Annotated in this window: 42 protein-coding genes and 1 pseudogene (2 of these 43 running past the window's edge); 25 read left to right on the top strand and 18 right to left on the bottom strand. The window is 71.4% G+C overall.

Going from position 1 to position 57,671, the window contains the following annotated elements; all coding sequences use genetic code 11:
• The 5 genes and pseudogenes from HJD23_RS05470 to dnaK form a co-directional block, all read left to right on the top strand.
• A protein-coding gene (locus tag HJD23_RS05470) for a phage holin family protein (RefSeq protein WP_171109462.1) crosses the window boundary here: on the top strand, positions 1-696 show its 3' end. It extends 1,401 nt beyond the left edge of the window; only the last 696 of its 2,097 coding nucleotides appear in the window; its start codon lies off the left edge, out of view; it ends in the stop codon at positions 694-696.
• A 79-nt stretch (positions 697-775) separates the two neighbouring features.
• Positions 776-1,867, top strand: a pseudogene (locus HJD23_RS05465) (MoxR family ATPase).
• Complete coding sequence (locus tag HJD23_RS05460; protein ID WP_240980635.1) at positions 1,864-3,696, top strand: hypothetical protein; 1,833 nt, start codon at positions 1,864-1,866, stop codon at positions 3,694-3,696. The pseudogene HJD23_RS05465 and the gene HJD23_RS05460 overlap by 4 nt, the downstream one beginning before the upstream one ends.
• Positions 3,697-3,770: 74 nt before the next feature.
• Positions 3,771-4,196 (top strand): OsmC family protein, encoded by a 426-nt coding sequence (locus HJD23_RS05455; RefSeq protein WP_141307526.1) that lies wholly within the window; start codon positions 3,771-3,773, stop codon positions 4,194-4,196.
• A 204-nt stretch (positions 4,197-4,400) separates the two neighbouring features.
• Positions 4,401-6,266, top strand: coding sequence for a molecular chaperone DnaK (gene dnaK, locus HJD23_RS05450; protein WP_171109463.1), 1,866 nt, complete (start codon positions 4,401-4,403; stop codon positions 6,264-6,266).
• A 203-nt stretch (positions 6,267-6,469) separates the two neighbouring features.
• On the opposite strand, the gene HJD23_RS05445 is transcribed toward dnaK, so the two are convergent.
• The 3 genes from HJD23_RS05445 to HJD23_RS05435 are packed head-to-tail and all read right to left on the bottom strand — an operon-like array spanning position 6,470 to position 9,075.
• Complete coding sequence (locus tag HJD23_RS05445) at positions 6,470-7,270, bottom strand: SAM-dependent methyltransferase (protein ID WP_171109464.1); 801 nt, start codon at positions 7,268-7,270, stop codon at positions 6,470-6,472.
• Between the two features lie 49 nt (positions 7,271-7,319).
• A complete protein-coding gene (locus HJD23_RS05440) occupies positions 7,320-8,186 on the bottom strand; it encodes a helix-turn-helix transcriptional regulator (protein ID WP_171109465.1) in 867 nt (288 codons plus the stop codon).
• A 52-nt stretch (positions 8,187-8,238) separates the two neighbouring features.
• Positions 8,239-9,075: a helix-turn-helix transcriptional regulator gene (locus HJD23_RS05435; protein ID WP_171109466.1), complete on the bottom strand. Its 837-nt coding sequence runs from the start codon at positions 9,073-9,075 to the stop codon at positions 8,239-8,241.
• A gap of 156 nt (positions 9,076-9,231) precedes the next feature.
• On the opposite strand from HJD23_RS05435, the gene HJD23_RS05430 reads away from it, so the two are divergent.
• The 4 genes from HJD23_RS05430 to HJD23_RS05415 all read left to right on the top strand — a co-directional run bounded on the left by HJD23_RS05430 (position 9,232) and on the right by HJD23_RS05415 (position 12,498).
• Entirely contained in the window at positions 9,232-9,537 is a 306-nt protein-coding gene (locus HJD23_RS05430) for a 4a-hydroxytetrahydrobiopterin dehydratase (RefSeq protein ID WP_171109467.1), read from the top strand.
• A gap of 7 nt (positions 9,538-9,544) precedes the next feature.
• Complete coding sequence (locus tag HJD23_RS05425) at positions 9,545-10,288, top strand: class I SAM-dependent methyltransferase (RefSeq protein WP_171111545.1); 744 nt, start codon at positions 9,545-9,547, stop codon at positions 10,286-10,288.
• Positions 10,289-10,433: 145 nt separating this feature from the next.
• Positions 10,434-10,580, top strand: coding sequence for a hypothetical protein (locus HJD23_RS05420; RefSeq protein ID WP_171109468.1), 147 nt, complete (start codon positions 10,434-10,436; stop codon positions 10,578-10,580).
• A gap of 40 nt (positions 10,581-10,620) precedes the next feature.
• A complete protein-coding gene (locus tag HJD23_RS05415; protein WP_171109469.1) occupies positions 10,621-12,498 on the top strand; it encodes a rhamnogalacturonan lyase in 1,878 nt (625 codons plus the stop codon).
• 69 nt (positions 12,499-12,567) lie between these two features.
• Here the strand turns inward: HJD23_RS05415 and HJD23_RS05410 are convergent, their stop codons facing one another.
• Both HJD23_RS05410 and HJD23_RS05405 read right to left on the bottom strand, forming a co-directional pair.
• A complete protein-coding gene (locus HJD23_RS05410; protein ID WP_171109470.1) occupies positions 12,568-15,213 on the bottom strand; it encodes a cellulose binding domain-containing protein in 2,646 nt (881 codons plus the stop codon).
• A gap of 154 nt (positions 15,214-15,367) precedes the next feature.
• Positions 15,368-18,292: a glycoside hydrolase family 48 protein gene (locus HJD23_RS05405; RefSeq protein ID WP_171109471.1), complete on the bottom strand. Its 2,925-nt coding sequence runs from the start codon at positions 18,290-18,292 to the stop codon at positions 15,368-15,370.
• A 254-nt stretch (positions 18,293-18,546) separates the two neighbouring features.
• Between HJD23_RS05405 and HJD23_RS05400 the strand changes: the two genes are divergently transcribed.
• Both HJD23_RS05400 and HJD23_RS05395 read left to right on the top strand, forming a co-directional pair.
• Positions 18,547-20,040 (top strand): cellulase family glycosylhydrolase, encoded by a 1,494-nt coding sequence (locus HJD23_RS05400; protein ID WP_171109472.1) that lies wholly within the window; start codon positions 18,547-18,549, stop codon positions 20,038-20,040.
• A gap of 29 nt (positions 20,041-20,069) precedes the next feature.
• Positions 20,070-21,791 carry a glycoside hydrolase family 6 protein gene (locus tag HJD23_RS05395; RefSeq protein WP_171109473.1) on the top strand — a complete coding sequence of 574 codons (1,722 nt, stop codon included), beginning with the start codon at positions 20,070-20,072 and terminating at the stop codon, positions 21,789-21,791.
• Positions 21,792-21,811: 20 nt separating this feature from the next.
• Here the strand turns inward: HJD23_RS05395 and HJD23_RS05390 are convergent, their stop codons facing one another.
• On the bottom strand, positions 21,812-22,585 hold the full coding sequence (locus HJD23_RS05390) for a phytanoyl-CoA dioxygenase family protein (RefSeq protein ID WP_171109474.1): 774 nt from the start codon (positions 22,583-22,585) through the stop codon (positions 21,812-21,814).
• Between the two features lie 137 nt (positions 22,586-22,722).
• Between HJD23_RS05390 and HJD23_RS05385 the strand changes: the two genes are divergently transcribed.
• A complete protein-coding gene (locus HJD23_RS05385) occupies positions 22,723-23,628 on the top strand; it encodes a class I SAM-dependent methyltransferase (protein ID WP_171109475.1) in 906 nt (301 codons plus the stop codon).
• A gap of 11 nt (positions 23,629-23,639) precedes the next feature.
• Here HJD23_RS05385 and HJD23_RS05380 read toward each other — a convergent pair whose 3' ends face one another.
• Positions 23,640-24,989, bottom strand: a complete 1,350-nt coding sequence (locus HJD23_RS05380) for a glycosyltransferase family 39 protein (protein ID WP_240980634.1) — start codon at positions 24,987-24,989, stop codon at positions 23,640-23,642.
• A 255-nt stretch (positions 24,990-25,244) separates the two neighbouring features.
• Here HJD23_RS05380 and HJD23_RS05375 point away from each other — a divergent pair, with 255 nt between their 5' ends.
• Positions 25,245-28,646 (top strand): hypothetical protein, encoded by a 3,402-nt coding sequence (locus tag HJD23_RS05375; RefSeq protein ID WP_171133989.1) that lies wholly within the window; start codon positions 25,245-25,247, stop codon positions 28,644-28,646.
• 102 nt (positions 28,647-28,748) lie between these two features.
• On the opposite strand, the gene HJD23_RS05370 is transcribed toward HJD23_RS05375, so the two are convergent.
• The 3 genes from HJD23_RS05370 to HJD23_RS05360 form a co-directional block, all read right to left on the bottom strand.
• The gene (locus HJD23_RS05370; RefSeq protein WP_171109477.1) at positions 28,749-29,585 is read right to left on the bottom strand and encodes an aldo/keto reductase; all 837 of its coding nucleotides are present in this window, start codon (positions 29,583-29,585) and stop codon (positions 28,749-28,751) included.
• Between the two features lie 98 nt (positions 29,586-29,683).
• Complete coding sequence (locus HJD23_RS05365; RefSeq protein ID WP_171109478.1) at positions 29,684-31,510, bottom strand: AMP-dependent synthetase/ligase; 1,827 nt, start codon at positions 31,508-31,510, stop codon at positions 29,684-29,686.
• A 224-nt stretch (positions 31,511-31,734) separates the two neighbouring features.
• Positions 31,735-32,598, bottom strand: coding sequence for a LysR substrate-binding domain-containing protein (locus tag HJD23_RS05360; protein ID WP_171109479.1), 864 nt, complete (start codon positions 32,596-32,598; stop codon positions 31,735-31,737).
• Between the two features lie 186 nt (positions 32,599-32,784).
• Between HJD23_RS05360 and HJD23_RS05355 the strand changes: the two genes are divergently transcribed.
• Positions 32,785-33,798 carry a bile acid:sodium symporter family protein gene (locus HJD23_RS05355; RefSeq protein WP_171111549.1) on the top strand — a complete coding sequence of 338 codons (1,014 nt, stop codon included), beginning with the start codon at positions 32,785-32,787 and terminating at the stop codon, positions 33,796-33,798.
• On the opposite strand, the gene HJD23_RS05350 is transcribed toward HJD23_RS05355, so the two are convergent.
• The 7 genes from HJD23_RS05350 to HJD23_RS05320 form a co-directional block, all read right to left on the bottom strand.
• Positions 33,734-34,960 (bottom strand): DUF4185 domain-containing protein, encoded by a 1,227-nt coding sequence (locus HJD23_RS05350; RefSeq protein ID WP_171109480.1) that lies wholly within the window; start codon positions 34,958-34,960, stop codon positions 33,734-33,736. The two genes, HJD23_RS05355 and HJD23_RS05350, sit on opposite strands and share 65 nt — an antisense overlap.
• Positions 34,961-34,971: 11 nt before the next feature.
• The gene (locus tag HJD23_RS05345; protein ID WP_171109481.1) at positions 34,972-36,849 is read right to left on the bottom strand and encodes a sialidase family protein; all 1,878 of its coding nucleotides are present in this window, start codon (positions 36,847-36,849) and stop codon (positions 34,972-34,974) included.
• 315 nt (positions 36,850-37,164) lie between these two features.
• Entirely contained in the window at positions 37,165-38,013 is an 849-nt protein-coding gene (gene fdhD, locus HJD23_RS05340; protein WP_171109482.1) for a formate dehydrogenase accessory sulfurtransferase FdhD, read from the bottom strand.
• A 7-nt stretch (positions 38,014-38,020) separates the two neighbouring features.
• Positions 38,021-38,881: a 2Fe-2S iron-sulfur cluster-binding protein gene (locus tag HJD23_RS05335; protein ID WP_171109483.1), complete on the bottom strand. Its 861-nt coding sequence runs from the start codon at positions 38,879-38,881 to the stop codon at positions 38,021-38,023.
• Positions 38,878-40,692, bottom strand: coding sequence for an NADH-ubiquinone oxidoreductase-F iron-sulfur binding region domain-containing protein (locus HJD23_RS05330; protein WP_171109484.1), 1,815 nt, complete (start codon positions 40,690-40,692; stop codon positions 38,878-38,880). The genes HJD23_RS05335 and HJD23_RS05330 overlap by 4 nt, the downstream gene beginning before the upstream one ends.
• A gap of 6 nt (positions 40,693-40,698) precedes the next feature.
• Complete coding sequence (locus HJD23_RS05325; RefSeq protein ID WP_171109485.1) at positions 40,699-42,618, bottom strand: molybdopterin-dependent oxidoreductase; 1,920 nt, start codon at positions 42,616-42,618, stop codon at positions 40,699-40,701.
• Complete coding sequence (locus tag HJD23_RS05320; protein ID WP_171109486.1) at positions 42,615-43,586, bottom strand: 2-dehydropantoate 2-reductase; 972 nt, start codon at positions 43,584-43,586, stop codon at positions 42,615-42,617. The genes HJD23_RS05325 and HJD23_RS05320 overlap by 4 nt, the downstream gene beginning before the upstream one ends.
• A gap of 202 nt (positions 43,587-43,788) precedes the next feature.
• Between HJD23_RS05320 and HJD23_RS05315 the strand changes: the two genes are divergently transcribed.
• The 4 genes from HJD23_RS05315 to HJD23_RS05305 all read left to right on the top strand — a co-directional run bounded on the left by HJD23_RS05315 (position 43,789) and on the right by HJD23_RS05305 (position 47,196).
• Positions 43,789-45,123 carry an OFA family MFS transporter gene (locus HJD23_RS05315; protein ID WP_171133988.1) on the top strand — a complete coding sequence of 445 codons (1,335 nt, stop codon included), beginning with the start codon at positions 43,789-43,791 and terminating at the stop codon, positions 45,121-45,123.
• Positions 45,092-45,226 (top strand): hypothetical protein, encoded by a 135-nt coding sequence (locus HJD23_RS44670; protein ID WP_256361597.1) that lies wholly within the window; start codon positions 45,092-45,094, stop codon positions 45,224-45,226. The genes HJD23_RS05315 and HJD23_RS44670 overlap by 32 nt, the downstream gene beginning before the upstream one ends.
• A gap of 155 nt (positions 45,227-45,381) precedes the next feature.
• The gene (locus HJD23_RS05310; protein WP_171109488.1) at positions 45,382-46,320 is read left to right on the top strand and encodes a beta-ketoacyl-ACP synthase III; all 939 of its coding nucleotides are present in this window, start codon (positions 45,382-45,384) and stop codon (positions 46,318-46,320) included.
• A 198-nt stretch (positions 46,321-46,518) separates the two neighbouring features.
• The gene (locus HJD23_RS05305) at positions 46,519-47,196 is read left to right on the top strand and encodes a GntR family transcriptional regulator (RefSeq protein WP_171109489.1); all 678 of its coding nucleotides are present in this window, start codon (positions 46,519-46,521) and stop codon (positions 47,194-47,196) included.
• A 121-nt stretch (positions 47,197-47,317) separates the two neighbouring features.
• On the opposite strand, the gene HJD23_RS05300 is transcribed toward HJD23_RS05305, so the two are convergent.
• The gene (locus tag HJD23_RS05300; protein ID WP_171109490.1) at positions 47,318-47,734 is read right to left on the bottom strand and encodes a PaaI family thioesterase; all 417 of its coding nucleotides are present in this window, start codon (positions 47,732-47,734) and stop codon (positions 47,318-47,320) included.
• Between the two features lie 250 nt (positions 47,735-47,984).
• Here HJD23_RS05300 and HJD23_RS05295 point away from each other — a divergent pair, with 250 nt between their 5' ends.
• The 7 genes from HJD23_RS05295 to HJD23_RS05265 all read left to right on the top strand — a co-directional run.
• Positions 47,985-49,166, top strand: coding sequence for an ROK family transcriptional regulator (locus HJD23_RS05295; RefSeq protein WP_171111551.1), 1,182 nt, complete (start codon positions 47,985-47,987; stop codon positions 49,164-49,166).
• A gap of 88 nt (positions 49,167-49,254) precedes the next feature.
• A complete protein-coding gene (locus HJD23_RS05290; protein WP_171109491.1) occupies positions 49,255-50,772 on the top strand; it encodes a sugar ABC transporter ATP-binding protein in 1,518 nt (505 codons plus the stop codon).
• Positions 50,769-51,788: an ABC transporter permease gene (locus HJD23_RS05285; RefSeq protein WP_171109492.1), complete on the top strand. Its 1,020-nt coding sequence runs from the start codon at positions 50,769-50,771 to the stop codon at positions 51,786-51,788. The genes HJD23_RS05290 and HJD23_RS05285 overlap by 4 nt, the downstream gene beginning before the upstream one ends.
• Before the next feature lie 17 nt (positions 51,789-51,805).
• On the top strand, positions 51,806-52,846 hold the full coding sequence (locus HJD23_RS05280; protein ID WP_171109493.1) for a substrate-binding domain-containing protein: 1,041 nt from the start codon (positions 51,806-51,808) through the stop codon (positions 52,844-52,846).
• Positions 52,847-52,931: 85 nt separating this feature from the next.
• Positions 52,932-54,137: a Gfo/Idh/MocA family oxidoreductase gene (locus HJD23_RS05275; protein ID WP_171109494.1), complete on the top strand. Its 1,206-nt coding sequence runs from the start codon at positions 52,932-52,934 to the stop codon at positions 54,135-54,137.
• 13 nt (positions 54,138-54,150) lie between these two features.
• Positions 54,151-55,149 carry a sugar phosphate isomerase/epimerase family protein gene (locus tag HJD23_RS05270; protein WP_171109495.1) on the top strand — a complete coding sequence of 333 codons (999 nt, stop codon included), beginning with the start codon at positions 54,151-54,153 and terminating at the stop codon, positions 55,147-55,149.
• A gap of 169 nt (positions 55,150-55,318) precedes the next feature.
• On the top strand, positions 55,319-57,671 hold the 5' portion of the coding sequence (locus HJD23_RS05265; RefSeq protein ID WP_171109496.1) for a ThuA domain-containing protein. The gene runs 1,370 nt beyond the window's last position; only the first 2,353 of its 3,723 coding nucleotides appear in the window; the start codon lies at positions 55,319-55,321; its stop codon lies off the right edge, out of view.

Raw genomic sequence — 57,671 nt, 5'->3', positions numbered from 1 at the left:
GCCGGCTGCGGGCTGCCCGTGCCGCGCCGGGCGCGCCGCACCCGCAGCGGCGCCGAGGCCCGCGCGGCCGTCCGGGCCGCCCTGCACAGGCCGGTGGAGGAGGAACACGAGCAGGCCCGCCCCGCGCGCCGCTCCGAGCCGATCGTGCTGGCCTCCGGCAATCTCGGCCTGATCTCCTTCCCGGACGTGCACCACCGGATGAGCAAGGAGGAGATCGACGCCCGCCACCCGGCACTGCTGCCGACCCTCGCCAACCACCCCGGCATCGGCTTCCTCCTCGTGCGCAGCGAGGAGCACGGCGGGGTGGTGCTCGGCGCGAACGGCGCCGAGGTCCCGCTGGACCGGCTCGACGACGAACACCCCGGGCCGCTCGCCGGGTTCGGGCCCGGTGCCGCTCAGGCCGTGCGCCGCACGCACTCCTTCCCGCACACCGCCGACATCATGGTCAACTCCTTCCACGACCCGGCCGACGGCGAAGTCCTCGCCTTCGAGGAGCAGATCGGCTCGCACGGCGGGCTCGGCGGCGCCCAGGCCAAGCCGTTCCTGCTGTCGCCGCTGGCCTGCTCCGCGCCCGTGGACGAGGGGGAGGACCTCGTGGGCGCCGAGCAGGTGCACCGCGTGCTGCGCCGCTGGCTGCGTGAGACGGCGGGGCCGCAGGTGCCGGTCGAGGCGGAGCCGGAGGAGCGGGCGGCGTGAAAATCGGCTGCGCCACCGCAGCCGTACGCACACACTTGTCGCGCACACTTTTCCCGAAACCTCCCGAGGAGCCCCTGCTTTGCAGGCCGCCGTCACCGTCACGCCCGCCCGCATACCCGAACTGCTGCTCGGTCTCGCGACCGTGCGGCCGGTCTTCCTCTGGGGCGCACCCGGCATCGGAAAGTCGTCCCTGGTGCGGGAGTTCGCCGAGTCGCTGGGGCTGATGGGGGTCCCCCCGCGCCCTTAAGGCGTGGGGGAGCGTGAGCCGCTCGGTACGCAGCTCGCGCCCGAGGACCTGATCGGCGTGCCGCAGATCCGCGACGGACGGTCGGTGTTCTGCCCGCCGGAGGCGATCGCCCGCGACGAGCCGTACTGCCTGTTCCTGGACGAGCTGAACGCGGCCACGCCGGATGTGCAGAAGGCGTTCTACTCGCTGATCCTGGACCGCCGGATCGGAAACTACGCACTCCCCGAGGGCTCGATCGTCATCGGCGCCGGCAACCGCGCCACCGACAACGCCCTCGCCCGCCCCATCGCCTCCGCGCTGGTCAACCGTCTCGCGCACGTGCACCTGGAGGCGTCCCCGAAGGACTGGCTGATGTGGGCGGCCGACAACGGCATCCACCCGTGGATCCTGGACCACCTCACCGACCGCCCCGACCACCTGTGGTCCAAGCCGCCCAGGACCGAGGAGCCGTTCTCCACGCCCCGCTCCTGGCACATGCTCTCCGACGCGCTGCACTCCTTCGGCCAGGGCCTCGACGAGGAGACGCTGAAGGTGCTCGCGCACGGCACGCTGACACCCGCGCACGCGACCGCGTTCTGCGGCTACGTCAAGATCGTGCGCAGCCGGTTCGGCATCGAGGCCATCCTCAAGGGCGAGGCCCGCTGGCCGCACCGCCTTGAGGACCGCGACCTGCTCTACTACCTCGCCGAGTCGTTCCGCGGCCGGCTGGTCAAGGAACTGCCCGCGAGCAAGGAGCACATGTCGGCGCACGGGCGGGAGACGGCGTACCGCGCCAAATCGCTGCTGGTGCAGCTCGCCGAGATCTCCGTCGAGGTCGCGCAGAGCGTGATCGCCTCCGACACCGACGGCAACCCGGTCCTGCCCGCCTGGTTCCTGATCGAGGCGGCCCGCGACATGCCGCGGCTGGTGGAGGCCCGGCGGTGAGCCGGACCCGCGGGAAGGGGAACAAGAAGCGCGACCTGGCGGCGGAGGCGTTCGCGGAGGGCATGCGGCTCGTGCTGGGCAACCCGGCGCTGAAGGCCGTCGACTTCGACACCTGCCGGGACGACGAGTGCGACCTCGCGCCCCGGGACGGCCTGATCCGCGTGGACTCCGAGGGCGTGCTGCACTCCCACCCGGACCGGATCGCCGACGGCCGCGACTGGGCCTGGGCCATCGCACACGCCGTGATCCATCTCGGCTTCGGCCACGTCGCGGCCGCCAAGGGCGACCGCGTCCAGCCGGACCGCCACGAAGCCGCCGCCCGCTGCGCCGTCGTCAACCGCTTCCTGCTCACGTTTCCCGTCGGCCGCACGCCCGAGCACCTGCCGGACTCCTACCCCGACGGCGACGAGGAACAGCTCGCCGCACGCTGGCGCCGCGACGGCATTCCGGCCGCCTACGAGCGGTGCGGCACCGCGGGCGGGGAGCCCGACCAGCTGCTCGTCGGCTGGCGGGGCTGGACCGGGCGGCCCCCGGACTGGCAGCTCGCCTTCGCGAACGCGCTCACCCGCACCATGTCCGCGGCCCTGGACATGGCGGGCGGCCGCCGCGACTCCCTCGACGGTACCCTCGCCCCGGCCCGCCCCTGGGAGCGGGCGCTGCGCTGGTTCATCTCCTCCTACCCGCTGCTCGGCGGCATCGCGGCCGGCATCAAGCTGGTCGCCGACGCCGAACTGACCCGCGCCCACGGCATCGCCGTCGCGGCCGTGAACGCCGAGGCCGGCGAGATCTACATCAACCCGCTGCGCCAGTTCGATGACGAGGAGTGGCGGTTCATCCTGGCCCACGAGATGCTGCACGCCGCCCTGCGGCACGGCGACCGCTGCGGCACCCGCGACCCGTACCTGTTCAACGTCGCCTGCGACTACGTCATCAACGGCTGGCTGTGCGAGATGCAGGTCGGCACCCTGCCCGAGGGGCTGCTGTACGACAGGGACCTGGCGGGTCTGTCCGCCGAGGAGGTGTACGACCGTATCGCCGGCGACCTGCGCCGGATGCGCCGCCTGTCCACGCCGTGCGGCAGGGGACGCCCGGACGTCCTCGGTGCCCCGCTCGGCCCGCCGGGCGCGTACGTCGACCTCGACGAGTTCTACCGGCGCGGCCTCGCGAACGGCCTCGACCTGCACCGGAGCCAGGAGCGCGGCCACCTGCCCGGCGGCCTGGTCGAGGAGATCCGCGCGCTCAGCCATCCGCCGCTGCCGTGGGACGCCCAGCTGGCCCGCTGGTTCGACGAGTACGTGCCCCGTCCGGTGCCGGTGCGGTCGTACGCCCGGCCCGCGCGCCGTCAGGCGTCCACCCCCGACATCCCGCGCGCGGGCCGCCACTTCCCGCCCGAGGAGGTCGCCCGCTGCACCTTCGGCGTCGTCCTCGACACCTCCGGCTCCATGGAGCGGACGCTGCTCGGCAAGGCGCTGGGCGCCATCGCCTCGTACGCCGAGGCCCGTGACGTACCGGCCGCGCGGGTCGTCTTCTGCGACGCGGTCGCGCACGACGCGGGCTATCTGCCGGTCACCGAGATCGCCATGGGGGCACCTCCCAGGCCCTTTGGGCACTGGGGGAGGGTGCGGGTGCACGGGCGCGGCGGTACGGTCCTGCAGCCCGGGATCGATCTGCTGCACCGGGCGGAGGACTTCCCGCCGGGCGCGCCGGTGCTGGTGATCACCGACGGCTGGTGCGATGTGCTGCGGGTGCGCCGCGAGCACGCGTATCTGATTCCCCAAGGCGCCCGACTGCCGTTCACCGCGCGTGGACCGGTGTTTCGCGTGCGGTGAGCCGGAATGTGATCGGATAGGGGACGAGAGCCCCGGAAACGGGGCCGTATCGAGAGCATGCGAAAGGAACAACCGTGGCAACCACGCGCTCCGCACACACCGTCTGGGAAGGCAACCTGCTCGAGGGCAACGGCGTCGTCACCTTCGACTCCTCCGGCATCGGCCAGCAGCCGGTGTCGTGGCCGTCGCGCGCCGAGCAGGCGAACGGCAAGACCAGCCCCGAGGAGCTGATCGCCGCCGCCCACTCCAGCTGCTTCTCCATGGCGCTGTCGCACGGTCTGACCGGCGCCGGCAACCCGCCCACCAAGCTCGTCACCTCGGCCGACGTGACGTTCCAGCCCGGTGAGGGCATCACCGGCATCCACCTGACCGTCGAGGGCACGGTCCCCGGCCTGGACAACGACGCGTTCGTCGCCGCCGCCGAGGACGCCAAGGCCAACTGCCCGGTCAGCCAGGCGCTGAAGGCCGTCCCGATCACCTTGTCGGCGAAGCTCGCGTAGGCGCTCCGCTGGGGTGCGGCGGGGAGGTGCCGAGCAGGGCCCGTCCCGCGTCCGCCGCACCCCTTTTGAAAGTCGTCTACCGGACTGACCGGGCGCTGCCCGGGTATGTGCCTATGTGCCTGAATGACCAAGGGCCCCATTGACAAGAACCCACTCAAGTTTTGTGCTGGTTTTCGAGAGGCTCCCTGGCGGAAGGGGACAGCGATGGCACGCGCGGTCGGTATCGATCTCGGGACCACGAACTCGGTGGTGGCCGTCCTGGAGGGCGGCGAACCCACGGTTGTCGCCAACGCGGAGGGCGCCAGGACCACACCATCGGTCGTGGCCTTCGCCAAGAACGGCGAGGTACTCGTCGGCGAGGTCGCCAAGCGGCAGGCCGTCACGAACGTCGAGCGCACGGCGCGCTCCGTCAAGCGGCACATGGGCGACGCGCACTGGCGGTTCCCCGAGCAGGGCTCCGTGGACGGCACCCGCTACCGGGCCCAGGAGCTGTCGGCGCGGGTGCTGCAGAAGCTGAAGCGGGACGCCGAGGCCTATCTCGGCGAGGACGTCACGGACGCGGTGATCACCGTGCCCGCCTACTTCGACGACGCCCAGCGGCAGGCGACGAAGGAGGCCGGGGAGATCGCCGGCCTGAAGGTGCTGCGGATCATCAACGAGCCCACCGCCGCCGCCCTCGCCTACGGCCTCGACCGGGGCGAGGAGCAGACCGTCCTCGTCTTCGACCTCGGCGGCGGCACCTTCGACGTCTCGCTGCTGGAGATCGGCGACGGCGTGATCGAGGTCAAGGCCACCAACGGCGACACGCACCTCGGCGGCGACGACTGGGACCAGCGGGTCGTCGAGCACCTCGTGAAGCGCTTCAAGGGGCAGTACGGCATCGATCTCGGCAACGACAAGATGGCGCTCCAGCGGCTCCGCGAGGGCGCGGAGAAGGCCAAGATCGAGCTGTCCAGCTCCTCGGAGACGTCGATCAACCTGCCGTACATCACCGCCTCCGCCGAAGGCCCCCTGCACCTGGAGGAGAAGCTCACCCGCGCCCAGTTCCAGGAGCTCACCTCCGACCTCCTCGACCGCTGCAAGACCCCCTTCCACCAGGCGGTCAAGGACGCGAACATCAAGCTCTCGGCGGTCGACCACGTCATCCTCGTCGGCGGCTCCACCCGGATGCCCGCCGTCACCGATCTGGTCAAGGAACTCACCGGCAAGGACCCGCACAAGGGCGTCAACCCCGACGAGGTGGTGGCCGTCGGCGCCGCCCTGCAGGCCGGCGTCATCCGCGGCGACGTCAAGGACGTGCTGCTCCTCGACGTCACCCCGCTGTCCCTGGGCATCGAGACCAAGGGCGGCATCATGACGAAGCTGATCGAACGCAACACCACGATCCCGACCCGGCGTTCGGAGATCTTCACGACCGCCACCGACAACCAGCCCTCGGTCGGCATCCAGGTCTACCAGGGCGAACGCGAGATCGCCGCGTACAACAAGAAGCTCGGCACCTTCGACCTCACCGGCCTGCCGCCCGCCCCGCGCGGCGTGCCGCAGATCGAGGTGGCGTTCGACATCGACGCCAACGGGATCATGCACGTCTCCGCGAAGGACCTGGCGACGGGCCGCGAGCAGAAGATGACCGTCACCGGTGGCTCGGCGCTGCCCAAGGACGACATCGACCGCATGATGCGGGAGGCCGAGCAGTACGCCGAGGAGGACCGCAGGCGCCGGGAGGCCGCCGAGACCCGCAACCAGGCCGAGCAACTCGTCTACCAGACGGAGAAGTTCCTCCGCGAGAACGAGGAGCGCGTCCCGGCCGACACCAAGTCGGAGGTCGAGTCGGCGATCACGGACCTGAAGCAGTCGCTGGAGCGCAACGCCGAGACCAGCGAACTGCGCACCGGCGTCGAGAAACTCGCCACCGTCAGCCAGAAGATGGGCCAGGCCATGTACGCCCAGGCCCAGCAGACCCCGACGGAGGGCACCACCGGGGAGCGCACCGCACCGCAGGACGAGGAGGGCGTCGTCGACGCGGAGATCGTCGACGAGGAGAAGGACACCAAGGGCGGGGCGGCCTAGGGCCTGTTGCGAAAGTCCCGCCTGCCCCGCGACGCCCGGGGACCCCCCATCGACGACTTCCGCGCGGCACGCCGAGAGCACGCACCGAACGCCGCAGGGCCCGCCCTCCGGGCGGACGACGGGACTTTCCAACAGGCCCTAGGGCTCCGGCCCGCTGGCCGGTGCCGGCGGGGCGCGCCCGTGTGCCCCCGTGCGGCCGTCGGTCAGGGCTTGCGGGCCACGCCCGCGTATACCGGCACGAGGCCCTCCGCCTGTGCGGCGACATCCTCCGGGGCCGGGCGCCAGCCGTGGACGGGGATGATGCCGGGGCCGAGCAGTTCAAGGCCGTCGAAGAAGCGGGAGAACTCGGCGAGCGAGCGGGGGAAGAAGGGCGTGCCCGTGCGCCGGAAGTGGTCGGCGGCCTTCCCGATGGCGTCGGGGCTGAGGTCGGGGGTGACCTGGGAGACGATCAGGTGGCTGCCGGGGGCGAGTGCGTCGACGTACTGCTTCAGCAGGCCGTACACCTCGTCGTCGAGGTAGTGCGTGAGCGCGACCAGCGACAGCGCGACCGGCCGGTCGAAGTCCAGCGTCTCGCCCGCTCGCCGCAGCAGGGTGTCGAGGTCGCGCACGTCGGCGTGCACGTATGCGGTGGCGCCCTCGGGGGAGCCGTGCAGCAGGGCCTCGGCGTGCCGGAGGACGATCGGGTCGTTGTCCGCGTACACGACCCGGGACTCCGGCGCGATGTCCTGGGCCACCCGGTGCAGGTTGGGCTCGGTGGGGATACCGGTGCCGATGTCCAGGAACTGGCGGATCCCGGCCTCCGCGACCGTGCGCACCGCCCGGTGCATGAACCGGCGGTTGGCGCGTGCACCGCGCAGCACCGTCCCGTCCACGGCGAGGATCCTGCGGGCCAGTTCCTCGTCCACCGGGTAGTTGTCCTTGCCGCCCAGCCACCAGTCGTAGACCCGCGCCGGGTGCGGTCGGCTGGTGTCGATCCGGGTGGGCCCGGCGTCGGATCCGGTCATGCGCTGAGGTCTCCTTGTCGTGGGTGGGGGTGGCTGAGACGTGCGTGCGTCAGACGTCGCCGCGGCACTCCTGAAGGATCTTCTTGGTGCGCTGCGCCGACGCCGCCTGCGCGGTCATGTGGTCCAGTACCTCCAGATGCGTGGAGACCTCGCTGCGGGAGTCGAGATACAGCGCGCCGGTCAGATACTCGGTGAAGACCATGTCCGGCAGCTCCGGCTCGGCGAAGCGGAACAGCGAGAAGGGGGCGTACGTCCCCGGATGCGGGCCTCCGGCGAACTCGGCGACCTGGAGTGTGACCCGGTCGCTCTCGGCGGCCTCCAGCAGCCGGTCCAGCTGGGCACCCATGACCTCACGGCGCGTGCAGACCGGGCGGCGCAGGACCGTTTCGTCCATGATCACCCACAGGTGCGGAGCGTCGGGGCGGCGCAGCAGCTCCTGCCGGGCCATCCGCAGGGAGACGTGGCGTTCGATCATCTCCGTGCCGCCCGACTGGCCGATCGTCCCGGCCTCCAGTACGGCACGGGCATAGTCCTCGGTCTGGAGCAGCCCGGGCACGAAGTGCGGCTCGTAGGAACGGATCAGCCGGGCGGCGCCCTCCAGGCTGACGAACAGGCTGAACCAGTCCGGCAGCACATCGCTGAACCGCTGCCACCAGCCCGGCTGGTTCGCCTCCTCGGCCAGCGTGACGAACGCCGTCACCTCGTCCTCGGGGACGCCGTAGGCGGGCAGCAGGATCTGCAGGTACGGAATCCTGAGCGCGACCTCGGCCGTCTCCATCCGCCGTACGGTCGCCGGGGCCACCCGCAGGACGCGTGCGGCCTCCTCGCGCTTGAGACCGGCTGCCTCGCGCAGCTCCTGCAGCCGCTTTCCGAGCACCACCTGGCCCACGGTGGGTGCGGCCCGCCGCTCACTCACGCCACGCCTCCCCTACGCGCCGAAAGCATGCGTGCAGTGTGTCATGTTCCGCTTACGGACTCACGAGTGAGTGCAGATACTTGACCGTCGCCGGGTCCGCCGGGAGCAGCGTCTCGATGGCCAGCTCGGCGACGGTCACGTCCATGGGCGTGTTGAACGTGGAGATCGACGAGATGAAGGACAGGGTCCGGCCCTCGTGCTCGATCTGCATCGGCAGCGCGAAGTAGGGGACGGGCTCGGCCGGTTCGCCGCCGGTCGCCGCCTCGGGCACCGGATACGCGGCCACCTCCTCGTACAACGCCCGCAGCGCCGCCGAGCGGTGGAGCGCGATCTGCCGTTCCATCTGGGCGAGCAGATGCCCCCGCCACTGACGGAAGTTGCGGATGCGCGGCGCCAGGCCCTCCGGGTGCAGCGTCAGCCGCATCGCGTTCGGCGGCCGGGTGAGCAGGGACTTCGGGAGGCCCTCCAGCAGCATGGTGATGCCCTGGTTGGCGGCGAGCACGTTGTACGTGGCGTCCACCACCAGCGCCGGGTACGGCTCATAGCCCCGGATCAGCCGTTCCATGCCCTCCCGCAGGGCGTCCAGCGCCGGGTCGTCCAGGGGCGTCTCCGGGTAGCGCGGGGCGTAACCGGCCGCGAGCAGCAGCGCGTTGCGCTCCCGCACGGGGACGTCAAGGTGCTCGGCCAGCTTCAGCACCATCTCCTCGCTGGGGCGGGAGCGGCCCGTCTCGACGAAGCTGATGTGCCGCGCCGAGGAGCCCGCCCGCAACGCCAGCTCCAGCTGACTGACCCGCCGCCGCTCCCGCCAGGCCCGCAGCAACGGGCCGACGCCCTGGCCGGCGGGGGTGAATGCGGGGGTGCCGGGCCGCCCGGACGGGGGGATGGTCATGACTGCGACCGTAGTCGAGGAGGGGCCGATGAACGAGGGCGTGGCAGCTGTCCGTTTTTGACCGCTTCCGATCACGGGAACCCGCCTGACCAGCGCCGCAGCGCCGGCCTGTGGCACGCTGAACAAGTACGCGACATCCACGAAGGGAGCGAGCTCATGCCCGTCGAACCGCTGTCGCAGAAGGAGATCGAGGACCGGCTGGCGGAGCTGCCCGGCTGGTCGCTCGACGGGGACCGGCTCACCCGCTCCTACCGGCTCGGCTCGCACCTGGCGGCGACGGCCCTGGTCGTGCACATCGCCCAGGTCCAGGAGGAACTCAACCACCATTCCGACCTGACCCTCGGCTACAACACCGTCACCCTCGCCGTCACCACGCACAGCGCAGGCGGCAGGGTGACCGCGATGGACTTCAAGCTCGCCGAGCGGGTGGAGGCCCTCGCCCCGGCGCACGGCGTCGGCTGAGCGCATGGTGCTGGACTACACCGACGAGGCCGAGCGCTACGACGCCTCCCGGGGCGGCGAGCCCAGAGCGGCCGCCGCCGCGGAGGGCGTGCTGAGCCTCGTACCGCGGCAAACGCGCAGCCTGCTCGACGTGGCCTGCGGCACCGGCATCGTGACCCGGCGGCTCGCGTCGGCCCGGGCCGGGATGCGGGTGACGGGCGCCGACCTGACGTACGCCATGGCCCGGCACGCCGCCGACCGCCTGCCGGGCACCGTCGTCCTCGCCGACTGCCGCCGACTGCCCTTCCGCAACGGGGAGTTCGACGCCGTCACCAGCGTCTGGCTGCTGCACCTGCTGCGACGGCCCGAGCACGTCAGGGCCGCCGTCGCCGAGTGCGCCCGGGTGCTGCGCCCCGGCGGCGTCTATGTCACGACGGTCGACAAGGCCGCCGCCCACAACGTCGGCAGTGACATCGATGCCATCCTCGCCTCCCGCCCCCGCAGCCCCGTCCTCGACTCGTCGTCGGCCGTCGAGTCGTACGCCGTCGAACACGGCCTGCGGCCCGCCGGGCTGACCCGCTTCCCCGGCCGGGGCCAGGGCCGCAGCCCCCGGCGCACCATCGCCGACCTGCGCCGCGGCTGGTTCGTCACCCTCCCGCCCGGCCACCCCCTCGCCGACGGCTTCGCCGCCCGCCTCGCCGAACTCCCCGACCAGGACCGCCCGCGCCCGGACCCGTGGTTCACCCTGCGGGCGTTCGAGAAACCCGGGTGAAGTCCGTCGACCGAGATCCCCGACCACGGGAACCGTTCGGTACGGCGGCGGTTGCGGACGTCCCAGTCGCCGTGCAGGAAGTCGACGGGGTCGGGTCGGTGTCCGGGCAGCCCAGCACCGGCTGGCCCGCAGCGGCGCCCCGGAAGTGCAGGACGTTGTCCCAGACCCAGCTGTACACGACCGGCCCGGCGTCGAGGTGCTGGCGCCCGCCGAGCTGCGCGACCGGATCGCCCGGACGGTCGCGGAACCGGCCCGGACCTACGGCAACTCACGGCCCTCCGGCGGCGACTGAGAGACGACAACCCGTCCGCCCTTCCCGGGAGGCATGTCACGTGACGTACCCGCACAAGCACCGCAGACGCCGTACCACCGCCGCCCTCGCCACCACGGCCGCCGCGCTCACCCTGGTCGGCGGTGGTCTCACCGTCCTCGGCACGGACTCCGCCGAGGCCGCCACCGCCCGTCAGGTGGAGCGGCTCGACCGGGGCGTGGTCAGCGTCCACACCGGCAGCGGCAACCTGGTCAGCTGGCGCTGGCTGGGAACCGATCCCGACAACGTATCCTTCAACGTCTACCGCGCCGGTACGAAGGTCAACGCGACGCCGATCACCGGCTCGACCAACTTCTTCCACTCCGGCGCCCCGTCCCACGCCGACTACACGGTCCGCGCGGTGGTGAACGGTGTCGAGCAGGGCGACTCCGTGCACGCCGTCCAGTTCCGCGGCGGCTACAAGGACGTGCCCCTGACCCCGCCCGCCGGCGGCACGACCCCCGACGGGGTCGCCTACACCTACGAGGCCAACGACGCCTCGGTCGCCGACCTCGACGGCGACGGCGCCCTCGACTTCGTCCTCAAGTGGCAGCCCACCAACGCCAAGGACAACTCCCAGTCCGGCTACACCGGCAACACCGTCGTCGACGGCATCAAGCTCGACGGCACCCGGCTGTGGCGCATCGACCTGGGCCGCAACATTCGTTCCGGCGCGCACTACACGCAGTTCCAGGCGTACGACTACGACGGCGACGGCAAGGCCGAGGTCGCCATGAAGACCGCCGACGGCACGCGGGACGGCACGGGCGCGGTGATCGGCAGTTCCTCGGCCGACCATCGCAACTCGTCGGGCTACGTGCTGTCCGGGCCCGAGTACTTGACCATGTTCAACGGTCAGACCGGCAAGGCCATGCAGACCGTCGACTACGTCCCGGACCGTGGTTCGGTCTCCTCCTGGGGCGACTCCTACGGCAACCGCGTCGACCGTTTCCTCGCCGGAACCGCCTACCTGGACGGCGCCCGGCCCTCGCTGATCATGGCACGCGGCTACTACACGCGTACCGTCATCGCCGCCTGGGACTGGCGCAACGGGTCCTTCACCCGCCGCTGGACCTTCGACACCAACTCCTCCACCAACGCGGGCATGGGATACGACGGCCAGGGCAACCACAGCCTGTCCATCGCCGATGTGGACGCCGACGGCAGGGACGAGATCGTCTACGGCGCGATGACCGTCGACGACAACGGCGGAGGCCTGTGGACGACGAAACTCGGCCACGGCGACGCGGGTCACGTCGGCGACCTCAACCCGGCCCGCCCGGGCCTGGAGTACTTCAAGGTCTCCGAGGACTCCTCCAAGCCCGGCTCCTGGATGGCCGACGCCCGCACCGGCCAGATCCTGTGGCAGACCGCGTCCGGCGGCGACAACGGCCGCGGTGTCTCCGCCGACGTCCACGCGGGTTCGGCGGGCGCCGAGTCCTGGTCCGCCAGGGACACCACCCTGCGCTCGGCGACCGGCGCCTCGCTCGGCCGGGAGCCGTCCAGCATCAACTTCGTCAGCTGGTGGGACGGCGACCCGGTCCGCGAGCTCCTCGACGGCACCCGTATCGACAAGTACGGCACCTCCTCCGACACCCGCCTGCTGACCGGCTCCGGCGTCTCGTCGAACAACGGCAGCAAGTCGACTCCGGCCCTGTCCGGTGACATCCTGGGCGACTGGCGCGAGGAGGTCGTCTGGCGCACCAGCGACAACCGGGCCCTGCGGATCTACTCCACCCCGCACCAGACGACGACCAGGATCACCACCCTGCTGCACGACACCCAGTACCGCGTGGCCCTGGCCTGGCAGAACACCGCGTACAACCAGCCGCCCCACCCGAGCTTCTTCCTCGGCAACGGCATGGCGACGGCCCCGAGGCCTGCCGTCCATACGCCCTGACCCGCTGGGGAAAAGCCTGGAGGGCGCGTGCGGTATGCACGCGCCCTCCGGTTCGTCCTGCGCGGAGCGTCAGGTCACCGTGCAGGAGGTTTCACCGAGCTGGAAGGCCGTCGGTTTGCCGTTCACGCCCGACCAGCTCCCCGTGAAGCCGAAGCTCACCGACGAACCGGGCGCCACGTTGGCGTTCCAGCCGACGTTCCGCACCGTCACGGCCGCTCCGGACTGCGTGAAGTCGGCGTTCCACAGCTGCGAGACCTTCTGCCCGTCCGCGAAGGACCAGCCGAGTGACCAGCCACTCCAGCCGCTCGATCCCGAGTTGGTGAGCTGCACGTCCGCCTGGAAACCGCCCGACCACTGGTTGGTGACCTTGTACGTCACCGTGCACGCGCCGGTCGGCGTCGGCGTGGGGTCGGTGCCGCCGCCGCTGTCGGAGGTGTCGCCGTAGATGATCCCGCGCCCGTTGGTCGCCACGTACACCCGCCCGTACACCCGTGGGTCACCCGTGATCGCCGCCCCGGTCCAACCCCACTGGTGGGCGTCGTCGTTGATACGGGTCCAGGTCGCGCCCTGGTCGGTCGACCGGAAGATGCCCCGGACACCGTCGATCTTCGCGCTGGTGTAGAGCGTCTGGTACGAGGCTCCCGGCGCCGCCTTGCCGAAGCCGACGGTGTCGGCCTGCTCGACGTTCGACAGCTTGGTGAAGCTCGCCCCGCCGTCGGTGGACCGCCACAGTCCGTACGCCCCGTCCGGCGCGCCGCCCGCCAGCCAGATGTCGCCCTCGGCACCGGGCAGCGCCTTGAAGCGGACGCTGTCACCGCTGGGCAGACCACTGGCGGCCGACGCCGTGAAGGTCGCGCCGCCGTCCGTGCTGACGTAGAACTTCCCGGACTTGAAGCCGTAGAAGGTGTTCGAGTCCACCCGGTCCGACTCGACGATCGCGCCCGCCGGGATACCGCTGGACGCGGCCCACGACGAGCCGAAACCGGTCGCGTAGTGCACACCCGCGCCCTCGGGGCTCCACACGAACCGGCTCCCGTCGGCCGCCGCCGCGACCGTCCCGCCCCCGCTCACGCCCGAAGGGTCCGTCCCGGCGAACCAGTTGGCCCCGTTGTCCGTCGAGAAGGCGATGTGCGGCCCGGAGTCCAGATTGCCGACCCGTACGACCGTGTCGGCATTGGCCTCGGCGAAGTCCAGGCTCGTCGTCGACGTGAAGTTCGGCTGCGTGTACATCAGCGGCGGGACCTTGGTGAGGTCCGTGTGCCGGAAGCCGCCGATGTCACCGAGGGCGCTGAGCAGCGGGGCGCCCGACGGGGGAGAGGCGAGGTCGAGGACCGCCGTCTCCTCCAGGCCCTGCACCATCGGTTTGATGGTGAAGGTGCTGCCACTGTCCCAGTTCGTGAGGTTCTCGGTGCCGTAGATCGTCGCACCCGTGCCGTACATCATGCGGTCGGAGTCGAACGGGTCGATCTCCAGTGCCTCGGTCATCCAGCCGAGCTTCGGCGTCTGTTCCGGCGGTGAGGGGTTCGCGCCCCAGGTCAGCCACGGGGAGGACGAGACGTCCATCGTGTAGCGGTTCGAACGGTTGGGGTACGACGTGTAGTCCCAGGCCCTGGTCCAGGTGCCGCCGCTGTCGGTGGAGCGGAAGATCTGGGTGTCCGGCCACCAGGAGCTGTACGCCGTCGCCATCACCGTGCCCGGGTTCTGCCGGTCGACGGTCAGGCCGCTGAAGCCGTAGTAGGTGTCGGCCTCCGCGACCGGGCTGATGTCCGTCCAGTCGCCGGTCGCGGTGGCGTACCGCCAGAGCAGGCCCTTGCCGCCGTCGTAGGGGCCGCCCTTGTCGCTGTAGGCGAGATACAGGTAACCGTTCTCGGCGTCCAGGACGCCCTTGTGCGCGAGGTACCCGGTCGGCTGCCCGGCGAGCCGCTGCCAGCTCGCGCCCGCGTCCGTCGAGCGGTACACGGCGTTGTCCTTGTCGGCGACGCCGACGTAGATGGTCCGGGTGGCGTTGCCCGCCGTACCGGTCGACTCGTCGAAGGTGACCCAGGCGATGCCCTGGTTGTCGGACGCGTAACCGCTGGTGTCCCCCGGGTCCTGCACGTAGTTCCCGGGGTTGGGGAAGCTCGTGACCTGCGACCAGGTCACCCCCGAGTCCGTCGACCGCCACAATCCCTTCCCGCTGGGCGCGCCCAGGTACAGCACACTGTTCCGGTTGGGGTCGATCGCGAGGCGCTCACCCATGCCCCGGCCGGGCATGTTGCCGCCCAGCTTGAACGGCAGGTCGGCCTTCTGCCAGCTGGCACCCCGGTCCGAGGAGCGCAGCACCGCTCCGTTCCCGGGGTCCCAGCTGTTGGTGTACGTGCCGACGGCCGCGTACACCTTGTCCGGATCGACGGAGTCGGACGCGAGACTCACCACGCCCGTGTGCCCCCAGTCGTCCCAGCCGACGTGATCCAGCAGCGGCGTCCAGGTCTTCGACGCCTCGACCCAGCGATAGGCGCCGCCGATGTCCGTACGGGCGTAGGCGAGGTTCTTCTCGGTGTGGTTGAAGACGATGCCCGGGACGAATCCGCCACCGTCGATGCGGGCGTTCTTCCAGGTATAGGTGTCGGCGGATACGGCGACCTTTTCACTGTCAGCCGCAAGTGCGGGCGGACCGCCCGCGAGAAGCCCGGCCGCGAGCGCAAGCACGGCCGTGAGGATACGGGTTCTGCGCAAGGTGGGGTCCCTTCTTCAAAAGGGGGTGGGGGACAACGCCCTAAAGGGGCGCGGGGCTGTTTCGATATGCGGCTCCGCCGCGTGGGCGCGACCAGCCACACACAACCCGCAGTCGCCGCAATACCCGCGCCCCCCGAATCGCTCCGCGGAACCGCTACTCCAGCAACTCCGCATAAGAGCCCATGGCCAGCGCAATGTCCGCCTGAGCCCAGAACCGGTGGTACGTGAACGAGGGCGCCGCACCACCCGCCAGATAACTCTCGATCTTCGACCACGCAGGATCGTCCTCATAGAACGACCTGATCGAAGCGAACGTCGACGACGAGTTGATCGCGTCCCCGTTCGGCATCACGCCGCTCCACCCGCTCGGCACGTACACGGCGTCGTCGAACCGGTTGTAGTCGGCCCGAGTCTCCGGCACGGCGATACCGAGCGCGTCCTGGTGGTTGTCCCACATACCGTCGAGCAGCGCCTTCGCCGTCGCCGCCGCCTCGGTGTCACCGGAGCGGTCGGCGTAGTACGTCAGGGTCTTGGCGTACGCGGCCGCCACACCGACGTCGTTGGTGTAGTCGGCGACGGTGACGTGCAGCCCGTTGTTGGCGCCCGGGTTTGCCGCGTTCCAGGTGTCGGGCTGGCCCGACCACTGGAGGGTGGACGGGATCAGATAGGTGCCGTCCGGGTTGACGGTCGTCTCCGACAGCGCCCAGTCGACCCACTTGTCCAGGACCGCCTTGGCGTCCGCGTCACCCGACTGCTGGTAGTACTCGGCGACGCGTTCCATCGACCACGCCTGGAAGCCGAACCACTGGTTGGACGGCGGGTCGTGGTAGACGGGCTTGTCGTCGTAGTACATCCCGTAGAAGGTCGACTTGTCGGCCGGCGGGGTGGCGTACCGCCCCTGCCAGCTGTTCGTCGCCCCGCCCGCGATGGCGCCCTCCGCCGACTGCAGCCAGCGGTAGAACTCCACCTGCCGGTCCAGCGACTTGGCCCAGTCGGCCTGCCCGGTCGCCGACTTGGGCTTCAGGTCGGGATACGTGCTGAGCACATACGCGGCCATCGGGTTCTGGTAGCCGCCGTGCGCGTGGCTGGAGCCGATGCGCCAGGCCCAGCCCGCCGAGGTGTCGGTGGCGCCGCCCCAGGCGTAGTACCAGGACAGCAGGTAGTGCGAGGAGTCCTTGCCGGTGCCGGCCGGGCAGGCCGAGGCCCCCACACAGTTGCCGATCTTCTTGAAGTACTTGTCGTACATGGCGTAGCGCAGGTAGTCGCCCATCTTCGCGGCCTTGGCGACGGTCGCGGAGACCTCGCCGCCCTTGCCCTGCTCCTCGGCCCACAGGTCCGCCCAGTAGGCGGCCTGCACCGCACGCGCGTCGGCGTCCGGGGCGTTGGTGAACTTCCACTGCTTGGCGTAGGAGGCGTCACCGGTGAAGAGGTCCAGGTACCCGTTCGGGCCGCCGTACTTGAAGGCGTCGCAGGTCGGCTGCGGGATGGTCTCCCACACCGACTCCTGCGGGCCGCGCTGGAAGGTGTTGATGTACGACGGACCGGTGTCCGCCGGGCCCGCCTCGCACTTGCCGGGCGAGTTGCCGTACCCGTAGACGTTGTCGACGTCCTGCAGCCAGTGCATGCCGTAGACGTCGTCGGTGCCGTACGCGCTCTTCAGCTCGGCGGCGAGGGGATCCTGGCCGACCGAGACGCCGGTGTCGAGCTGGGCCGGGTACTGGCTCGGCAGATCGTGCTCGGGCGCGTAGGTGGCCGGCTTGGACGGGGTGTAGAAGGAGTTGGTCGGCTGGTCGGCGTGGGTCGGGATCATGTACTGCTCCATCAGATCCCAGGCGCCGTTGAAGCGGGACCAGTCGCCCGTCACCTTGCCGTACATGGCCTGCAGCCACAGCAGATAGCTGTACGCCTCCGACGTGGTCTCATGGCCGTGGTCCGGCGCCTCGACGATCAGTGTCTCCACCGAGTGGTAGGGGATGCCCTCGGGGGAGAAGTAGCCGTTCGCCGGGTCGGTGATCTTCCCGTAGAGCTCCAGGAAGCGGGCGTCGTACTCCTTGGCCGCGGCGATCTGCGTGGCCGTGACCGTGGCCTTGCCGTGCCCGGCCGCCGTCGACTCGAAGGTGGCCGCGCCGGTGCCGGAGGAGTCGGCGGTGATGGTCACCTGCTGTGCCGTGTTCCAGTTCGACGGCGTGAAGGTGAGCGAGGCGCCGCCGGTCACCGACAGGCCGGTGTTACCGCCGGTCCGCGCGGTGGTGACGGTGACGTTCGACGACGGCTGGGTCGACAGCTTCACGTCGAACGTCGCCGACTCGCCCTGCCGCACGGGCAGTTGGGCCGGGGTGGCCACCACGGCCGGGCCCGAGGCGACCGTGATGCCGACCGGAGTCGACGACGCCGACGCGCCCAGGCTGTCGTACGCCTTGGCTACCAGTGAATGACTGCCCACGGTCAAGCTGGAGACCGAGAGCGAGTACGGCGACGTGGTGTCCGTGCCGAGCAGGGTGGTGTCGTCGTAGAACTCGACCTTGGTGATGGTCGCGTCGTCGGCCGCGGCGGCGGTGGCCGCGAGCGGGACCGCACTGCCCTGCGTGTAGACCGCGCCCGGTGCCGGGCTGGTCAGCACGGTGATGGGCGGTTGGTGCGCGCCCGCGCAGGTGGTGCCGTCGACCGCGAAGGACGTGGGGGCGGTGTTGGAGCCGCTGTACGTGAACTGGGCGCCGGTCGAGACGGCGGCGCCCGCGGCGATCCGGCCGTTGTACGAGGCGTTCTGCACGGTGACCGTCGAGCCGGACTGGGACCAGGTGCCGTTCCAGCCGTTCGTCAGCTGCTGGTTGCCCGTGTAGGCGTACGTCAGGGTCCAGCCGTCGATGACGTCCGTGCCGCGGTTGGTGATCGTGAGGTCGGCCGTGAAACCGGAGCCCCAGTCGTTGGTCCTGTAGTCAACGCTGCACTGGACCGCCGCTGCCTGTGCGGGACTTGGATTCGCCACCAGCATCGACAAGGGGACCGCGAGGGCCGCCACGACGGCGGTCCACAACCGCCTCAGCCGCAGGTGGGCGCGGCGTCTGTTTCTGGGGGGCATGTGCTGGTTCCTCCTTGCCGGTTCGGGAAAGAAGTCAAGGCTTGAACCAGTGGGAGCGCTCCCATAGTGAGGACGGGGTGGTGAGGGGTCAAGGTGCTTGAAGAGTCGAAAAGATTCGACAGTCGGTGTTGAGGAAAAGTCAGCGACTCCCCTGTTCTTTGCCGTCACTTGGCGCTACCTTCGGCCTACCAGTGGGAGCGATTCCATCAGTCGACGCGTCCGTCACGACGCGCCCGAACTGCAAGGAGTCGCTCATGCGACACCCCCAGCGTTCAAGTCTTTTACTCGCCGGTGCCGCCGCGCTCGCCCTGGTGGGCACCGCGGTCGCACCGGTCGTGACGGCGTCCGGGGCCACGCCGGCCTGTGTGGTGGAGTACTCCGTCACCAGCCAGTGGGACACCGGATTCCAGGGCGGCGTGCGGATCACCAACAACGCGGCCGCGTTGACCGGCTGGAAGCTCAGCTTCGACTTCGCCGGTGGTCAGCAGGTCAGCCAGGGCTGGAACGCCAAGTGGTCCCAGTCCGGTACGACGGTGACCGCCACCAACGAGAACTGGAACGGCTCGCTCGCCACCGGCGCGAGCGTCAGCGCCGGGTTCCTCGCCTCCTGGTCCGGGAGCAACGCCGTACCGACGTCGTTCAAGCTCAACGGCACCAAGTGCAACGTCGACAGCGAGCCCACCCCGACGCCCACCGACCCGACGGATCCGACCGATCCGCCGGACCCGGGCGACGGGCCGCCCGCGCTCAGGGTGTCCGGGAACAAGCTGGTGGACGCGGCCGGCACGACCCGGCGGCTGCTGGGCGTGAACCGATCCGGCGGCGAGTTCGCGTGCGTGCAGGGCTACGGCATCTGGGACGGCCCGGTCGACGACGCGTCCGTCAAGGCGATCGCCGACTGGAACGCCAACACGGTCCGCATCCCGCTCAACGAGGAGTGCTGGCTCGGCACCTCCAACATCAAGCCCGAGTACGCCGGTGCCAACTACATCGCCGCCGTTGAGGACCTGGTGGCCAAGGTGAAGGCGCACGGCATGACGCCGATGCTCGAACTGCACTGGTCCTGGGGTCAGTACACCGGCAACTCGGCCGGCTGCGCCGACGTGCACGCCACCTGCCAGAAGCCGATGCCCAACATGCAGTACACCCCGTCCTTCTGGACGTCGGTGGCGAGCACCTTCAAGGACGATCCGACCGTCGTCTTCGACCTGTTCAACGAGCCCTACCCGGACCGCGCCACCTCCACGGCCGCGCAGGCGTGGACCTGCTGGCGCGACGGCGGCACCTGCCCCGGCATCGGCTACGAGGTGGCCGGTATGCAGGACCTGATCGACGCGATCCGGGCCACCGGCGCGGACAACGTCATCCTGGCCGGTGGGCTCGCGTACTCCAACGACCTGAGCCAGTGGCTGACGTACCGGCCCGACGACCCGGCGGACAATCTCGCCGCCGCCTGGCACGTCTACAACTTCAACGCCTGCGCGAACGAGAGCTGCTGGGACGCCACGCTCGCACCCGTCGCCGCCGAAGTGCCGCTGGTCGCGGGCGAGATCGGCGAGAACACCTGCGCGCACTCCTTCGTCGACCGCGTCATGGCGTGGTTCGACGCCCGCGCACTCTCGTACCTCGGCTGGACCTGGAACACCTGGAACTGCTCCTCCGGCCCGGCCCTGATCAGCAGTTACGACGGGACTCCCACGTCGTACGGAATCGGGCTGCGTGATCACCTGCGCGCCCTCGACGGATAACCCACCTGAGAGATGAGGAACCCGCACTCATGAGCCGTACCAGAACGAGAACGGCACTGCTCGCGGCGCTGGCGCTCGTGGCCGGTGCGACCGGGACCGCCATGGCGGCGGTGCCCGGCGACGCAGGCGCCGCCGCCGTCCCCTGCACCGTCGACTACCAGGTGCAGAACCAGTGGGACACCGGCTTCACCGTGTCCGTGACGGTCACCAACAACAGCGCCGCGAAGTCCGGTTGGTCGGTGGCGTGGTCGTACGCAGGCAACCAGCGGATCACCAACGCCTGGAACGCGAGGGTCACCCAGAGCGGGACCGCCGTCACGGCCGCCAACGAGAGCTACAACGGGACGCTGGCGACCGGCGGTTCGGTGAGCTTCGGCTTCAACGGCACCTACAGCGGCACGAACGCCCTGCCGGACACCTTCACCCTCGACGGGGTGACCTGCAACGTCGACGGCGGCGGCGGGCCGACCGACCCGCCGGACCCCGGCGGCCCGGGCACCCGGGTCGACAACCCGTACACCGGCGCCAAGGTGTACGTGAACCCCGAGTGGTCCGCGAAGGCCGCCGCCGAGCCGGGCGGCAGCCGCATCGCCGGCCAGCCGACCGGTGTGTGGCTGGACCGAATCGCCGCGATCAACGGCGTGAACGGCGGCATGGGCCTGCGGGACCACCTCGACGAGGCGCTGAGCCAGAAGGGCTCCGACGAGCTGGTCGTGCAGCTGGTCATCTACAACCTGCCCGGCCGGGACTGCGCGGCCCTCGCCTCCAACGGCGAGCTGGGCCCGACGGAGATCGACCGGTACAAGACGGAGTACATCGACCCGATCGCCGCGATCCTCGCCGACCCGAAGTACGCCTCGCTGCGGATCGTCACCACCGTCGAGATCGACTCGCTGCCGAACCTCGTCACCAACACCGGCAGCCGCCCGACGGCCACCCCGCAGTGCGATGTGATGAAGGCCAACGGCAACTACGTCAAGGGCGTCGGCTACGCGCTCAACAAGCTCGGCGACGTGCCCAACGTCTACAACTACGTCGACGCCGGCCATCACGGCTGGATCGGCTGGGACGACAACTTCGGCGCCTCGGCCAACGTCTTCAAGGAGGCGGCGACCGCCGAGGGCGCCACCGTCAATGACGTGCACGGGTTCATCACCAACACGGCGAACTACAGCGCCCTGAAGGAGGACCACTTCAGCATCAACGACAACGTCGCGGGCAAGTCGGTCCGCGAGTCGACGTGGGTGGACTGGAACCGGTACGTCGACGAGCTGTCGTTCGCGCAGGCCTTCCGCAACCAGCTGGTCTCGGTCGGCTTCAACTCCTCCATCGGCATGCTGATCGACACCTCCCGCAACGGTTGGGGCGGCAGCGCCCGGCCCGCCGGTCCGGGTGCGACGACCACCGTGGACACCTATGTCGACGGCGGCCGCTACGACCGCCGGATCCACATCGGCAACTGGTGCAACCAGTCCGGTGCCGGGCTCGGTGAACGCCCGCAGGCCGCTCCTGCCGCCGGGATCGACGCCTACGTGTGGATGAAGCCGCCGGGTGAGTCCGACGGCGCCAGCCGGGAGATCCCGAACGACGAGGGCAAGGGCTTCGACCGGATGTGCGACCCGACGTACGAGGGCAACGCCCGCAACGGCTTCAACATGTCCGGTGCGCTGCCGGACGCGCCGGTGTCCGGGCACTGGTTCTCCGCGCAGTTCCAGCAGCTGATGGCGAACGCCTACCCGCCGCTGCCCTGACCCGATCCGGTCCGCCGGGGTCAGGCGTCGAGCGGCTCCAGACCCCGGCGGATCGCGAACTCCACCGCCGAGTAGTCCCCGTCGGCCCGCTCCAGCCGGAGCTGCTCGGCGGGGTGCAGCGGCGGCTGCGCCATGAAGCGGGGGCGCGTGCCGTGATGCGGCTGGGCGGCATGGACCAGGAACGGATGACAGAGGTAGACGTCACCGGGACGGCCGGTGGCGTACGCGAGCGGGCGGTGCGCGGAGACCGCGTCCACCTTCGGGCCGAGCTCCAGGAAGGACGCGCCGTCCTCACCGTACGGCTCCAGGACCGGGGGTACGTCGAGATGCGAGCCGACCCTGATCCGGGTGGGGGCGTCCGCCTCGGTCACCTCGCTGAACAGGAACAGCATCAGCAGGGCCCGGTCCCTCGACCGCAGGTTGGTGTGCGGCAGTGTGGCGCCCTCCGGGGCGTAGCTGCCCTCGATGTGCCAGCCCGCGTCGTCCGGCTCCTCCTCGTGCGGGAACCGTAGCGGGAAGGTACCCAGCGAGTAGCGCGACATCCAGCGGTCGGCGCCGACCAGCGCGTCGAACGCCTCATGCAGCACCGGTGAGTTGACCGCGGCGGCGAACGGTCCCTGCGCCATGTCGTACACCCAGTGCACGGGGTCCTTCCAGGTGCCGGGGTCGGCGGGGTCGTACCCCGTCTCCCGCCACAGCAGCCGCGCGCAGTGCTCGGCGACGCGGGGCGGGAAGGCGCCCTCGATCTTCACGAACCCGTCCTCGAGGAAGCGCTCCACCAGCTCGTCGTCCATGGGGGCCATCGTGGGGGAGCGGGCCCGTTCCGGGCATCTCATTTTTCACGGCCTCGGTTTGCCGCTTCGGCAACGTCTCTTGCCCCATGCCGGTGCCCCGTCGCACGCTGGCCGCATCCGGAGGAGAGGCTGACCCCATGGCGCACGACCACCCCCACGCCCACCAGCACGAGCACCGGCACGGTCAGCACCACGACCACGCCGAGATCGACTGGACCGAGATGGCCCCGCTGCTGGAGGCGGGCGCCGAGCTGTTCGCGCCCCTGTACGAGCGGGCCCTGGCCTGGCTGGCGAAGCAGCAGACCAACCCCGGCCTGGTCGTCGACGCGGGCAGCGGACCCGGCGTCGTCTCCTGTCTGCTCGCCGAGACCTTCCCGGGCGCCCGGATCGTCGCCGTCGACGGCTCCGAGCCGCTCCTCGCCCGGGCCCGCGACCGCGCCGCCCGCCTCGGCCTCGCCGACCGGTTCAGCACCCTGGCCGGTGACCTGCCCGACGTGCTCGGCGACCTCGACTACCCGGCCGACCTGCTGTGGGCCAGCCGCAGCCTGCACCACCTCGGCGACCAGCGCGCCGCCCTGGCCGCCTTCGCCGATCGGCTGGCACCCGGTGGCACGCTGGCGATCATGGAGGGCGGCCTGCCCACGCGGTTCCTGCCCCGTGACATCGGCATCGGCCGCCCGGGGCTCCAGGCCCGGCTGAACGCGGTCGAGGAGGAGTGGTTCGCGGAGATGCGCGCGGCGCTGCCCGGCACGGTCGACGAGACGGAGGACTGGCCGGCGCTGCTGACCGCGGCGGGCCTGGCCCACAACCGCACCCGCAGCTTCCTGCTCGACCTGCCCGCCCCGGCCCCCGACCGGGCTCGCGCCTACGTCTCCGCGACCCTCTCCCGCATCCGCGAGGCCCTCGGTGACCGCCTCGACGCGACCGACCGCGCCACCCTCGACCGCCTCCTCGACCCCGAGGACAAGGCGAGCGTCCACCACCGCCCGGACCTCTTCCTGCTGGCGGCGCAGACGGTGCATACGGCGAGCAGGGCGCTCTGAGGTGACGTGCCTCAGCAGCGCCCCGGCCGCGCGTACACCGCGATTCGCGCCCCCTGCACCCGCCACACCCGGCACTCCTCGAAGTACACGTCGAGCAGCCGTCGTTTGACCAGCTCCGGCTCGGTCCGGTCCAGCGGCTGCCCGGCCGGATCGCGTACGGCGACGATACGCGGGGTCGCCAGGATCCGGACGCGGAGGACGGACGCGGGCACCTCCGTGCCGTACAGCGTGTGCGAGTCGGCCGGGGTGCCGTCCAGGGCGATGTCCCGCAGCCCGCGCACGGCCGTCGGGTCCGGCAGCGACCACACCCGCCGCCGCGCCGGGAGATAGAGGATGCCGTCGGCGTCCCGGCCGGCCTCGCGGACCGCCTGTGCGATGGCGGTGACGTCGTCGGTGCGGCTGGCGGGCGTGCGCAGCTGCGCCGCGTAGGGCAGCAGCGCGAGGGCGGCGGCTCCGGCCGCGAACAGCGCGGTGGCCCGGGCCCGGCCCAGCCGGTCCAGCGCGGCGCCGATCAGCAGGGCCGTCCCGGCATGGCCGTAGAGCACATAGCGGTCCACGTACAGCGGCTTGACCAGCGACGCCAGCATCAGCAGCAGCGCGGGCAGCGCCAGCAGGGCCAGGGCCGGCACCGGCAGCCGTACCGGCCCACCACCTCCGCGCAGTAGCACGGCGCAGCCCACGCCGAGCACCACCACCCCGGCGAAGCTCGCGACGGCACCCGCCCCGGGGCCGCCGATCCACGCCACCTGGGCCGACTGGCCCGCGCTGAACACGGCGAGCGGCGCGACCCCGGCGCAGACCGGCACGGCGGCCCCTATCCAGGCCCGGCGCCGCCCGGCGGGCACGGCCACGGCGTGCGCCACGAGGGCCAGTACGGCGAACTCGTGCAGCAGGCACGCGCCCAGCAGCACCGCCCCGTACCCGGCCCAGGCCCGGCGGGTCCCGGTCGTCACGGCCCGGACGAGGAGATACGTCGCCCAGACCACCAGCGCGCACACCAGCGCGTACGAGCGCCCCTCCTGCGCATACCGCTGCACCGGCGGCAGTAGCGCGAGCACCACCCCGGACAGCAGCCCGGCGCGCGGCCCCGCGAGGCGGCGGCCGAGCAGGGCCAGCGTGCCGCAGGCGGCGGCGGTCGCCAGGACCGACGGCAGCCGGAGCACCAGCAGCGGATCCGCGTCGCCGAAGAGCCGGAACAGGCCGTGCATCAGCAGGTAGTACAGGCCGTGCACGGCATCGGCCTCGGCGAGCGTCGACCACAGCCCGGACAGTTCGCGCCGGGCCATGTCGTACGTGACCGCCTCGTCCCGCCACATGCTGCCGCCGCGCCGTACGCCCCACAGCCCCAGGGCGAGGGACACGGCGACGGGGACGAGGACGACGGCGTACCCGCGCGTACGGGGCGGGGGCTCGTGAGCCGGTGTGAGGGTGACGGGCCGTGAGGACTGGACGGTGACGATGACGGACTCCGGTGCGTGCGGAACGGAACGGGGGACTGCGCACCGTCGAGTCCAGGCGCCGGCGGATTGATGGGCAGCCCCCGTCCGGAGCGCCAATCAATCGCCGTGGGTGGGTTGTTAGCGTGGGAACGGCAGGTGAACAGGGGGGAGCCGGGTATGGGGCGACGGGAGAAGCCGTTGGATCCCGCGGCGGGGGTGGTCCAGTCCTTCGCCCACGCACTGCGCAAGCTGCGCGCCGAGGCGGGCGCGCCGACCTACCGCGTGATGGCCCGGCGCGCCGGTTACTCGGGCCCGACCCTCTCCGCCGCCGCGGCCGGGGAACGGCTGCCCACGCTGCCCGTGCTCAGGGCGTACGTCACCGCGTGCGGCGGCGACCCCGAGGAGTGGACGCGCCGCTGGCACGAGGCCGTCGCCGAGTCGGCCGAGCCGGCCGGGCAGGACGACGCCGGCAGCCCCTACCCGGGACTCGCCCGGTTCGACACCGCCGACCGAGACCACTTCCACGGCCGCGCCGAGCTGGTCGCCGAACTGCTCGAACTCACCGCCCGCCGACGGGTCTCGGCGGTGGTCGGCGCCTCCGGCAGCGGCAAGTCGTCCCTGCTGCGGGCCGGTCTGATCCCCGCCGTGCGGGAGACGGACGCCCCGGGGCCGCCGATCCCCGCCGTGCGGGAGACGGACGCCCCGGGGCCGCCGATCCCCGCCCTGCGGGAGGCTGACGCCCCGGCGCAGCGCCCCGCCGCCATCCGCGTCCTCACCCCCGGTGCCCACCCCGACCGCACCCACGCCGCCCTCTTCACCCCGCACCCGGGGCCCGGCGACACCCTCCTCGTCGTCGACCAGTTCGAGGAGGTCTTCGCCCTGTGCGCCGACGCGGCCGAACGCGAGCGGTTCGTACGGCGGTTGCTCACGGCCCTGGACCCGGCGCACCGGCTGCGCGTCGTGCTCGCCGTCCGCGCCGACTTCTACGGCCGCTGCGCCGACCACGGCCCGCTCGCCGACGCCCTGCGCGACTCCACCCTCCTCGTCGGGCCGATGGCACCGGCGCAGCTGCGCGAGGCCGTCGTCCGGCCGGCCGCCGCCCGGCGCCTGGTCGTCGAACGCGCCCTGACGGCCCGGATCGTCGCCGACGTGGCCGGTGAACCCGGCGGTCTGCCGCTGATGGCCCACGCCCTGCGCGAGGTCTGGCGGCGGCGCACCGGCAAGACGCTCACCCTCGCCGCGTACGAGTCCGTCGGCGGGGTCCGGGGCGCCGTCGCGCACACCGCCGAGGCGCTCCACGCCGACTGCGCCCCCGCCGAGCAGGCCGCCGTCCGGGCCCTGCTGCTGCGCCTGGTGAACCCCGGCGACGGCACCGCCGACACCCGGCGGCCCGTCGACCGCGCGGAACTCGGCTCCGACCCGCTGACCGCGCAGGCCCTCGAACGTCTCGTCCGCGCCCGCCTGCTGACCGTCGACGGCGACACCGTCGACCTCGCCCACGAGGCCCTCATCGCCGCCTGGCCCCGGCTGCGCGGCTGGGTGGAGGACAACCGGGAACGGCTCCGCGCCCATCGCCGCCTCACCCAGGCGGCCCGCGCCTGGGCCGAGTTGGCGCGCGACGAGGGTGCCCTGTACCGAGGGGTACGGCTGACCGAGGCGCGGGAGCTGTTCGGCGGCGCGGCCGGTGAACTGACCGCGCCGGAGCGGGACTTCCTCGCCGCGAGTGTCGAGGCGCACGAGCGCGGGCTGCGGGCGGCGGCCCGGGCCACGCGTCGGCTGCGGGCGCTGACCGGCGGGCTCGCCGCGCTGCTGTGCCTCGCCGTGCTGGCCGGTGCCGTCGCCTGGCGGCAGGGCGAGGTGAGCGCGCAGCGCCGCGACGAGGCCGAGGCCCGCCGGGTCGCCGCCCTCTCCGACACCCTCCGGGCCACCGAGCCGCGCACCGCCATGCGGCTCGCCCTCGCCGCCTGGCACACCGCCGACCTGCCGGAGACCCGGCAGGCGCTGCGCACGGCGGCGGCACAGAGCGAGCGGGACGCCTTCACCCTGCCCGAGGACGGTGGCCGCGCGGTGAACGCGCCCGCCTGGCTCAGCCGGGACGGCCGGGTACTGACGTCGGTGGCGCACGACAGGGCCGTGCAGTGGGACGTGCCGGGGCACCGCCGCCTGCGGACCGACCAGCGGCGCGGCCTGTCGGCGGGCGTCGTCGACGTCAGCGCCGACGGGAGGCAGGTGGCGTACTGGGGCCCGGGCCGCCGCGAGCTGCTGATCGGCGACCTCGCTCGCGGCGGCACACGCCCGCTCACCGCCGGTCCGGCGACCGACACGGACGGCGCGTTCGGACCGAGCGGACACACCTTCGTCGTACGGCGGCTGCTGCACGACCGGCCGGACGCACGGTCGGTGGTGGAGGTGTGGGACATCCGCCGGAACCGCCTCCTCATACGCCACACCCGGCCCGAGGACGGCGGCCCCCTGCCCTTGCTGAGCCACGACGACCGCCGTCTGGCCTGGTGCACGGACACCGACAGCCGCCTGCACGTCCTCGACGTCACGACGGCCCGCCCGGTCCCCACCCGGATGCCCCGGGCGACCGAACGGGCCCTGTGCCAGGCGGAGGAGCTGACCCTTACCCCGGACGGCCGTGCCGTCGCCGCCGCGACCGCCGACGGCGTCGTGACCTGGGACGTCGGCTCGGGTAGGGAACGGCCCCGGCTGCCGGTGGCGGGCGGCGCGCTCGCGGTGGACTTCTCCGGCGCCTACGCCCTCACCTGGAGCAGCGGAGCGCTCTCCCTGTGGCGCACCGACACCCCGCCACCCGCCGACGGCGGGCCGCGTGAGCCGCTTCTCACCCACCCGGTGGCCGCGTCCGCGATCGGCGACATCCGCCTCGACGCCGCCGCCGGTGCGCTGCGCTACCGGGAGAGCGGACGCACCAGCACCGTCCGCACCCTCTCGCTGCACGGACTGACCGGCGAGGCCTGGCACACCGCACCGGCGACCGCCGCCACCCGCACCGACACGGTGGCCGCCGACCCCGCCCGCCGCGTCGCCCTGACCTCCGAAGGCACCCTCCGCGACCTCGCCACCGGCGGGGAACGCGACGCGGTCACCGGCGAGGACTACCTCGTCGCCGGTGACTTCAGCCCCGACGGCCGCCGCCTCGCCGTCTCGGACACCCACGGCCGCGTCACGCTGTGGGACACCCGGACCTGGCGCAGGATCGCCGTCCTGCGCGCGGTGGACCCGTCGACCGACCGGCCGGTGCTGGCGTTCTCGGCCGACGGCGCGCTGCTCGCCGTGACCGCGTCCGACGGATCGGTACGGGTGTGGGAGACGGCGTCACCGGGGCTGCCTGCCGCCGTACTGCCGGTCGGGGACGGGCCCGTGCTGAGGCTCGAGTTCACCGGGAGCGGTGACCGATTGAGCATCGGTACATCCCATCTCACCGCCCGTTCACGGGAGATGAACCCCGACCGGGCCGCCGCGGTGCTGTGCGATCGGGCGGGCGGTGGGCCCACCGAGGCCGAGTGGCGGAGGCATGTGCCGTCCGCGCCGTACCGGGACGTCTGCGGTCCTTGACCTGCGACGACCGGCGACGATCTGCGACGCACGCGAAACGCCCCGGAACCGCTGTGGTTCCCGGGGCGTTTCGCATGCGGTCTCGAAGTGACGGCCTTGAGGTCAGCCCATCTCGAACGTGGCCGGGTCCGGGCCCAGGCGGCGGTCCTCGTTCAGGGCGCTGATCGCCGCGAGGTCCTCGGTGTCCAGGGCGAAGTCGAAGACGTCGATGTTCTCCCTGATCCGGGACGGCGTCACGGACTTAGGGATCACCACGTTGCCGAGCTGGAGGTGCCAGCGCAGCACGATCTGGGCGGGCGTGCGGTTGTGCTTCTGGGCGATGGCCACGATCGCCGGGACCTCCAGCAGGCCCTTGCCCGAGCCGAGCGGCGACCAGGCCTCTGTGGCGATGCCCTGCGCCGCGTGGTACTCCCGGGCGGCGTGCTGCTGCAGGTGCGGGTGCAGCTCGATCTGGTTGACGGCCGGGATGACGGACGTCTCGGCGATCAGCCGCTCAAGGTGCTCCGGCAGGAAGTTGGAGACGCCGATCGCCTTGATCCGGCCGTCGGCGTGCAGCTTCTCGAACGCCTTGTACGTGTCGACGTACTTGCCCTTCGACGGGGTCGGCCAGTGGATCAGATACAAGTCCACGTAGTCCAGGCCGAGCTTGCCGAGGGAGACGTCGAAGGCGCGGAGGGTGGAGTCGTACCCCTGGTCGCTGTTCCAGAGCTTGGTGGTGACGAAGAGCTCCTCGCGTGGGAGGCCGGAGGCGGCGATGGCCTTGCCGGTGCCCTCTTCGTTGCCGTAGATCGCCGCTGTGTCGATGCTGCGGTACCCGGCCTCCAGCGCCGTGGCCACCGCCTGCTCCGCCTCGTCGTCCGGCACCTGCCAGACGCCGAAGCCCAGCTGGGGCATCTCGACGCCGTTGTTGAGGATGATCGGGGGGACCTTGCTGCTCACGAGCTCTTGATCCTTCGGTTGTCGTCAGGTGGTACTCCTATCGTCAACGATCACGGGCCCGGATGCATTCCTGACCGGAAAACGGGCCGGAAGCGGCCTCACGTCCGGTACAGCGCGTCGACCTCCTTGGCGTAGGCGTTCTCGATCGCCTTCCGCTTCAGCTTCAGCGACGGCGTGAGCAGCCCCTGCTCCTCGGTGAACGGCTGCGCCAGGATGCGGAACGTGCGGATCGACTCGGCCTGCGAGACGAGCGTGTTCGCGGCGACCACCGCCCGCCGCACCTCCGTCTCCAGGTCCGGGTCGCGCACCAGCTCGGCGGGGGTGAGCCGGGGCTTGTTGCGCATCTGCAGCCAGTGCTCGACGGCCTCCTGGTCGAGGGTGACCAGGGCGGCGACATAGGGGCGGTCGTTGCCGACGAGGATGCACTGGGCGACCAGCGGGTGGTCCCGTACGCGTTCCTCCAGCAGCCCCGGCGCCACGCTCTTGCCGCCCGATGTGACCAGGATCTCCTTCTTGCGGCCGGTGATGGTGAGGTAGCCGTCCTCGTCGAGCGAGCCCAGGTCACCGGTGGCCAGCCAGCCGTCGTGCAGGGTCTCGTCGGTCGCCTTGGGGTTGTTGAGGTAGCCCTGGAAGACGTTGGATCCGCGCAGCCAGATCTCGCCGTCGTCCGCGATGTGCACGGCGACACCGGGGATGGGCTGCCCGACCGTGCCGTAGCGGGTGCGCTCGGGCGGGTTGGCCGTGGCGGCCGCCGTGGACTCGGTCAGGCCGTACCCCTCGTAGATCTGCACGCCCGCGCCCGCGAAGAACAGACCGAGCCGCCGGTCCATCGCCGAGCCGCCGGACATGGCGTGCCGCACCCGGCCGCCCATCGCCTCGCGCACCTTGGAGTAGACGAGCTTGTCGAACAGCTGGTGCTGCATGCGCAGCGTCGCCGACGGGCCGGGCCCGATGCCCCACGCCCTGGACTCCACCGCGTCCGCGTACCGCACGGCGATGTCGACGGCCTTCTCGAAGGGCCCCGCCCGGCCCTCCCGCTCGGCCTTGCGGCGGGCCGCGCTGAAGACCTTCTCGAAGATGTACGGCACGGCCAGGAAGAACGTCGGCTTGAAGGCGGCCAGGTCGGGCAGCAGGGCGGCCGCGTTGAGCTGCGGCTGGTGGCCGAAGCGGACCTTGCCGCGGATCGCGGCCACCTCCACCATCCGGCCGAACACATGCGCGAGCGGCAGAAACAGCAGGGTCGCCGCCTCGTCGCCCCTCTTCGAGTGGAACACCGGCTCCCAGCGCTCGATGACGGTGTCCGCCTCGTACATGAAGTTGCCGTGCGAGAGGACACAGCCCTTGGGGCGGCCGGTGGTGCCGGAGGTGTAGATGACCGTGGCGACCGAGTCCGGGGTGACGGCCTTGCGGTGCCGGTGCACCACCTCGTCGTCGAGGTGGGCCCCGGCGTCGTACAGCTCCTGGACGGCGCCCGAGTCGAGCTGCCACAGCCGGCGCAGTCCCGGCAGCCGGTCGATGACGGTGGCGATGGTCATCGCGTGGTCCTCGTGCTCCACGATCGCGGCCGTCACCTCCGCGTCGTACAGCATCCAGTAGCACTGCTCGGCCGAGGAGGTCGGGTAGACCGGCACCACCTGGGCGCCGATCGTCCACAGCGCGAAGTCGAACAGCGTCCACTCGTAGCGGGTGCGGGACATGAGGGCGACCCGGTCGCCGAAGCGGACGCCCTCGGCGAGCAGCCCCTTGGCGAGGGCGAGCACCTCGTCGCGGAACTCGGCGGTCGTCACGTCCCGCCAGCGCCCGGCGTCGTCCTTGCGGCCGAGCGCGATGTGCAGCGGGTCGTCCTGGGCGTGCTCGAAGACGACGTCGGCCAGACCGCCCACCGGGGGTGCCAACGCCAACGGAGGATTGGTGAACTCGCGCAAACCCGTTCCCCGCTCTCTGTGACGGCTCCCTGTGACGCCCGCACAGGCCGTGAAAGCTACCCCACGGGCAGTCGTGACGGGAGGGGTGCGGAAGCGGAGTGGGGCTCAGGTATGCGCTGGTCAGCGGGGAAAATGCGCGCACATGGGGAAGGGTCGGACAGATTCCTGACGATGGAGTAAGTTTCGGCACCGTAATCTCCACCGAATCTGTACGACCGGTCACCCTAACGCCGGTGCAGCCGGTCGCCCGCCGCCAGGATCGCCGTCGCCAGGGCGTCCGCCGGGCCCTGGGCGGTGGGGCGGCGGTGGCCGTGGACCAGGACGAAGTCGACCTGGCCGAGTTCGGGAAGGCCGAAGCGGTCCGGGACGCGGACCAGGCCCGGCGGGACGAAGCCCCGGGAGTGGGCCATCACGCCCAGGCCCGCGCGGGCGGCGGCGACCAGGCCGTTGAGGCTGCCGCTGGTGCAGGCGACGCGCCACTCGCGGCCCTGACGCTCCAGCGCCTCCAGGGCGAGGGCGCGGGTGATGCCCGGCGGGGGATAGACGATCAGCGGGACCGGGCGCTCGGGGTCGAGGCGGAGGCGTTCCGCGCCGATCCAGACCAGGCGGTCGTGCCAGACCAGTTCGCCGCGCGGGTCCTCGGGGCGCCGTTTGGCCAGGACCAGATCCAGTTTTCCGGCCGCGAGCTGCTCGTGCAGGGTGCCGGACAGTTCGACCGTGAGCTCCAGGTCGACCTCGGGGTGGTCGTGCCGGAAGCCCTCCAGGATCTCCGGGAGCCGGGTGAGCACGAAGTCCTCCGAGGCGCCGAAGCGGAGCCGGCCGCGCAGCCGGGTGCCGGTGAAGAACGCCGTGGCCTGCTCGTGCACCTCCAGGATCCGGCGCGCGAAACCGAGCATCGCCTCGCCGTCCTCCGTCAGCTCCACGGAGTGCGTGTCCCGGCTGAACAGCTGGCGTCCGGTGGCGTCCTCCAGCCGCCGTACGTGCTGGCTGACCGTCGACTGGCGCAGCCCGAGCCGCCGCGCGGCCTGCGTGAAGCTCAGCGTCTGGGCGACGGCCAGGAAGGTGCGCAGGTGGGAGGGGTCGTACACAAGCACCAGGCTATCGCGATTCGTGATGACAGTCAGAGTGGTATGCCGGATTCACGATCGAGCGGTGAGGGAGCAAGATGGAGCGGGGACCCGTGACCCGTACCGGCCCTCAGATCCAAGCCTCATGTTCAAGCCTCATGTTCAAGCAAGTGGAGCACCGTGAAACGCCTGCGTTGGCCGTCCTGGATGCCGATCGACCCGTACATCCTGCTGTTGCTCGGGACGGTGGGCCTCGCGGCGCTCCTCCCGGCCCGGGGTACGGCCGCCGACGTGGCCTCCGGCGCCTCCACCGCGGCGATCGCCTTCCTCTTCTTCCTCTACGGCGCCCGGCTGTCCACCCGTGAGGCGCTGGACGGACTCAGGCACTGGCGGCTCCACGTCACCGTGCTGGCCTGCACCTTCGTGGTCTTCCCGCTGCTCGGACTGGCCGCCCGCGGACTGGTCCCGGTGTTCCTGACCCACTCCCTGTGGACCGGCCTGCTCTTCCTCACCCTGGTCCCGTCGACCATCCAGTCGTCGATCGCGTTCACCTCGATCGCCCGCGGCAACGTGCCCGCCGCGATCTGCGCCGGCTCCTTCTCCTCCCTCGCGGGCATCGTCATCACCCCGCTGCTCGCGGCGTCGCTGCTGGGCGGCAGCGCGGGCGGGTTCAAGGCCGACTCGGTCATCAAGATCGTGCTGCAGCTGCTGGTGCCGTTCCTGGCCGGGCAGGTGCTGCGGCGCTGGATCGGCTCCTTCGTCGACCGCCACAAGAAGGGCCTCGGATACGTCGACCGCGGCTCGATCCTCCTCGTCGTGTACACCGCGTTCAGCGAGGGCATGGTCCATGGCGTCTGGCACCAGGTCAGCCCCGTCCGGCTGGCCGGGCTGCTCGGCGTGGAGGCGGTGCTGCTCGCCGTGATGCTCGCCCTGACCTGGTACGGCGCCAAGGCCCTCGGCTTCAACCGGGAGGACCGTATCGCCATCCAGTTCGCCGGGTCGAAGAAGTCGCTGGCCTCCGGGCTGCCCATGGCGAGCGTGCTGTTCGGCGCGCAGGCCTCGCTGGCCGTGCTGCCGCTGATGCTCTTCCACCAGATGCAGCTGATGGTGTGCGCGGTGATCGCCAAGCGCCGCTCCCGCGATCCGCGCGAGCAGCTCACTCCACCGGCTTCAGCCGCAGCGTCACGAACCGCGGTCGGTACCGGGCCACGTTCTGGCTGACGGCCGCCGCCGCGCCCGTGGTCTCCAGCCAGTTGACGTCGTAGCTGAGGACGAGGCCCCGGCCGCCGCCGACGGCGGGGTGCGTCTGCGGGTTGTACGCGGCCACCCCACCGGACGGCAGCGGCGGGCTGAAGCCGCGCGTCGGGCCGTGCCACGGCCCGGTGGGGGAGCAGGCCCAGTACGACGTCACCGTGCTCAGCCCGGCCGTGCCCGCCGCCATGGTGAACAGCACGTACGTGTCCCCGTCCCGCACCACTGAGAACGCGCTGCCCACCCCGGTGCGCCGCTCGTCGCCGAGCACCGCGGCCGGGCGGGTCCCGGTGACCCAGGCGGAGCCGTTCCAGTACTCCCAGGCGGCCGGATCCGCGAGCCCGCCGTCCGGCACCCGCGCCACGTACGCCGACGAGGCCGGGCGGGACACGGCCTGCCCGTCGTCGCCGCCGAAGACGTACGTCCAGCCGTCCTCGGCCACCAGCGTCGTACCGAACAGCACCCGCCGGGACGGATCCGGCACCGACTGCTGGTCGAACACCCTGGTGATGGTCTCGACCCGCAGTTCCGGCAGCGAGAGCGTGGCGACCTCGGTGGCGAGCGGCACCCCGTAGATCCACGGGGACTGGCCGGTCGCCCGCGTCCACAGCAGCACCCGCACGACCTGTTCCGCGGAGCCGGGGGAGCGCGGCTCGACCCGGGCCGCGACGGGCCAGCGCCACTGGGCGGGGGCGGGGTCGGGGAAGAGGGGCGCCGGGAGTGTCGTGCGCAGGCGGCCCCCGGACATCACCACCGCCGAGTTGCGCACCATCGGGGCGGTGCTGTCGCGCCAGGCGTACGACTCGCCGGACGGGTTGGGCGGGGGGTGCACCGGGCCGAGGAAGGTGTCGGAGAACAGCCACAGCACCCGGCCGTCCGGCAGCCTCAGCGAGTGGGTGCCGTCGCCGCCGGTCCAGTCGTCGGTGCGGCCGGCGTCGTCGCCGTAGCGGGCGAACTCGCCGGTGAGCGCGTCTGCGGCCGACCAGGAGGCGACGGTACGGCCCGTGCACACGCCGCCGCCCTCCCGGTCGCCGTCCGGGAGGGCGGTGAGCAGCACGGCCGCGAGAACCAGGGCCAGCAGCAGTCCGGCCCCGGTTCCCGTGCGCTGTCGTGCTCGTCGCTCGTCGGGCACGCTCCGGGACGTTAGCGGGCGGCGGTCACCTGGTCCATGGGGAGCCACAGGACGTTGTGGGACCGGGGGCCGGTGTGGCTGGTGCGGACCTGGTCGATCTCCGCGTCGGACAGGGCCATGTCCCAGACGCGGACCTCGTCGATCGCGCCGGTGAAGAAGGCCCGGCTGTCCATGCGCTGGCCGATGTGCACCCCGACCGGCGAGTTGCGGCTCACCGAGCCGGGCACGTCCTCGGCGCTGACCGCCGTGCCGTCGAGGAACAGGGTCAGCTGTCCGCCGCCGCGGCGCAGCGCGAGATGGTGCCACCGCCCGTCGTTGTGGGCGCCGGGCGCCTGCACGGTGGCCGTGTTGACGGTCCGCACGCCCTCCCGGGCGGTGATCAGGCCGCGCACCCGGTTGCTCGCGGGCTCGGCGCGCAGCCAGACCTGCGGCTGGCTGGTGCCCACCCCGCCCATCCACAGCAGCGGCTGCTCACCGCTCGCGGCGGTGTAGCGGAACCACAGGGAGGCGGTGAAGTCCCCGCTGCCGAGCAGGAGTTCGTCGCGGTACGGCAGGCGTACGGCGTCGTTGCCGCCGTCGAAGGCGAGGGCGTGGTCGAGCACGCCGGGGGTGGTCGATGCGCCACCCAGGACGTTCGCCTCGGGGGCGAGCAGGGCGCGGTCGGGTGTGGTCGGATCGGCGCCGCGGCGGGGCGTGAGCCACTCCTCGTTGAAGCGGGCGAAGCGGATCTCGTCGCGGGCGTCGACCGTGCCGCCCTCGTACATCAGGCCGACGGTGCTGCCGGAGATGTGCACCAGGTCGGAGTAGCCGGACCAGTCGCGGGTGACGACCGTGCCGCGGTCCACGCTGTCCCAGGTCTCGCCGCCGTCGTAGGAGGAGCGGATCATCATGGTCCGGCGGCGGTCGGGGTCGCCCGGGCAGGACAGCAGGATGCGGTCGCCGAGGCGCAGGACGGCGCCCTGGACCTGGGGGGCGTAGAGGTCGGGGAGGGTCTTGAAGGGGGCCTCGAAGCTCTGGCCGCCGTCGCGGCTGACGGCCTGGGAGCGGTGGCCGAGGTCGGTGCCCTCCTGCTCGCGGCCGCTGATCAGGATCGTGCCGTCGGAGCGCTCGGTCATGGAGATCTCGGAGGGCTTCTGGCGGAAACTGCCGTCGACCGCGAGCGGCCAGGAGTCGGTGGCACCGACCCGCCAGGTGGTGCCGCCGTCGTCGCTGAGGATGAGGGCGGCGTGGTTCGCGGTGACCCGGTTGCCGTCCCAGGCCTCGGTGTTGACGCCGAAGACCAGCCGGCCGGCGTGGGCGCCCCGGGTGAGCTGGATGCCGTGCACGGGGCCGGTGGCGTACCAGGAGTTCCAGTGCGGGGGCAGGATCTGCGGGCTGAGGTCTTGCGGGGTGGACCAGGTGACGCCGTCGTCGTCGCTGTACTGCAGATGGGGGGTGCGGTCGCAGGGGACGTCACAGTGCTCGCTGTCGGCGCGGCCCGTGTTGTACGTCTCCGCCAGCAGGATCCGGCCGGTCTCCCGGTCGACGAGCGGGGTCGGGTTGCCGTGTGTGTAGCCGGCGCCCTCGTTGACGACCTGCATCGGGCCCCAGGTACGGCCGCCGTCGGTGGACCGCTTCAGGACGATGTCGATGTCGGTCGCGTCCCCGCAGTTGAGGACCCGTCCCTCGGCGAACGCGAGCAGGGTGCCGTTCGTGGTCCGCACGACCGCCGGGATCCGGAAGCAGGCGTAGCCGGGGTCCTGTGAGGCCTTGAAGAGGACCTGCTCCTCGAAGAGCGGTGCCGCCGAGGCGGGTTGGGCGCGGGCGGGGCCCGGGAGGACGGCGGCGGCCGTCAGGACGACGCCCGCGGTGAGGCTGGTTCTCAGACGTGCGCGGAGCCTTGACGGCATATATGATCCTTCGTTTGTCAGAACATCTGGACATCCCACGTCCAACGTATGCGCGACAGACGGTAGTTGGCGGCAGCGACACACCGCAAGAAGCGTGCGGGGGCACTAGGGGTGGTGGTGGTCCAGTGGCCTGACATGTTGTCACGGGATCATTCGGGGGATCCAACGACAAATCAGGTGATGATAAATCAGGTTATAGGGAAAGCTGCGAGCGCCCGCGGGCGATGGGAGAAGGCGGCCTGCTGAGGCGGGGCCCCGCGGCGCAGGGGGCGCTCCCCGCCGGTCGGGGCCCCGCCGCCGTGCCGCGGGGAACCGTCAGCCCTGGGCGGCCGCGGCCCGCAGGGCGATCCGGTCCTCGCCCGCGTACACGTTCATGGAGCTGCCCCGCAGAAAGCCCACCAGGGTCAGCCCGGTCTCCTGGGCCAGGTCCACCGCCAGCGACGAGGGCGCCGAGACCGCCGCCAGCATCGGGATGCCCGCCATCACGGCCTTCTGCGCCAGCTCGAAGGAGGCGCGGCCGGAGACGAGGAGGATCGTCCGGGACAGCGGCAGGCCGCCGTTCTGCAGGGCGCGGCCGACCAGCTTGTCGACCGCGTTGTGCCGGCCCACGTCCTCCCGTACGTCCAGCAGCTCGCCGTCCTCGGCGAACAGCGCCGCCGCGTGCAGCCCCCCGGTCCGGTCGAAGACCCGCTGGGCCGCGCGCAGCCGGTCGGGGAGGCTCGCGAGCAGCTCGGGCTCCACCCGGACCGGGGGAGTGTCGGCGATGGGCCAGCGGGCCGTCGTGCGCACCGCGTCCAGGCTGGCCTTGCCGCACAGCCCGCAGGACGAGGTCGTGTAGACATTGCGTTCGAGGGTGATGTCCGGGATCGCGACCCCGGGGGCCGTCTTCACGTCCACCACGTTGTACGTGTTCGAGCCGTCCACCGTCGCGCCCGCGCAGTACACGATGTTCTGCAGGTCCGACCTCTCGGCCAGCACCCCCTCGCTCACCAGGAACCCGGCCGCGAGCGCGAAGTCGTCGCCGGGGGTGCGCATGGTGATCGCGAGCGGCTTGCCGTTCAGCCGGATCTCCAGGGGTTCCTCGGCGACGAGCGTGTCCGGGCGGGTGGAGACCGCGCCGTCCCGGACGCGGATCACCTTGCGTCGTTCCGTGACTCGTCCCATGTCCTGATCAGCCCCGGTTCTGTACGTGCTGGTAGCCGAAACGGCCCTTGATGCAGAGATTGCCGTGGGTCACCGGGTTGTCGTGCGGCGAGGTGACCTTGACGATCTCATTGTCCTGCACATGGAGCGTGAGGTTGCAGCCCACTCCGCAGTAGGCGCACACCGTCGTGGTCTGCGTCTGCTGCGACTCGTCCCACGTACCCGCCGCCCGCATGTCGAACTCCGACTTGAACGACAGCGCCCCCGTCGGGCACACCTCGATGCAGTTCCCGCAGTACACACACGCCGAGTCGGTGAGCGGGGCGTCGTGCTCGACCGCGATCCGGGCGTCGAAGCCCCGGCCCGCGACGGAGATCGCGAAGGTGTTCTGCCACTGGTCGCCGCAGGCGTCGACGCACTTGTAACAGAGGATGCACTTGTCGTAGTCGCGGACGTAGAGGTCGTTGTCGATCTTCGGTTCCTCGTTGAGGCGGGCCGCGTCGGGGCCGAAGCGGTCCGGCTTCGCCTCGTACTCCTTGATCCACCCGGCGACCTGCGGTGTGGTCGACAAGTCGACCGAGGAGGCGAGGAGTTCCAGGACGACCTTGCGGCTGTGCCGGGCGCGTTCCGTGTCCGTGTGCACGGTCATGCCCGGTTCCGCCTTGCGGGAGCAGGCCGGGACCAGGGTGCGCGAGCCCTCGACCTCGACCACGCAGACCCGGCAGGCGTTCTTCGGGGTGAGGGTGTCGCCGTGACAGAGGGTCGGGATGTCCTTTCCGGCGGCCCGGCAGGCGTCCAGGACGGTCGAGCCCTCCGGGACCCTGGCCTCCTGACCGTCGATGGTGAACTCGACCAGCCGGCGCGGCACTCCCAGGGGTATCGCGGTCATTCGTACGCCCCCAGACGGTCGATGGCGGATTCCACGGCGTTCCACGCGGTCTGTCCCAGACCGCAGATCGAGGCGTCCCGCATCGCGCGGCCGACCTCCCTGAGCAGCGCGATGTCGTCGGCGGCCGCGGCACCGGTGCGCTCGACGATCCGGTGCAGCGCCTCCTCCTGCCGCACCGTCCCGACCCGGCACGGCACGCACTGCCCGCACGACTCGTCGCGGAAGAACTCGGCGATCCGCAGCAGCAGCCGGGGCAGCGCAACGGTGTCGTCGAAGGCCATCACGACCCCGGAGCCGAGCGTCGTACCGGCCTCCCGGGTGCCTTCGAAGGTGAGCGGGATGTCCCTCTCGTCCGGCCGTACGAAGCCGCCCGCCGCGCCGCCGAGCAGCACCGCCCGCAGACCCTCGCGCACCCCCGCCAGCTCCAGCAGCTCGCCCAGCGTCGCGCCGAACGGCAGCTCGTAGATGCCGGGCCGCGCCACGCTGCCAGACACGCAGAACAGCTTGGGACCGGTCGATGCCGCCGTGCCGGTCGCCGCGTACGCCGGGGCGCCCATCGTCAGGATCGGCAGCACGTTGACCAGGGTCTCGACGTTGTTCTCGACGGTGGGCTTGCCGAACAGGCCCTTCTCCACGGGGAAGGGCGGTTTCGAACGCGGCTCGCCCCGGTAGCCCTCGATCGAGTTGAACAGGGCCGTCTCCTCGCCGCAGATGTACGCGCCCGCGCCCCGCCGGATCTCGATGTCGAAGGCGTAGCCCTGCCCCAGGATGTCGTCGCCGAGCAGGCCACGCGCGCGGGCCTGGGCGATGGCGTGCTCCAGGCGGTGCAGGGCGCGCGGGTACTCGCCGCGCAGATAGAGATAGCCCTGGTGCGCGCCGGTCGCGTACGCCGCGATGGTCATCGACTCGATCAGCGCGTACGGGTCGCCCTCCATCAGCACCCGGTCCTTGAAGGTGCCCGGCTCGGACTCGTCGGCGTTGCAGACGACGTAGTGCGGATGGTCCGGCTGGGACGCCGTGGCCTGCCACTTGCGGCCGGTGGGGAAGGCGGCGCCGCCGCGCCCGACCAGGCCGGAGTCGGTGACCTCGCGGATCACTCCGGCGGGGCCCAGCTCGAAGGCACGGCGAAGGGCGGTGTAGCCGCCGTGGGCGCGGTAGTCGTCGAGGCTGGAGGGGTCCACCACGCCGACGCGACGCAGGAGGATCAGGTCGTCGCTGCCCGCCTGGGGGACCGCCAGCACGGCCGGGGGCTCCTCGGGTGCGGAATCCGGCGCGGTGGCGGCGAGGACGGCCGCTTCCACGGTCGCCGGTGCCGAGACCGCCGTACGGACCGGATCCCCCGCCTTGATGGCGAGCGCGGCAGGGGCGCGTTCGCACAGGCCGAGGCAGGGGCTGCGCTCGATGTGGACCGCGGGGCCGCGTGCCTCGATGCCCGCGCACAGCTCCGCCGCCCCCGCCGCCTGGCACGCCAGGTCCGTGCAGACATGGAGCACGGTCGCCGGGCGCGGCGTCACCGAGAACATCGCGTAGAAGGTGGCCACGCCGTACGCCTCCGCCGGTGGCACCGTCAGGCGTCGGCACAGGTAGTCCAGGGCGCCCTCGCTGATCCAGCCGACCCGGTCGTTGATCGCGTGCAGCCCCGGCAACAGCAGGTCACGCCGGTCCCGGGCCTCCCGCCCGCCGCGCGCCCACCTCAGGTCGGCGTCGGAACGGTCGGCGCCCTCCCAGGAGGATTCCGGGGGACCGAGCAGCGCGTCGACGGCCGCCCGCTCGTCGTCCGTCGGTTTGCTGTCGCCGAAGTGCAGGTCCACTTGCTTTCACCTCACGATGGTCGCGACGGGAAGCTTCTCGATCCGGATCGCCGACGCCTTGAACTCCGCCGTCCCCGCGATCGGGCAGTTCGCCTCGATCGTCAGCTGGTTGGTGTCCACCTCGTCGGGAAAGTGCATGGTCATGAAGGCGAGCCCGGGCCGCAGCGCCGGGTCGATCCACACGGGCGCGACCACGGACCCGCGCCGGGAGGTCACCTGGACCTCCTCGCCCACCACGACCCCGTACCGCTCGGCGTCCTCCGGGCACAGCTCGACGTACTCGCCGCGGCGCAGCGGGGAGGCGAAACTGCCGCTCTGCACACCGGTGTTGTAGGAGTCGAGCCGGCGTCCGGTGGTGAGCCGGATCGGGTACTCCTCGTCGGTGAGGTCGACCGGCGGATCGTGCTGCACCAGCCCGAAGGGCGCGAGCCTGCCCCGCTTGGCCGGGTCCGTCTCCCACAACCGGCCGTGCAGATAGGTGGGTTCGAGCCGCTCGGTGCTCGGGCACGGCCACTGGATGCCCTGCTGCTCCTCCAGGCGGCCGTACGTCATCCCGTAGTGGTCCGGCGAGACCGAGCGCAGCTCGTTCCAGACGGCTTCGGCGTCGGCGTACTTCCAGTCGTGGCCCAGGCGTGCCGCCAGGTCGCAGATGATGTCGATGTCCTCGCGGGCCTCGCCGGGCGGCGTCACGGCCTTGCGCACCCGCTGGACCCGCCGCTCGCTGTTGGTCGTCGTGCCGTCGGTCTCGGCCCACCCGGCGGTCGCGGGCAGCACGACGTCCGCCAGCTCGGCGGTCTTCGTCAGGAAGATGTCCTGGACGACGAGGAAGTCCAGGGCCTTCAGGCGTCGTACCGCCTGTTCGCTGTCCGCCTCCGACTGGGCCGGGTTCTCGCCGATGCAGTAGACGGCCCTGAGGGTGCCCTCCTCCATGGCCTCGAACATCTCCGTCAGGTTCAGTCCGTAGTGCGGCTGGATGACGGTGTCCCAGGCCGACTCGAACTTCAGCCGGATGTCCGGGTCGAGGATGTCCTGGAAACCCGGCAGGCGGTTGGGGATGGCGCCCATGTCGCCGCCGCCCTGCACGTTGTTCTGGCCGCGCAGCGGTTGCAGGCCCGCGCCGTAGCGGCCGACGTGGCCGGTGAGCAGGGACAGGTTGATGAGCGCGCGGACGTTGTCGGTGCCGTTGTGGTGCTCGGTGATGCCGAGGGTCCAGCACAGCTGGGCGCGTTCGGCGCGGGCGTAGGCGTGGGCCAGGTCCTTGATGGCGGCGGCCGGTACGCCCGTCACCTTCTCGGCGAGCGACAGCGTCCACGGCTCGACGAGCGCCTTGTACTCCTCGAAGCCGGTCGTCGCCCGCTCGATGAACGCCTCGTTGGCGAGCCCCGCGTGGATGATCTCGCGGCCGATCGCGTGCGCCATCGGGATGTCGGTGCCGACGTTGAGACCGAGCCAGCTCTCCGCCCACTCGGCGGTGGAGGTGCGGCGCGGGTCGACGGCGTACATCCGGGCGCCGTTCCTGATCCCCTTCAGCACGTGCTGGAAGAAGATCGGGTGCGCGAAGCGGGCGTTGGAGCCCCACATCAGGATGACGTCGGTGTGCTCGATCTCCTCGTACGAGGAGGTGCCGCCGCCGGAGCCGAAGGCGGCGGACAGGCCCGCGACGCTGGGGGCGTGGCAGGTGCGGTTGCAGGAGTCGACGTTGTTGGTGCCCATGACCACGCGGGCGAACTTCTGGGCGACGTAGTTCATCTCGTTGGTCGCGCGGGCGCAGGAGAACATGCCGAACGCGTCCCGGTTGCGCCGCAGGCCGCGGGCGGCCCGGTCCAGGGCCTCGTCCCAGCTCGCCGGGCGGAACGGCTCGTCGCGGGAGTCCCTGACGAGGGGGTGGGTCAGCCTGGTGTAGGTCTTCGGTTCACGTTTCCTCATGCGGCGCTCCTCAACGCGAGCAGGTCCGAGATGGCGTGCACGGTGCGCAGGGTGGGCACGTCGACGCCGGTGATCTCCGCCAACTCGACGACGGCGGCGAGCAGGACGTCGAGTTCGAGCGGTTTGCCGCGCTCCAGGTCCTGGAGCGTGGAGGTGCGGTGGTCGCCGACCTTCTCGGCGCCCGCGAGGCGGCGTTCGATGGAGACGCCGACCTCACAGCCGAGGGCCTCGGCGACGGTGAGCGTCTCGGTCATCATGATCTCGATGACCTTGCGGGTGCCGCCGTGCAGACACATCTGGCGCATGGTCGCGCGGGACAGCGCGCTGATCGGGTTGAAGGAGATGTTGCCGAGCAGCTTCAGCCAGATGTCGTTGCGCAGCTGCGGCTCGACCGGGCACTTCAGGCCGCCGGCCCGCATGGCCTCGCTGAAGGCGGAACACCGCTCGGACACACTGCGGTCGGGCTCGCCGATGGAGAACCGGGTGCCTTCCAGATGCCGTACGACACCCGGTCCTTCGAGTTCGGTGGCCGCGTAGACGACGCAGCCGATGGCCCGGTCGGGCGCGAGCACCGCACTGACCGCGCCGCCGGGGTCCACGCTCTCGATGCGGTGGCCGTCGTAGGGACCGCCGTGGCGGTGGAAGTACCACCAGGGGATGCCGTTCTGGGCGGCGATCACCGCCGTGGTGTCGTGCAGCAGTGGCTCGATCAGCGGCCCGCACGCCGCGTACGAGTTGGCCTTCAGGCCCAGGAAGACATAGTCGACCGGGCCGACTTCGGCCGGGTCGTCGGTGGCGTCGGGGCGCGCGGTGAAGTCGCCGCGCGGGCTGAGCACCTGGACTCCGTGCCGCCTCATGGCCGCGAGATGCGGTCCACGGGCGATGAGGTGGACATCGGCGCCCGCGCGGTGGAGCGCGGCACCGACGTAGGCGCCGATCGCTCCGGCGCCGAGGACTGCGACTTTCACGAGAACACTCCGTTCGGTTTGAGGGATACCGCGGAGGTGACGGCCGTACGGCTTATGTCGACGAAATATTGTCTACAGTATGGAGGTTGGGCCGACAAGGGTCCGTACGATGACCGTTCGGCGCAGCTTGGATACCGCTCACCGCATACGGTCGACTCGCCGTCTTCTCAACCCCCTTGATCCTTCCTACCGTCCGGGACTCATGAGTCCCCCCGTCGCACCCCCGGGATGGAGCCGCTGGCTGGTGCCGCCCGCCGCGCTCTCCGTCCACCTCTCCATCGGGCAGGCCTACGCCTGGAGCGTGTTCAAGCCGCCCCTCGAATCCGCGCTCGGCCTCAGCGGCACCCAGAGTGCGCTGCCCTTCCAGCTCGGCATCGTCATGCTCGGCCTGTCGGCCGCGTTCGGCGGCACGCTCGTGGAGCGCAAGGGGCCGCGCTGGGCGATGACCGTGGCGCTGGTGTGCTTCTCGTCGGGCTTCCTGCTCTCCGCGCTCGGCGCGGCCACGGAGCAGTACTGGCTGATCGTCCTCGGCTACGGCTTCGTCGGCGGGATCGGCCTCGGCATCGGCTACATCTCGCCGGTCTCCACACTGATCAAGTGGTTCCCGGACCGGCCCGGCATGGCCACCGGCATCGCCATCATGGGCTTCGGCGGCGGTGCGCTGATCGCCTCGCCGTGGTCGGCGCAGATGCTGGAGTCGTTCGGCTCCGACAGCTCCGGGATCGCGCTGGCCTTCCTGGTGCACGGGCTGTCGTACGCCGTGTTCATGCTGCTCGGCGTGCTGCTGGTGCGGGTGCCGCGGGCCGCGAAGCCGGTGGCGTCGGGGCCGAGCGTGGTCGAGGGCGTGCAGGTGTCGGCGAACAGCGCCGTGCGCACACCGCAGTTCTGGTGTCTGTGGGTCGTGCTCTGCATGAACGTGACCGCCGGCATCGGGATCCTGGAGAAGGCCGCGCCGATGATCACGGACTTCTTCGCGGACACCTCGACACCGGTCTCGGTGACGGCGGCCGCCGGGTTCGTCGCGCTGCTCTCGGCGGCGAACATGGCGGGCCGTATCGCCTGGTCGTCGACCTCGGACCTGATCGGACGCAAGAACATCTACCGCGTCTATCTGGGCGTGGGCGCGCTGATGTACCTGCTCATCGCGGTGTTCGGCGACTCGTCCAAGCCGCTGTTCATCCTGTGCGCGCTGGTGATCCTCTCCTTCTACGGCGGCGGCTTCGCGACCATCCCGGCGTATCTGAAGGACCTCTTCGGCACCTATCAGGTCGGCGCGATCCACGGGCGGCTGCTCACCGCCTGGTCCACGGCCGGCGTGCTCGGGCCGCTGATCGTCAACTGGATCGCCGACCGGCAGGAGGAGGCGGGCAAGCACGGCGCGGCCCTGTACGGGCTGTCCTTCACCATCATGATCGGGCTGCTGGTCGTCGGCTTCGTCGCCAACGAACTCGTCCGCCCCGTCCACCCGCGTCACCACGTCCGCGCACCCCGTCAGGAGGCCGTCGATGTCGAACGACAACAGCCAGAGTCCGCCTGACCGGCGGCCACTCATCGCGTTCGCGTGGCTGTGGGTGGGCGCACCGCTCGCGTACGGCCTGTACGAACTCGTACGGAAGGCGACACAACTGTTCACCGGATGAGGATGCGACTGGGTGCGGGGATGCTCGGACGTTCGACCGGCTGCGGAAACCGACAAGCCCGGGATCCCATTCCTGTGCCTTCGCCTGCACTGTTACTCGTGAGTCGCTGACCAGACTGGTGGGTCCCGCATCCGGCAGCAACGAGGGGACCACCCATGAACGGCTCGCGCATCGCCGCCGTCGGCCACTATCAGCCCGCCAAGGTACTCACCAACGACGACCTGGCGGGCCTGGTCGACACCAGCGACGAGTGGATCAGATCCCGGGTCGGCATCCGCACCCGGCACATCGCCGGCCCCGACGAACCGGTGGACGAGCTGGCCGCGCACGCCGCCGCCAAGGCGCTCGCGGCCGCCGGGCTGACGCCGCGGGACATCGACCTGGTCCTCGTCGCCACGTCGACGGCGGTCGACCGCTCCCCGAACATGGCCGCCCGGGTCGCGGCACGGCTCGGCGTGCCGCGGCCCGCCGCGATGGACGTCAACGTGGTCTGCGCCGGTTTCACCCACGCCCTCGCCACCGCCGACCACACCGTACGGGCGGGGGCGGCGAGCCGGGCGCTGGTCATCGGCGCCGACAAGATGTCCGACGTCACCGACTGGACCGACCGGACGACCTGCGTACTCGTCGGCGACGGAGCGGGGGCAGCCGTCGTGGAGGCCTCGGACCAGCCGGAGGTGGGGCCGGTGCTCTGGGGGTCGGTGCCGGACATGGGGCACGCGGTGCGGATCGAGGGCACGCCCGCGCGGTTCGCTCAGGAGGGGCAGAGCGTCTACCGGTGGGCGACCACCCAGCTGCCGCCGCTCGCCCGGCAGGCCTGCGAGCGCGCCGGGTACGCGCCGGAGGACCTCGCCGCGGTGGTGCTGCACCAGGCCAACCTGCGGATCATCGAGCCGCTCGCCGAGAAGCTGGGCGCCGTCAACGCGGTCATCGCCCGCGATGTCGCCGAGTCCGGGAACACCTCGGCGGCCAGCATTCCGCTGGCGCTGTCCAAGCTGGTGGAGCAGGGGGCGATTTCGGCCGGGGATCCGGTGCTGCTGTTCGGGTTCGGCGGGAACCTGTCGTACGCGGGGCAGGTCGTCCGGTGTCCGTGAGGGTGTGACGAGTGGTCCGTGAGGGGGTGACGAGTGTCCATGAGGTGTGACGAGTCCAACTCCCCGATTCGGTAGCCGTTGTGCGCCGTAGACTGTAGACAAAAGGCAATTGATACTGTCTTTTCCAGGGCTTTGCGGCTCCGAGGTTGCTCTGGCGTTGATGTCTGCTGTGCACGGCCCTGCCCAGGAGGGGGACCGATGTTGTCGACAGGACTGCCGCACGGTGCGGTGCCCAAGCTCGAACGTCCCGGCCCGCTGCGCGACCGCGTCTACGAGGCGCTGCTCGAACTCATCACCACCCGCGCCCTCCAGCCCGGCCAGCACCTGGTCGAGAGTGAACTCGCCGGGCACCTCGGCGTCTCCCGGCAGCCGGTGCGCGAGGCGTTGCAGCGGCTGAACACCGAGGGATGGGTCGATCTCCGACCGGCGCAGGGCGCGTTCGTGCACGAGCCGACGGAGGAGGAGGCCGACCAGCTCCTGACGGTGCGTACGCTGCTGGAGGCCGAGGCCGCCCGGCTCGCCGCCGCCCATGCGGGCAGCGCCGGTGTCGCCGTCCTGGAGGAGCTGTGCGCGGAGGGCGAGGCCGCGGTCGCCGCCGACGACGTGGACGGCGCGGTCGCGCTCAATGCCCGCTTCCACGCCAAGGTCATGGAACTGGCGGGCAACGCCGTCCTCGCGGAACTCGCCGCGCAGGTGGACCGCAGGGTCCGCTGGTACTACACGCCGGTCGCCCGGCAGCGCGGCAAGCAGTCCTGGATCGAACACCGCGAGCTGATCGCCGCGATCACTGCGCGTGACGAGCAGCGGGCGACGGAGATCATGCGCGCCCACACGGAACACACACGCAAGTCGTACCACGCACGGCCACGCCCTTAGCGGGCGTGCGGGGCGGGGGGATGCGCAGGGGCGCATGACCTCCGGCATGCGGTGCTGGGGCGCGCGGCGGTGCCCCGCCCGCGCCCCGGAGACTGCACGCGCTCTCAGATGTCACGCAGCCTCACCCACCCCGCAGTACCGCCTGCGTCTGCACCGTTCGCCCCACCGCGCGGCCCTCCTCGTCCCGTACCTCCGTCTCCACGACGACGAAGGACCGCCCCGCGTGCAGCGGGCGTGCCTCCGCGTGGGCGGTGCCTGAGCGGACCGGCCGGAAGAAGTGGGTGCTGGACTCGACCGTCGACGTGGCCGCACCCGGCGGCAGGTTGAGGAAGGCGCACACCGCGCCCGCCGTGTCCGCGAGGGTCATCAGCGCGCCGCCGTGCAGCACACCGCCCGCCGTGCACAGCCGCGGCGACCACGCGAGGCCGGCCACCACCCGCGCGGGCGTCGCCTCCTCCAGGGTCAGCCCCAGCTCCCCGGCGAAGGGGACCGCGGCCAGCAGCGTGTCCGGGGTGGTCGTGTCGGAGTCGTCGGGCATATGGGGAGCACCTCCGTGGGGTTGGGAGTCCGGACGGTCACCAGCCTCCGCCAACAGCGACCGAGCGTCGATTACCCGCGAGGTAATGCCCCTGATCACTGAGCCCGAGCCCAGTCTTTGTCCTGCGAGTGGAAGAAGTCCGCAGTAAATCGTGCGCAGATTCTTCCCACTCCCGGCAGCCGCTGCTACGTTCCCCTCGAAAGCCGGACAGCGATGGCCGATTCGAGGCGGGGAGGGGCTCGTGAGACGTATGACCGCGCGACCCGCGAACGCCCACCAGGCCAGGCTGCTGAAGCTGTTGCGCGACGGCGGGCCGAACTCCCGGGCCCAGCTGGGCGATCAGGTCGACCTCTCACGGTCCAAGCTGGCCGTGGAGGTGGACCGGCTGCTGGAGACGGGCCTGATCGTCGCCGACGGACTCGCCGCCTCCCGCGGCGGCCGCCGCTCGCACAACATCCGGCTCGCACCGAACCTGCGCTTCCTCGGCGTCGACATCGGCGCGACCTCCATCGACGTCGCGGTCACCAACGCGGAGCTGGAGATCCTGGGGCACATCACCCAGCCGATGGAGGTGCGCGAGGGACCCGTCGCGGTCTTCGAGCAAGTGCTGTCCATGGCCGCCAAGTTGCGGGCCTCCGGGCTCGCGGAGGGGTTCGACGGCGCCGGCATCGGCGTCCCGGGCCCGGTCCGCTTCCCCGAGGGCGTCCCCGTGGCGCCGCCGATCATGCCGGGCTGGGACGGCTTCCCCGTGCGGGAGGCGCTCAGTCAGGAACTCGGCTGCCCGGTCATGGTCGACAACGACGTGAACCTGATGGCGATGGGGGAGATGCACGCGGGCGTCGCCCGCTCCGTGGGCGACTTCCTCTGCGTCAAGATCGGCACCGGCATCGGCTGCGGCATCGTCGTCGGCGGCGCGGTCCACCGCGGTACGACGGGCTCCGCAGGCGACATCGGGCACATCCAGGCCGTGCCCGACGGACGTCCGTGCGCCTGCGGCAACCGCGGCTGCCTGGAGGCCCACTTCAGCGGCGCGGCCCTCGCCCGCGACGCGCTGGAGGCCGCCCAGCAGGGCCAGTCGGCCGAGCTGGCGGCACGCCTGGAGACGAACGGCACCCTCACCGCCGTCGACGTCGCCGCCGCGGCCGCCGCGGGCGACGCCACCGCACTCGAACTGATCCGCGAGGGCGGCAACCGCACCGGCCAGGTCATCGCCGGCCTGGTCAGCTTCTTCAACCCCGGCCTGGTGGTGATCGGCGGCGGGGTGACCGGCCTCGGCCACACCCTGCTCGCCGCGATCCGCACGCAGGTCTACCGCCAGTCGCTGCCGCTGGCGACCGGCAACCTGCCCATCGTCCTGGGCGAGCTGGGCCCCACCGCCGGAGTCATCGGCGCGGCCCGGCTGATCAGCGACCACCTGTTCTCACCCGCGTAATCACCTCCTGCTCCGGCACCACCAGCACAGCGCCCTGCTTCGCCCTGCCCTGAAACCGGCCCCCGCACGCCAGCCAAGGGGAACCCACATGGCACCTGAACCACCGCTGCTCAGCATGTCCGGCATCACCAAGTCGTTCCCCGGCGTCCGCGCCCTGGACGGCGTCGACCTCGACGTCCAGGCCGGTGAAGTGCACTGCCTGCTCGGCCAGAACGGCGCCGGGAAGTCCACCCTGATCAAGGTCCTGGCCGGCGCCCACCAGCCCGACACCGGCACCATCCACTGGCGCGGCGAACCGGTCACCCTGCGCTCGCCGATCGCCGCGATGCGCCTCGGCATCGCCACCATCTACCAGGAACTCGACCTGGTGGAGCACCTGTCGGTCGCCGAGAACGTCCACCTCGGCCATGAACCCACGGCCGCCGGGTTCGTCGTACGACGCAGGACGGCGAAGGAGTCGACAGCCCATCTGCTGAAGCGGCTCGGGCATCCGGAGATCGACCCCGGGCGTCTCGTCGGCGAGCTGTCGGCCGCCCAGCAGCAGATCGTCTCCATGGCCCGCGCGCTCTCCCACGACGTACGGCTGATCGTGATGGACGAACCGTCCGCCGCCCTCGACCCCGACGAGGTCGACAACCTCTTCCGGATCGTCGGCGACCTCACCGCCGACGGCGTCGCCGTCGTCTACATCTCGCACCGCCTGGAGGAGATCCGCCGGATCGGCGACCGGGTGACCGTGCTCAAGGACGGCCGGGCGGTGGCGGGCGGGCTGCCCGCGAAGTCGACGCCGACGCGCGACGTCGTGGCGCTGATGACCGGCCGCAACGTCGAGTACGTCTTCCCCGAGCGGCCCGCTGCGCCGGGGCAGGGGGAGCCGCTGCTTCAGGTGCGGGGACTGGCCCGGGACGGCGAGTTCGAGCCCTTCGACCTGACGGTCCGGCCCGGCGAGATCGTCGGCCTCGCGGGACTCGTCGGCTCCGGACGCTCCGAGATCCTGGAGACGATCTACGGCGCCCGCAAGCCCACCGCCGGTCAAGTCGTCGTCGCCGGGCGGCCTTTGAAGCCCGGCAGTGTCCGCGCCGCCGTCCGTGCCGGACTCGGGCTCGCCCCCGAGGAACGCAAGGCACAGGCCCTGCTGATGCTGGAGTCGGTCACCCGCAACGTCTCGATCTCCTCCATGTCCCGCTTCTCGAAGGCGGGTTGGATCGACCGAGGCGCCGAACTGGGCGCCGCGCGCGCCGCGACCCGCGAGTTGTCGCTGCGGCCCGACAACCCCTCGGTGCCGATCCGCACCCTCTCCGGCGGCAACCAGCAAAAGGCCGTCCTCGCCCGCTGGCTGCTGCGCGGCTGCCGCGTCCTGCTGCTCGACGAGCCCACCCGGGGCGTCGACGTCGGCGCCCGCGCCGAGCTGTACGCGGTCGTCCGGCGCCTCGCCGACGAAGGCCTCGCGGTGCTGCTGGTCTCCAGCGAGGTGCCCGAGGTGCTCGGCCTCGCCGACCGCGTGCTGGTGCTGCGCGAGGGCCGGGTCGTACACACCGCGCCCGCCCAAGAGCTGGACGAACACCGCGTACTCGACCTCGTGATGGAAGGAAGCCCGGCGTCATGACGCAGCCCGTGTCCCCGCCGCGGGGCAGCACCGACAAGGTGCCGTCGGCCGTTCAACCCCCCGCCTGGCGCGGCCTGATGGCCCGCGCCGACGTCCGCACCCTGTCCCTGCTCGGCGTGCTCGCCGCCCTCGTCGTCATCGGCGGCATCACCAAGCCGGACGAGTTCCTCGACACCCGCAACCTCCAACTCGTCCTCACCCAGGCCTCCGTGATCGGTGTCGTCACCGTCGGTATGACCTTCGTCATCACCTCCGGCGGCATCGACCTCTCCGTCGGCGCGATCGTCGCCCTCGCCTCGGTCTGGGCGACCACCGTCGCCACCCAGGAGTACGGCTTCGGCGGCATCCTCTTCACCTCGGTGCTCGTCGGCCTGGGCTGCGGCCTGGTCAACGGACTCCTCGTCGCGTACGGCGGGATGGTCCCGTTCATCGCCACCCTCGCCATGCTGGCGTCGGCGCGCGGACTGGCGTTGCAGATCACCGACGGCAGGACGCAGATCGTGACGGTGGACGGCATCCTCGACCTGGGCGAGCGCGACGCGTACGTGCTCGGCGTCCCGCCGCTCGTCCTCGTCTTCGCCGTCGTCACGATCATCGGCTGGCTGCTGCTGAACCGCACCACCTTCGGGCGCCGCACCGTCGCCGTCGGCGGCAACGCGGAGGCGGCTCGGCTGGCCGGTATCGACGTACGCCGCCAGCGGCTGTACCTGTACCTGCTCTCCGGGCTGTGCTGCGGTATCGCCGCGTTCCTGCTGATCATCCTGTCCGGCTCCGGTCAGAACACCAACGGCAACCTGTACGAACTCGACGCCATCGCGGCCGCGATCATCGGCGGCACGCTGCTCAGCGGCGGCCGCGGCACCATCGTCGGCTCCGTGCTCGGCGTCCTGATCTTCACCACGATCACCAACATTTTCGCCCTGAACAACCTGCAGAGCGACGTCCAGCAGATCGCCAAGGGCGCGATCATCGTCGCCGCCGTGCTGGTCCAGCGCCGTACCGCGAGCACGACCTGAGGAAAGGGTTCACCGCCATGACACAACTCCCCACGCGCAGAGGACTGCTCTTCGGGACCGCCGCCGTCTCGGCCGGTGTCCTCCTCGCAGGTTGCACGAGTAACGAGTCCGGCGACGGCGGCCAGGCCGCCGACAACCAGCCCGCCGCCGACGACCAGCCCGGCAAGCAGGTCACCATCGGCTTCGCCGGACCGCAGGCCGACCACGGCTGGCTCAACGCGATCAACGAGAACGCCAAGAGCCGCGCCGAGAAGTACCAGGACGTGACGCTGGAGATCACCGAGGGCTCCAACGACACCGCCGCGCAGATCGGCCAGATCGAGACCCTGATCAACAAGAAGGTCGACGTCCTGGTCATCCTGCCCGCCGACGGCAAGGCGCTCACCCAGGTCGGGCTCAAGGCGATGCGGGCCGGGATCCCGGTGATCAACCTGGACCGGATCTTCAACACCCCGCAGGCGTACCGCTGCTGGATCGGCGGCGACAACTACGGCATGGGCCTCAACGCCGGCCACTACATCGGCGAGCAGCTCAAGGACAAGCCCAATGCCCGGGTCATCGAACTGGCCGGGCTGGACAACCTGGAGCTGACCCAGCAGCGCACCCAGGGCTTCGACGACGCGCTGAAGAACTACCCGAACATCCGCAAGGTGGCCCGCCAGGCCGCCGAGTTCACCGTCGAGTCCGGGCAGGCCAAGATGGCCCAGCTGCTCCAGGCGCAGTCGCAGTTCGACGCGCTGTGGAACCACGACGACGACCAGGGCGTGGGCGCGCTGCGCGCCATCGAACAGGCCGGGCGGGACGACTTCCTGATGGTCGGCGGCGCGGGCGCGCTCTCCGCCTTCCAGGCGATCAAACAGGACGACGGCGTGCTGAAGGCGACCGTCCTCTACCCGCCCACCATGGCCGCCTCCGCCATCGACCTCGCCCGCGCCCTCGGCCAGGCCAAGGGCATCGGCGGCCTCGCGGAGTACGAGATCCCGGCGTCGATCACGCTCTACTCGGCCGTCGTCGACAAGACCAACGTCGACCAGTACATGTCCACCGGCTTCGAGTGAGGCGCCCCGCTCGACGGGCCTGACCTCACGGAAACCGGTCAGGTCCCCACCCCCCACCTCGCCATGACGACGAGAGGACATCCGTATGGCACAGCCGCAAGCGCCCGAAGGGACCGCGTCCGAGAAGCCCCCGCTGCGCGTCGGCATGGTCGGCTACGCCTTCATGGGCGCCGCCCACTCCCAGGGCTGGCGCACCGTGGGCCGCGTCTTCGACCTGCCCCGGCAGCCCGTGCTCGCCGCGATCTGCGGACGGGACGAGACGGCCGTGCGCGCGGCGGCCGAACGGCACGGCTGGGCGGCGGCCGAGACCGACTGGCGGGCGCTGATCACCCGGGACGACGTCGACCTGGTCGACATCTGCACCCCCGGCGACAGTCACGCCGAGATCGCGCTCGCCGCGCTGGCCGCCGGCAAGCACGTCCTGTGCGAGAAGCCCCTCGCGAACACCGTCGAGGAGGCCGAGACGATGGCGACGGCGGCCGAATCGGCCTACGAACGCGGCCAGTTGGCGATGGTCGGCTTCAACTACCGCCGGATGCCCGCCACCGCGCTGGCCCGGCGGATGGTCGCCGAGGGCCGCGTCGGCACCCTGCGGCACGTCAGGGTGTCGTACCTCCAGGACTGGCTGGTCGACCCGCAGGCCCCGCTGACCTGGCGGCTGCGCAAGGAACGGGCCGGCTCCGGCTCACTCGGCGACCTCGGTGCGCACATCGTCGACCTGGCGCAGTACCTGGCGGGGGAGCAGCTCGCGGGGGTGTCGGCGCTCACGGAGACCTTCGTACGGGAACGGCCGCTCGCCGGTGCCGTGCGGGGACTGGGCGCGGTCTCGGCGGGCGGCACCGGGCAGGTCACCGTCGACGACGCCGCCCTGTTCACCGCCCGCTTCACCTCCGGCGCCCTCGCCTCCTTCGAGGCCACCCGGTACGCCACCGGCCGCAAGAACGCCCTGCGCATCGAACTCAACGGCGAGCGCGGCTCGCTGGCCTTCGACCTGGAGCGGCTCAACGAGCTCTGGTACCACGACGGCACCGAGCCCGACGTCCGCTCCGGCTTCCGCCGCATCCTCGTCACCGAGCCCGACCACCCCTACCTCGACGCCTGGTGGCCGCCCGGCCACGGCCTCGGCTACGAGCACACCTTCGTCCACCAGGCCCGCGACCTGGTCCACGCGGTCGCCGAGGGCCGCCGCCCCGACCCCTCCTTCGCGGACGGGCTGCAGGTGCAGCGCGTCCTCGCGGCGGTGGAGGAGAGCGCCGAGAAGAACTCCGTCTACACCCCGATCGCGGTCTGAGGAGGCTTTGGCCATGCCCCGCACCTTCACGCTCTTCACCGGCCAGTGGGCCGACCTCCCCCTCGAAGAGGTCTGCCGCCTGGCCCGCGACTTCGGCTACGACGGACTCGAACTCGCCTGCTGGGGCGACCACTTCGAGGTCGACAAGGCGCTGAACGATCCCTCCTACATCGAGTCGCGGCATCAGCTCCTCGACAAGTACGGCCTGAAGTGCTGGGCCATCTCCAACCACCTGGTCGGCCAGGCCGTCTGCGACGCCATCATCGACGAACGGCACCAGGCCATCCTGCCGGCACGGATCTGGGGCGACGGGGACGCGGAAGGCGTACGACAGCGCGCCGCCGCCGAGATCAAGGACACAGCGCGCGCCGCGGCCGCCTTCGGCGTCGACACCGTCATCGGCTTCACCGGCTCCGCCATCTGGCACCTGGTCGCGATGTTCCCGCCCGCCCCCGAGTCGATGATCGAGCGCGGCTACGAGGACTTCGCCGAACGCTGGAACCCGATCCTGGACGTCTTCGACACCGAGGGCGTGCGATTCGCGCACGAGGTGCATCCGAGTGAGATCGCCTACGACTACTGGACCACCCGGCGCGCGCTGGAGGCGGTCGACCACCGTCCCGCCTTCGGGCTGAACTTCGACCCGTCGCACTTCGTGTGGCAGGACCTCGACCCGGTCGCCTTCCTGTGGGACTTCCGCGACCGCATCTACCACGTCGACTGCAAGGAGGCCCGCAAGCGCCTCGACGGCCGCAACGGCCGCCTCGGCTCCCACCTGCCCTGGGGCGACCCGCGGCGCGGCTGGGACTTCGTCTCCGCCGGACACGGCGACGTGCCCTGGGAGGACGTCTTCCGGATGCTGCGCTCCATCGACTACCGGGGCCCCATCTCCGTCGAGTGGGAGGACGCCGGCATGGACCGGCTCCAGGGCGCTCCTGAGGCCCTGACCCGCCTGAAGGCCTTCGACTACGAGCCGCCCAGCGCGTCCTTCGACGCCGCGTTCAACCACTGAACCACGCACTCGGCTTTCAGGTCGGACGGGGGCCGGAACAACCGCCGGTCCCCGCCCTCCCTGAAGTGTTCAGGACACACACACCTCCGGGGTGACGGCGCACCCCGGCGCCCGCACCGCACGTCTTCGCACCCACCCCGTACGGCCCACCCGTTCCCGGAGGGATTTCGTGCACAGAACCAGACTCCGAAGCACCCGCACCCCGAGGCGTCCAAGGCTTCGTACCACCCTCGCCCTGTTCACCGGCCTGCTCCTGGCCGTGGGCACCCCGGCGACCGTCGCCGGCGCCCACCCCGGCCACCCGGAACACGACGAACCGGCCGCCGCCGAGGGGCAGTTCCAACAGGTGCCGCTCGCCAAGGGCGAACCCGAGACGGGCGAGCCGATGTCGCTCGCCGTGCTCCCGGACCGCAGCGTCCTGCACACCTCGCGCGACGGCACGCTGCGCCTCACCGACCAGGGCGGCGTCACCAAGGTCGCCGGCAGGATCCCCGTCTACAGCCACGACGAGGAGGGCCTGCAGGGCGTCGGAATCGACCCGGACTTCGAGAACAACCGGGCGATCTACCTCTACTACGCCCCGCCGCTCGACACCCCCGCGGGCGACGCCCCGGAGACCGGCACCGCCGAGGACTTCAAGAAGTTCGACGGCGTCAACCGCCTGTCCCGCTTCGTCCTGAACCCGGGCGGCACTCTGGACATGGCCAGCGAAAAGAAGGTCCTGGACGTCCCGGCGTCCCGCGGCCTGTGCTGCCACGTCGGCGGCGACATCGACTTCGACGCGGACGGCAACCTCTACCTGTCGACCGGCGACGACACCAACCCCTTCGCCTCCGACGGCTACACGCCGGTCGACGACCGCGAGGGCCGCAATCCCGCGTTCGACGCCCGGCGCAGCTCCGGCAACACCAACGACCTGCGCGGCAAGATCCTCCGTATCAAGGTCGCCGAGGACGGCTCGTACACCGTCCCGGAGGGCAACCTCTTCGCCCCCGGCACGGACAAGACCCGCCCGGAGATCTACGCGATGGGCTTCCGCAACCCGTTCCGGATGAGCGTCGACGACAAGACCGGCATCGTCTACGTCGGCGACTACGGCCCCGACGCGGGCGCCGCCGACCCCAGCCGGGGCCCGGCAGGCCAGGTCGAGTTCGCCAAGGTCACCGAGCCCGCCAACTTCGGCTGGCCGTTCTGCACCGGGAACAACGACGCCTACGTCGACTACGACTTCGCCACCGGCACCTCCGGTGAGAAGTTCGACTGCGCCGCCCCGAAGAACACCTCGCCGCACAACACGGGCCTGGTCGACCTGCCGCCCGCGCAGGCCGCCTGGATCCCCTACGACGGCGGTTCCGTGCCCGAGTTCGGCAGCGGCTCGGAGTCCCCGATGGCCGGGCCCGTCTACCGCTACGACCCCGACCTCGACTCCAAGGTGAAGTTCCCCGAGGCGTACGACGGCGACTTCTTCGCGGGTGAGTTCGGCCGCCGGTGGATCAAGCGGATCGAGCAGAACGAGGACGGTTCGGTCGCGAAGATCAACGACTTCCCGTGGACCGGCACCCAGATCATGGACATGGAGTTCGGCCCCGACGGCGCGCTCTACGTCCTCGACTACGGCGTCTCCTGGTTCCAGGGCGACGAGAACTCCGCGCTGTACCGGATCGAGAACGCCGAGGACGGCTTCTCCCCGATCGCCGAGGTGAGCGCCGACAAGACGTCCGGCGCGGCCGGCCTGAAGGTCGCCTTCACCGGCTCCGCCAAGGACGCCGACTCGCCCGACCTCACCTACAGCTGGGACTTCGGCGACGGCACCAAGGGCGAAGGCCTCAACCCCACCCACAGGTACAAGAAGGTCGGCACCTACACCGCGACCTTCACCGCGCACGACCCCGAGGGCAACACCGGCAACGCCAGCGTCCGGATCGTGGTCGGCAACACCGAGCCCAAGGTGAAGATCGACGTCCCGGGCAACGGCAGCCTGGCCGCCTTCGGTGAGCCCGTCCCGTTCAAGGTGACCGTCACCGACCCCGAGGAGACGATCGACTGCTCCAAGGTCAAGGTCGTCTACAGCCTCGGCCACGACTCCCACGCCCACGAGCTGACCAGCGAGACCGGCTGTGAGGGCACTCTGAAGCCGCCCGCCGGTGACGGCGGTCACGACCCCAACGCCAACATCTACGGCGTCGTCGGCGCCGCCTACACCGACGGCGGGGCGAACGGCCAGGAGGCGCTGACCGGCACCGCCCGCACCGTGCTCCAGCCGCTGCACCGCCAGGCCGAGCACTACACCACCCAGTCGGGTGTGTCGATCATCGACAAGACCGGCGCCAACGGTGGCAAGACCGTCGGCGACATCCACGACGGCGACTGGATCTCCTTCACCCCCTACCGGTTCGACGGGCAGAAGAAGATGACCGTGCGGGCGTCCTCCGGCGGCGCGGGCGGCTTCATCGAACTGCGTACCGGCTCGCCCGACGGGCCGCTGCACGGCTCGGCCTACATCCCGCCGACCGGCAGCTGGG

It is taken from the genome of Streptomyces sp. Z423-1 (assembly GCF_013009255.1).
Lineage (GTDB): Bacteria > Actinomycetota > Actinomycetes > Streptomycetales > Streptomycetaceae > Streptomyces > Streptomyces gossypiisoli.
Note: the sequence above shows the minus strand (reverse complement) of the source record. Positions and strands in the feature narration are given on the sequence as shown.

Bases quoted from the DNA above. Each gene is read 5' to 3' on its own strand.
- dnaK (WP_171109463.1), top strand. From the start codon at position 4,401: ATGGCACGCGCGGTCGGTATCGATCTCGGGACCACGAACTCGGTGGTG.
- HJD23_RS05445 (WP_171109464.1), bottom strand. From the start codon at position 7,270: ATGACCGGATCCGACGCCGGGCCCACCCGGATCGACACCAGCCGACCG.
- HJD23_RS05435 (WP_171109466.1), bottom strand. From the start codon at position 9,075: ATGACCATCCCCCCGTCCGGGCGGCCCGGCACCCCCGCATTCACCCCC.
- HJD23_RS05430 (WP_171109467.1), top strand. From the start codon at position 9,232: ATGCCCGTCGAACCGCTGTCGCAGAAGGAGATCGAGGACCGGCTGGCG.
- HJD23_RS05405 (WP_171109471.1), bottom strand. From the start codon at position 18,292: ATGCCCCCCAGAAACAGACGCCGCGCCCACCTGCGGCTGAGGCGGTTG.
- HJD23_RS05400 (WP_171109472.1), top strand. From the start codon at position 18,547: ATGCGACACCCCCAGCGTTCAAGTCTTTTACTCGCCGGTGCCGCCGCG.
- HJD23_RS05395 (WP_171109473.1), top strand. From the start codon at position 20,070: ATGAGCCGTACCAGAACGAGAACGGCACTGCTCGCGGCGCTGGCGCTC.
- HJD23_RS05390 (WP_171109474.1), bottom strand. From the start codon at position 22,585: ATGGACGACGAGCTGGTGGAGCGCTTCCTCGAGGACGGGTTCGTGAAG.
- HJD23_RS05385 (WP_171109475.1), top strand. From the start codon at position 22,723: ATGGCGCACGACCACCCCCACGCCCACCAGCACGAGCACCGGCACGGT.
- HJD23_RS05375 (WP_171133989.1), top strand. From the start codon at position 25,245: ATGGGGCGACGGGAGAAGCCGTTGGATCCCGCGGCGGGGGTGGTCCAG.
- HJD23_RS05355 (WP_171111549.1), top strand. From the start codon at position 32,785: ATGCCGATCGACCCGTACATCCTGCTGTTGCTCGGGACGGTGGGCCTC.
- HJD23_RS05345 (WP_171109481.1), bottom strand. From the start codon at position 36,849: ATGCCGTCAAGGCTCCGCGCACGTCTGAGAACCAGCCTCACCGCGGGC.
- fdhD (WP_171109482.1), bottom strand. From the start codon at position 38,013: ATGGGACGAGTCACGGAACGACGCAAGGTGATCCGCGTCCGGGACGGC.
- HJD23_RS05335 (WP_171109483.1), bottom strand. From the start codon at position 38,881: ATGACCGCGATACCCCTGGGAGTGCCGCGCCGGCTGGTCGAGTTCACC.
- HJD23_RS05325 (WP_171109485.1), bottom strand. From the start codon at position 42,618: ATGAGGAAACGTGAACCGAAGACCTACACCAGGCTGACCCACCCCCTC.
- HJD23_RS05315 (WP_171133988.1), top strand. From the start codon at position 43,789: ATGAGTCCCCCCGTCGCACCCCCGGGATGGAGCCGCTGGCTGGTGCCG.
- HJD23_RS44670 (WP_256361597.1), top strand. From the start codon at position 45,092: ATGTCGAACGACAACAGCCAGAGTCCGCCTGACCGGCGGCCACTCATC.
- HJD23_RS05310 (WP_171109488.1), top strand. From the start codon at position 45,382: ATGAACGGCTCGCGCATCGCCGCCGTCGGCCACTATCAGCCCGCCAAG.
- HJD23_RS05305 (WP_171109489.1), top strand. From the start codon at position 46,519: ATGTTGTCGACAGGACTGCCGCACGGTGCGGTGCCCAAGCTCGAACGT.
- HJD23_RS05300 (WP_171109490.1), bottom strand. From the start codon at position 47,734: ATGCCCGACGACTCCGACACGACCACCCCGGACACGCTGCTGGCCGCG.
- HJD23_RS05295 (WP_171111551.1), top strand. From the start codon at position 47,985: ATGACCGCGCGACCCGCGAACGCCCACCAGGCCAGGCTGCTGAAGCTG.
- HJD23_RS05290 (WP_171109491.1), top strand. From the start codon at position 49,255: ATGGCACCTGAACCACCGCTGCTCAGCATGTCCGGCATCACCAAGTCG.
- HJD23_RS05285 (WP_171109492.1), top strand. From the start codon at position 50,769: ATGACGCAGCCCGTGTCCCCGCCGCGGGGCAGCACCGACAAGGTGCCG.
- HJD23_RS05280 (WP_171109493.1), top strand. From the start codon at position 51,806: ATGACACAACTCCCCACGCGCAGAGGACTGCTCTTCGGGACCGCCGCC.
- HJD23_RS05275 (WP_171109494.1), top strand. From the start codon at position 52,932: ATGGCACAGCCGCAAGCGCCCGAAGGGACCGCGTCCGAGAAGCCCCCG.
- HJD23_RS05270 (WP_171109495.1), top strand. From the start codon at position 54,151: ATGCCCCGCACCTTCACGCTCTTCACCGGCCAGTGGGCCGACCTCCCC.